Genomic DNA, 57,671 nt, shown 5'->3' on the forward strand with positions numbered 1-57,671 from the left:
ATTTGTGGGGGTGGTTGGGCTTTTTCAACCACCCCCGCCCCCCCAACGCCTCTGCCTCACGCCAGGACTTCCCCGAGGGAAAAATCAGTGCACAAGCCTGAACCATTCAAAGCTGGCGGTGCCGCTGGCCGGCCCCTTGGCCACCAGGCCTACGCGCACGCCCCGGTCCCAGGGCGGCAGGAAAGCCCCGTTGATGGATTCGCCGTTCTCCATGTTGTGCCAGGTGGTACCGTCTGGGCTCCAGGCAAACCGGAACTGGTCGCCCTGGGTGGCGGTGAGCCTGAACTGCAGGGTGCCCTGGGCGGGCGCCTTGGCCTGGTCCAGCACCTCGGTCTTGTTGCCCTTGGTAGACCAAAGCCTGATTTCGCCGTTGGCCACCGAGATACCGATGGCGTTGTCTGGGTCGCCGATGGCGGCCAGCCCCGCCGCCACTCCTTTGCCCATGGCTTTCTGGTCCAGGGCCACGGTGGCGGTGTAGTTGTTCTGCAGGGTGCGCTGGCTCAGCACGTTGCCCACTTTCTCGGGCGAGGCCTGCAGGGTGAGCCTGCCGCCGTTGCCGGTCTGCAGAGAATAGGTGGGCATGCGGTTCACAAACCACTGCCACGTTTGGGCCAGGCGGCTGGCCGAGAACTCTTCCTGCACATTCAGCTCATCGGAGGCGTTGGAGTTGTAGGGCGCCTGGGCCGTTACCGAAGGGGAATTGTCCCGGAACGAGGGCCAGCCGTCGGTTCCCCACACAATCTCGTCTAACAGGCCCTGCCGGCCTGGGTAAACGGTGCTCTGCGCGCTGTAGGCGTGGTACAGGAAATAGTCGCGGCCTTTCTCATCGGTGACCACGGTGCCGTGGCCGGGGCATTTCCACTGGTCGTTCTTTTTCATGATGGGGTTGTTGGCGTACTTCTCCCAGGGGCCGCGCAGGTCCTTGGCCCGGGCCACCCCTACCCCATACGTACACTCGCGGCCGCAGCAGGCATCACCGGCGTAGAACAGGTAGTAGTACCCGTTGCGCTTTATAAACGCCGGACCTTCCACCAGGCCGCCTTCCCAGGTGCCCTTCTCGTTGCGGAACAGCTCAAACTTCTCGCCCAGCAGGGTGGTCCTTTCTTCGTTCATGCGCTGGCCCCAGAGCGGCGTGGGCTTGCCCACGCTGTTGGCGTCTTCCTTCCAGATCAGGTAGAGCTCGCCCTTCTCATCCCGGATGGGGAACCCGTCAATGGAGCCCACTTCCTGGCACACCAGGGGGCCCAGATCGGTGTAGGGGCCGGTGGCTTTGGTAGCCGAGGCGACCCCCACGCACAGGTTGCCGCCTTTCTTTTTGGCGGTGTAGTAAATGTAGTACTTGCCGTTGTCATAGCTGATCTCCGGGGCCCAGAAGTGGGCCTCGGCCCAGTCGGGTAGCTTGTTGGGGAACACATGGCCCACGGTCTCCCAGTCTACCAGGTTCTTGGAGTGCAGGATGGGGTACAACGGTGCCCACTCAGAGGAAGTGGCCGTGGCCCAGTAATCATCGCCCACGCGCACCACCGAGGGATCTGCGTAGTCGCCGGGCATCACGGGATTGGTGTAGGTGACCGCCGGCGGAGTGGGCGTAGCGGGCGGGGTTGGCGTGGTGACGGGTGCCGCAGCAGTGTCCTGGCTGGTGGTACCTTTGTTGACGTTACACGAAAAAGCCAGCAAGCTGACAATACAAAGCGAGAGTAGGTTGTTTTTCATACGCAAAGGCAGGCTTGTTAGACGAATGATTTCTGAACCGGAAATGTACAAAGGCCACTGCCTTATACGGCTGGCTCTTCTCTGAGGCGACCGGTAAAAAGCCAGACTGGCCGAAAGCAGCGGGATGGAGCCAAGGCTCTAACCAGAAAGCAGTTTTGGGAGCGTTGCTGCCTTTTTTGGACGCAACCAAGGCTGCGTACCTGGTGAACCTTGGCTTAACGGCATCTTTCGCTTTGCCAGCGTGGGCCAGGCCTTCCAACTGAATGGGTGCCCTTTGGGGCAAGGCGTTTATCTTCATGGCTTTTTTCATAGACGCTGTTGTTGGTTTACTTCTGCCCTGAGGGCACCGGAAGGGGCACCCCCGCCGGAATGGGCGTCCCGAATACGGGATAACCGTCTGCCGTCCAGGTGAATTTCTGCATTCTGATGTCGCGGTCCCAGCCGGGGGCGGCGGTCTTCTTGGCGTGGTAAAGGATCCAGTCCTCGGTATTGTCGGGGGAGGTGGTGAAGCTGCAATGCCCCACGCCCAGCACCTGCGCCGTTCCCTCAAACACGGGCCCGCTGGATTTTACCCAATTCTGGGGCTGCATGGGGTCGGCCAGGGTATCGGCCAGGGTCAGTTGGCCCAGGCGGTACTCTTTCAACCATGATTCACGGGTAGAGTAAATCACAAACGCCTTCTCGCGCTTCTTAAGCAGCTCGGGGCCTTCGTTCAGGTCCAGCTCCCCGCCGGTTTCCCAGGGCTGCGTGGGCGAGGAAATCTTCACCCGGTTAGAGCTAATGGTCCAGGGATTGCTCATTTTGGCCAGGTACAGGTGCTGTTTGGTCCGGTCAGTCCCGGCGTTTTCCTCCCACCCCGACCATACCGCGTACAGCTGCCCGTTCAGGTAAAACGGCGACAGGTCAATGGCCCACTTCACGGTTGTGGGGTCGGCCAGGTGATCGCCGGTGTACAGCATGCCTTTGTCTCTGTACGGCCCAAACGGACTGTCTGTGGTAGACTCCAGCACGCCCGACCGCTGGTGGATGAAGGGCCCGCCGGGCTCCTTGCCGGCGGTGTAGTAGATGTACCACTTGCCCTCCAGAAAGTGGATCTCGGGGGCCCAGATGTTGTGGGCGTTCCAGCCGGTGGCAGGCGCCTTCCAGACCGGCACCCGCTCGCCCAACTGAGTAAGCCGGGTTGACTGCGATACGTAGATCCCTTTGTTGGCAGACCCGCAGGAAAAGTAAATACTGTCTTTCTTCAGCACCCAGGGGTCGGCGCCCTCGGCGATGGGGTTGGTGAAGTACCGGACCGCGTCTGCCTTTCTGGCCTCCGGCCCCGTTACGGCCGGAAGCACGGTGCCGGGCCTACACCCCAGTACACCCAGGGAGGCAAGCAAAGCCGTAAGTACCAAGTGTTGGATGCGCATCATGTTGGTTTTGGTTTTCTACACTAGGGGCTGATCCTATTGTCCCGATTCCTGTTTTGGGGCTGTTTTCTGGAAAAGGGGCTTGAAATGGGTAGCGCCCCTTTGCCTCTAAGTCACCGCCCGGCCTGGTTTATCGGGCAGCGGTGGCCGGCACGGTGGTCATGCGCCTGATCAGGTCTACCTCGGCCTGGCTGTAGGGCGTACCGTCTTGCCGGAGGATGTCATGGAACCAGACCTGGGGTTCACGGGTGTACTGCTTCTCCCAGCTGTTCCAGGGGTAGATGGTCTGGGTTTTGCCGGCCACAAAGCCCCAGTTGATCATGCCCACCTGGTGCTTTCTGGCTACGGGCAACGAACCCTGAAACGTGCTGCCGTTGGGCCGCGCCAGGTACTCGGTACAGATAATGGGCCTGTTGTAACGCTTCAGCCAATTGATGCGCTGCTCCAGGTAGTGGGCGCTGTCATAGTTGTGGAAAGTGACAATGTCTGATTGGTTCAGCATCACCTTCTCAATGGCCGTGAGAGAGTCGTCTACCGACCAGTTGCCTTTCCAGACTGCCGAGGTAACAGGCTGCGACGGGTTCACGGCCCGGGCCCACACAAAGCTTTTCTGGAGCAGCGGCAGCACGTACGCCAGTTTGTTGGGCAGTTCCTGCTTGCCGTAGGCGGCGCCTTCGTTGAGGTTGTCTGGCTCGTTCCAGATGTCCCAGGCCAGAATGCGGTCATCCTGGGCAAAACGCCCGATGACAGCTTTCACGTAGCGCTCCAGGCGCGGGTGCTGGGTAGAGTCCTGCAGGCCTCGGGAGCCCGGGCTCTGCACCCAACCCGAGTTGTGCACGTGCGGCCTGGGGGCCCGCTGCCTGCCCGGCTGCGGGTGCGGGTCCCAAACAGAGTCAAAGATCACCAGCATGGGTTTAATGTGATGGCGCTCGGCCAGGTCCAGGAACAGGTCAATGCGCGCCAGAAAACCGGCGGAGTCTTGCTGGTACACCAGGTCATGCAGGTACACACGGGCCGTGTTCATGCCCAGGTCTGCGGCCCAGCCCAGCTCCCGGTTTATGGTGGCGGTGTCAAAGGTTTCGGCCTGCCACATCTCCAGCTGGTTAATGGCGGTGCTGGGGGTAAAGTTGGGTCCCAGGAGGATGCCCTGCGCCTGATACCATTCCCGGGCTTTTTCGTGGGTCCAGATGGCCCTGGGTTTTACCGTCTCTCTGGCCGCCTCTTTCCTGAAGCAGCTTTGGGTATACAGGCAGCCCACCAACGCGAGCAAGTAGAGTTTTTTCCAGTGCATAGGTCAATCACTTTGGGGCAAGGGTAAGCCGGGGCCTTTTCCCCGGCCCTTCGTTGGGCAATGGCCTTGATTTTAGGCCTGATTTTATGAAAACAGCACTAAAACGCCTTTGTATCATGGTTTTCCCACTCACTTATTTTCCTCCCGGCTATTCTTAGTCGGGAACCTGGGACGGGGCGCAGGGGACCCGCCCCAGGCTCCAAGCAGGTCGCCGCTGACAGGAGGTGGAAAGCAGCTAGCCCCCCAGCGTTCTAACAAAGCCCGCTTGGAGAAAGAAATACCTTGTTTCCTCCGGCCGGGCGTACTCCTGGTCACGCACACCGCCGCCTAGCTGTTTCGGGCCCGTTTCCAGGAAAACAGGCCTGAAACAGCCCGGCCTTGGCTTACTTCACTTCCCCCGAGGGGCGGATAATGGGCACACCGGTTTTAACCGGCTCCCCGAAGTTGGGCGTGCCGTCTGCGTTCCAGGTAAACCGCTGAATGCGCGGGTTTCTGGTATTTCCGCACCTTTGGTCACTGGCGGAGTTGGCGTGGTAAATGAGCCAGTCCTCGGTGCCGTCTGGCGACTTAAAGAACCCGTTGTGCCCCGGCCCATACGCGTTGTTCTCTGGTTTGGTGGCCAGCACGGGCGTGGGGGCTTTGATCCAGTCGTCGGGGTTCATGGGGTTGCCGTTGTCCCGCAGCGTCAGCCTTCCCAGCGAGTAGCTATCGGTCCAGCAGCCGCTGGCCGAGTAAATGAGGAAGACTTTGCCGGCCGCATTCCTGATGACCTCTGGCCCTTCGTTCACCAGGCCGTTCATCTCCCAGTTGAAGGTGGGCCTCGAGATCATGACCCGGTCGCCTTCTATGGTCCAGGGGTTGGCCATGCGGGCAATGTAGATCTGCTGGATGCCCGGGTCATTGGTCCCCACCCACCCCGACCAGATAAAGTACAGCTGGCCGTTGTGCGTGAAGACAGACCCGTCAATGGCCCAGCGGTCGGTGGTGGGCGTTAGCTTGCCTTTGAACTCCCAGGTACCGGTGGTGGGGTCTGCGGCGGCGTTTTCCAGCACGTACATGCGGTGGTTGACATCCTGGCCATCGTCGGCGGCAAAGTAAATGTACCACTTTCCGTTAAGCTGATGGAGCTCGGGGGCCCACAGGTTCTGGGAGTAAGCGGTGCCCGCCGGAGGGGTCCAGACGGTGGTGAACCGCTCTTCCTTCAACTGCGAGATAGCCGGGGTTTTGATCAGGCCTATGCGGTCTCCCAGGGTGTGGGTATAGTAATAGGTGGTTCCCTGCTGGTACACCCACGGGTCTGGCCCACTGGTGAGCAGCGGATTGGTAAAGGTGGTACTGGGGTTTGGCTTGGGGTTGGGGGTGACAGGATTTTCATCACCGCCCCCGCACCGGGCAAACAACAGCACCAAGCCCAGCCATAGCCACACGGGCTGCCTCCACCAGTTTGCTGCTCCAGATTCCGCTTTTTTCATTTTAGGCCTGTTTTAGCGAAAATGGCGAGAAGACGCCACTAGCATCTTTCTCGCCATGCCATTCACGTTAGAAATTCTGATCAAGGTTAGGGTTGAGGTCCAGCTCACTCTGCGGAATGGGCAACCACTTGTCTCTGGGTATGTCAAAGTTGTTGAACTCAGGGTCGCGGGCTTTCAACTCATTGATCCTGGCGGGATCGTCCAGGTATCCCCAGCGCAGCAAGTCCAGCCAGCGGGTGCTCTCGCCGGTTAGCTCCGTGATGCGCTCATGCTCCAGTTGGCGCAGAAACTCCTGCTGTGAGAGCCCTGGCCTTGTAGTAGAAAGTGGCGCCAGGCCGGCCCGCTGCCGTACCCGGTCTACGTACTGGTATGCCTCATTGGTACGCCCCAGGCCATTCAGGCTCTCGGCGTACATTAACAGCACGTCGGCATACCGGATCACCCTAAAATTGATGGGGCCTTCAAAGGTTTCGCCATATTCTGGCACACCACCGGTCACTCTGATTGGGAAATAATCATTAAGATATTTCCGATACCACACCCGTTGATCACCGGGTGGGACCAGCTCTGAGACTGCTTTCCCGTAGGAAGTGCCAGGGGTTCCGTTGTACAGTGCAGTGGCGGCTAACCGTGGGTCATTTTGCCCGTTAGTGGTTTGCTCTTCCATGAACTCGTTTACCACCCACCGGTGCATTTCCATATCATTGAACCCATAGTTACCCCCGGGGCCAAAGAAGGGGCCGCGTTGGTTTCCTAAATTGGAGGTGGGGGAATCTTCATCAGTGGTGGACTGTATTTGGCTAAACTGCACCTCAAAAACAGACTCCATGTTGTTCTCTGTAGTGTGCAGAAAATTATCTCTGTAATTAGGCATTAAGCCATATTGCCCCTTTCCTTCCCCCTCCACCAACCAAGCAAAAGCATTTAGGGCCGGCTGGTACTCCCGCTGCTGTAAATGGGCTTTCCCTAACAAAGCATACGCTGCTCCGCGGGTGACTCTTCCTCTGTTTTCTGCATCATACGCGGTGGGCAGGTGGGGAACAGCCTCAGTGAGGTCTTTCTCAATCTGGCTCCAGGTGGCTTCCTCTGTTGCCTGCGAGGGCAAATCTGTGGGCTTGGAGGGCTCCAGCACCAGGGGCACGGACCTAAACAGAGATACCAGGTTGAAGTAATGAATGGCCCGCAGAAACTTGGCCTCTGCTATGTAGCGCTGCTTCAGGGTTTCATCCATCTGGATATTAGGCACATAGGCAATGACCTGGTTAGCCCTGTAGATGGCGCGGTAATGGTGGTCCCAGATGTTGCGGGTACCTTCAAAGTTGAGGTCTACCTGGGTAAAGTCAATGGTACTCTTTAGCTCTCCCCATCCGGTAGAGGCAAACCCGTCATCTGAACGCGGGTTCAGGTACATTTGCAGCCAGCGGGCGTAGGTCCCATTTCGGTAAAACGCCCCATAAACAGCATTGACCCCCGCCAGGGCGTCGTTCCCGGTCTGCCAGAAACTCTGTTCGCTTACCTCATTTGGGTTGTCTACGTCCAGGGTATGTTCACATGACAGGGCCGTGCCCACAAGGGCAAAAGCTAGGATGTATTTGGCTATTCTTTTCATTTCTACTTAGGATTAGATTACGTTCTCACACCTTTAAAACCCAAATTGAACACCCAGGGAGAAGATTCTGAGGGCAGGGTACTGGCCGTTGTCCAGTCCACGCTCAAAGATGTTCACTCCCACTATGTCCGGATCCAGCCCGGTGTATTTGGTGAAAGTGACCAGGTTCTGGCCGCTCAGGCTAACCCGGGCCGTTTGCACCCCAATTCCCTGCAGCAGCGTGACTGGTAGGTTGTACCCAATCTCCAGGTTCCTGAGCCGCAGGTAAGAGCCATCTTCCAGCCACCGGTCTGTGTCTGGCCGGGCGTTGAGCTGGATGCCAGGATCTGTGGTGCCAAACCCAATGCGGGGGTCTTCGGTGTCGGTGTTGGTGGGCGTCCAGGGCGAATAGTCACTACGGTAAGAGGCGTTCTCATTGCCCCGGTCGGTCCAGTACCGCGGCCGGTTGTAGATTTTGTTGCCGGCCACCCCGTACCACTGCATGGAGAAAGTGAAGTTGTTGTAAGACGCGTTAAACACAATACCGCCTTGGATGTCGGGCCAGGGGCTGCCCACGTACGTGCGGTCCTTGTCCACGTCCAGGATTCCGTTGCCGTCGGCATCCACGTACCGTATGTCGCCGGGCTTGGCATTGGGCTGCACCCGGTGGGCGTCAATCTCCTGCTGCGACTGGAAGATGCCGTCGGTCTTCAGCACGTACCACTCGCCAATGGCGCGGCCCACCTGGGTGCGGGCATCGCCAGACTGAATGTAGGTGCGGCCTTCGCCCAAGTTCCCCAGCCCGATCACCTCGTTTTTGATATGGGTCAGGTTTACGTTCAGGTCCCACTGGAAGGGGTTTTCGGCACTGCGCAGCGTGGCAGACAGCTCTACCCCGGTGTTCCGTAATGAGGCAGCATTCACGGGCGGTGAGCTGGTGGTGCCTGCCGGCGCGGCATTACCGGTGGTGAGCGGAACAGGAAGGTTGGTAAGCACGTCCTCGGTTTCAGAGATGAAATACTCTGCCGTTACACTCAACCGGTTGTTCAGGAAAGCCGCGTCTACCCCAAAGTTGGTGGTTTTCTTTTCCTCCCAGTGCAGGTCCTGGTTTGCTAGCTGAATGTTGATGGCACCAGGGGCAATACTTTGCTCCGGCCCAAAGATGGCCCTGGGAAAAGGACTGATACGGCCAAAGTACTGCCACGGCGACAGCACCTCACTGTTACCCAAGGCCCCGTAGGAAGCCCGGAGTTTCAGGTCACTCACCCCCGGCACGGTAAAGAAGGGTTCCTCACTTATGCGCCAGGCCACAGACACAGACGGGAAGTTCCCCCACCGGTAATCTGGCCCAAACCGGGAGTCGCCGTCCCTCCTGAAAGAGGCGCTCAACAGGTATTTGTCGGCAAAGCTGTAGTTGATGCGACCCAGGTACCCCAGAATGGCCCACTCATTCCGGAAACTGCCCACAATGGGGTTGTCGCCTTGGTTCAGTACGGTGTAGTACTGGCCGGCAGAATTGAACGGAAGGTTCTGCTTTTGCCCGTAGATCTGCTCGTACTTAAAGATCTGGTTGCTTATCCCGGCTACTGCGCTCACGTTGTGCTCTCCAAACTGCCGCTCAAAGTTCACGGTATGCTCAAACAGCGTAGACAGGAACTGGGCCCGGTTTTCATCGGCGGTAGCCCGCACGTTCGGCGTATTTTGTCGGATCACTCCGGGCCGGCGGAACCCTCTGAAGTTGTCAAAGCTTGACTCCAGACCGGCGTTGAACTTATAGGCCAATCCTTCTAAGATCTCAAACTGCACAAAAGCGTTTCCTCTGATCTTGTAGCTATACAAGTCCCGCTGCAGCAGGTTCTGCAGGGCTATTGGGTTTTCAGCAAAGGTGTTGGCAAAAACCGGGTCCCCCACAGACCACCCTTCGGGGTTGTTGGGTCCCACATACCGGCTGCTTTGGATGGGCATAGTGGGCAGCATGCGCAGCATGTCTACCAAGGGGTTGCCTTCCAAGTAGTCATCATGGGTATACGACAGCAGGAGGAACTCGCCAAAGGAAAAGCGCCCGCGCTCCCCGGTGGTATTGATCCTGAAGTTGGCCCGCTCAAAGCTGTTGTCAATGATGGTGCCTTTGTTATTGAAGTAGTTTCCAGACACCAGGAACGTACCGGTCTGGCTTCCTCCGGAAAGGCTGAGGTTGTAATCCTGGGTAGACCCGGTGCGCATGAGGGCCTCCTGCCAGTCGGTGTCTACGTTGGGGTCAAACTCCGTGGAGACACTGGTCTGGGGCGGCACTCCTACCTCGGCATAGGCCTGCCGGTTCAGCTCGGCAAACTGGGTGCTGTTCATCAGGTCCCACCGCTTCCGGAACTGCTGGATACCGGTTTTCACGTTTCCGGTAATCTGCAGGGGGCCTTCCTTCCCCCGGCGGGTGGTGATGATGATGACCCCATTGGCGGCCCTGGACCCGTAAATGGCCGCGGCCGAGGCATCTTTCAGCACCTGGATAGACTCAATGTCATTGGGGTTGAAGTCTGGCGTGGCGTTGGACAGCATGCCGTCAATCACGTACAGCGGCTCGTTGGCGCCAAAGGTACCGGTTCCCCTAATGTCAATCTTGGCGCCGGCGCCCGGTGCCCCGGTGGTGCGCACCGTAACCCCGGCGGCCAGGCCCTGCAAGGACTCCGCCACGGTGTTGGCGGTTACCCGGCGGGCATCGCTGGCATCTACCACCGACACGGCCCCGGTGAGATCTTCCTTCCGCACGGTCTGGTAACCAATCACCACCACCTCGCTCAGAGCCTGCTCATCTGACTGTAGTGTCACGTTCACGGTAGTTTGGCCGGCAATGGGCACCTCCTGCGACCGGAAACCTATGTAGGAGAACACCAGAGTACCGTTTTCCTGCCCCGGGGCCAAGGTAAGGGTGAAGTTCCCATTTGCATCAGTAGAGGCGCCGTTGCTGGTGCCTCTAACCACTACCGTCACTCCCGCCAGGGCCTCCCCCGCAGTGCTTACTACCCTGCCAGACACGGTACTTTGCGCATGGGCCTCCTTGGGCAGGGTGCTTAGGAGCAGACAGGCCAGGAGTAAAAAAAGCCATCGGCTGAGCCCATGCCGCTCCAGAGGATATTGAGCTTGTTCCATCCCCAGTTGATTGGGTAAAGTTCTTTTCATATGATCAATGGTTAAGTGGAAAGTTTATGACTTACGAAAGCGTTGTTGCTAGAATTAACTTATTTAAATACAAATGGTTTTCCTATTTATTCCTATTCCTCACGCCAGAATAGAATCTGGTGTGCGCCTGCCGGGCAGTGTTCTTCTTAAATGGTTACTATGAGAACTGGCAGACCTGCCAGGAATTTCTTAGGCCAAAGCAGCTGCATCTCTCCTGCAAGGGGTAAGAGATGAACGGGAGCAGAAATCTGAACAGAACGAAAAAACGCGTTGAAAAGAGCGATACTGTACGCCTCTTTTACTCTATATGCAAAATGGAAAGCTTCTTGGAATGAATGGCAGGCCCGGCCCGCACCGCACAGCAAAGGGAAATACTACGGCCGCCGTGCCTCTTACTGCTATAAACGTTTCCTGGCCGCAAGTGTTTCGGCCGGGGCAGGGCAAACCGGCCCCTCACCCGCAGGAGCGCATCTTTTAAGCCAGGCAAACGGATGGGTACGTGATGGCTGTCTGTTACTGGACTGGGAGCAAACCGCTTTTAGCTGACATCAACTCTGGCAAGGTTCCAGGCGGGGCTGGCGCACTGCGGCGCTTGCCTGCGGCCGGGCGGCACCGGCTTCCTGAACCCTGTTGGTGGCATGCCGTTACGCCAAGCCGTGACTGCCCGCAGGCGCCTCAAGAAAATAGGATGTTCTTCTATGAAAAAACAACAAAAAAAAGATATCTTCACCCAATGCACTAAACCTTACAACCTAAAAAAACAACTGTTACACTACTCACTATGGGCTTACAAACCATTGACTACATTGTCTTTCTCGTCTACTTTTTCATTGTGGCGGGCTATGGCTACTGGATTTACCGGCAGAAAAAAGCCGACCACATGGATTCTAAGGAGTACTTCCTGGCCGAAGGATCCCTTACCTGGTGGGCCATTGGGGCCTCGCTTATCGCCTCCAACATTTCTGCCGAACAATTTATTGGTATGTCAGGCTCAGGCTTTGCCATGGGACTTGCCATCTCTACCTATGAGTGGATGGCTGCGGCCACGCTGGTGGTGGTTGCCATCTTCTTCATCCCCATCTACCTCAAGAACAAGATCTACACCATGCCGCAGTTCCTCTCGCACCGGTACAATGATGCGGTGAGTACCATCATGGCGGTGTTCTGGCTCCTGGTGTACGTGTTTGTGAACCTGTCTTCTATTCTGTACCTGGGGGCCCTGGCCATCCAGACCATTACGGGCATTGACTTCTACTACTGCATGTACGGTTGCGCCATCTTCGCTATTTTCATTACCCTGGGTGGTATGAAAGTGATTGGCTACACAGACGTGATTCAGGTGTTTGTACTGGTGCTGGGGGGCCTTGCCACTACGTACCTGGCCCTGGACCTGGTGTCTGACCAACTGGGGGGCACCGGCGCCTGGGACGGCCTGGGCTTCCTGCGCCAGCAGGCGGCCGACCACTTCAGCATGATTCTTTCTGAAGGCGAGATCATGATCCCGAACGGCGAGGGCGGCACCCGCGATGCCTACATGGACTTACCCGGCCTCTCTGTGCTGATTGGCGGTATGTGGATTGTGAACCTGAACTACTGGGGCTGTAACCAGTACATCACGCAGCGGGCCCTGGGTGCCGACCTGAAAACCGCCCGCAACGGTCTGTTGTTTGCCGCCTTCCTGAAACTGATGATGCCTATTATTGTGGTGCTGCCCGGTATTGCGGCCTACGTCCTGCACAAGAACGGCATGTTCCAGGCCGAGATGGCCAACGAGCTGGGCCACGTAAAACCAGACCACGCCTACCCGGTGCTGCTGAACCTGCTGCCCGCTGGCTTGAAAGGCTTGTCGTTCGCGGCGCTTACGGCTGCCATTGTGGCTTCCCTGGCCGGTAAAGCCAACAGTATCTCCACCATTTTCACCCTGGACATCTACCGCAAATTCTTCAACAAGAACGCCTCTGAGACCAGGCTGGTAGGCTTCGGGAAATTGATTGTGGTGCTTTCCTTTGTAATTGCCATTCTGGTAGCCCCGGTGCTGCGTAACCTGGACCAGGCCTTCCAGTACATCCAGGAGTACACCGGCTTTATCTCTCCGGGGGTATTCGCCATTTTCGCGCTGGGCTTCTTCTGGAAGCGCACCACTTCTGCGGCTGCCTTAACCGCCGCGGTGCTCACCATTCCGCTCTCCACGTTCCTGAAGTTCCAGTTCCCCGAGATTCCGTTCCTGGACCGCATGGGCATTGTGTTTGTGGTGCTGGTGGCCCTGATGGTGCTCATTACCCTGCTGGATCCTAAGAGCAAGAACAACCCCAAAGGACTGGAGATTGATTCCTCCATGTTCAAGACCACTACCTCGTTTGCCGTGGGCTCCGTTATTATCTGCGGTATCCTGGCGGCGCTTTACATTATTTTCTGGTAATTACGGGCTACCCAAGCCTGATAACTTCCGTTAGTAGTATCTCCGGGTGAGGCCTTCTCATCCGGAGATTCACATTTTATAGAGCAACCATGGTTGAAGACATCGTAGCCAGGTTCAAGGACCTGTACCAAGCAGAGCCGGTGGTGGTACGTTCCCCCGGCCGGGTAAACCTTATTGGCGAGCACACCGACTACAACGAGGGCTTTGTGCTGCCAGCCGCCATCAACAAGGAAATCTACTTTGCCATTGCGCCCAACGGTACCCACACCCTGCGGGCCCACGCGTATGACCTGGAGGAAAGCGCGGAGTTTGACCTGAACAACGTGCAGCGCACAAACATTGGCTGGGCCAATTACCTGCTGGGCGTGGTAGCGCAGCTGCAGAAAGCCGGGCATGAGGTAAAGGGCTTTAACCTGGTGTTTGGGGGCAACGTGCCCATTGGGGCCGGGCTCTCCTCTTCCGCAGCTGTGGAGTGCGGGCTGGCCTACGCCCTCAACTACCTGTACGCCTACGGCATTGAGCGCTTTGACCTGGTGAAAATGGCCCAGAAAGCCGAGCACGAGTACGCCCTGGTCATGTGCGGCATCATGGACCAGTTTGCCAGCATGTTTGGCAAGCACAACCACGTGGTAAAGCTGGACTGCCGCTCCCTGGAGTACCAGTACTACCCCTTCAACATCAATGATTACCGCATTGTGCTCTGCGACACGCAGGTGAAGCACTCGCTGGCCTCCTCTGAGTACAACACGCGCCGCCAGGAATGCGAGACCGGCGTGGCCCTGCTCCAGAAACACTACCCCCATATCCACAGCCTGCGCGATGTGACGCCAGAGATGCTGGCGCAGCACCAGGCCGAGTTTGACCCGGTGGTGTACCGCCGCTGCACCTACGTGGTACAGGAGAACCTGCGGGTAGAGGAAGCATGCCAGGACCTGGAGCGCGGCGACTTAGTGGCGTTCGGGCAAAAGATGTTCGCCTCGCACCAAGGCCTGCAGCACGACTACGAGGTAAGCTGCCCCGAGCTGGATTTCCTGGCCGACCAAGCCCGCCACTCAGACGCGGTGCTAGGGGCCCGCATGATGGGCGGCGGCTTTGGGGGCTGTACCATTAACCTGGTGAAACTGGACCAACTGGACCAGTTCACCCGCCAGATGAGCGAGGCCTACCAGGCGCAGTACGGCATTACGCTCAAGACCTACGTGGCCGAGATTGTAGACGGCAGCAGCCTGGTACCCGTAGACTTTTCTAAAAAGTAGCCCTGGCGCGCCAACCTGTCCCACCCCATACCCAAGAAACTATGAGCCAGTTTGACATTACAGAGCATTCGCACCGCCGCTTCAACCCCTTGCTGGGCGAGTGGGTGCTGGTGTCGCCGCACCGGTCCAAGCGCCCCTGGCAGGGGCAGCAGGAATCTGCCGAAAAGGACACCCGCCCCCAGTATGATCCCACCTGCTACCTGTGCCCCACCAACGTGCGCGCCAACGGCGAAACCAACCCAGATTACCCGGCCACCTTTGTGTTTGTGAATGATTTTGCGGCGCTGCAGGCCGAAAGCCCCTCAGGCTCCTTTACCAAGGGCGGGCTGCTCCGGGCCGAGGGCGAGCGCGGCATCTGCAAGGTCATCTGCTTCTCGCCCCGCCACGACCTCACCCTCTCAGACATGGAGGTGCAGGACATCAAGCAAGTGGTGGACCTTTGGCAGGAGCAGTACCTGGAGCTGGGCGCGCTGGAGGAAATAGGGTACGTGCAGATCTTTGAGAACAAGGGCAGCGTGATGGGCAGCAGCAACCCGCACCCGCACGGCCAGATCTGGGCCCAGAGCTCGATCCCCGGCGAGCCCGCCAAAGAAACCGAGCAGCAGGAAGCCTACTTCCAGCAGAACGGCCGCAGCCTGCTCGCAGATTACCTGGCGTTGGAACTGGAAGAGAACACCCGTCTGGTGGTGGAGAATGCCCACTTTGTGGCCCTGGTGCCTTTCTGGGCCGTGTGGCCGTTTGAGACCCTTGTCATCCCGCGCCGCCACTTCCAGCATTTGGGCCAGATCACCGAGGAGGAGAAATTCGGCTACGCCGATATCATGAAACGTCTTTCCTCGGTGTACGACAAGTTGTTTCAGACCTCATTCCCGTACTCGGCGGGCATTCACCAGAGCCCCACCGATGGCAGGGACTACCCCGGCTGGCACCTGCACATGCACTTCTACCCGCCACTGCTCAGATCGGCCACGGTGAAGAAGTTCATGGTAGGCTACGAGCTCATGGCCGACCCACAGCGCGACATCACCCCAGAAAGCGCCGCCGAACGCCTCAGAGGATTGCTTTAACTCCTGTTTCGGGCCCATTTTCTGGAAATCAGCCCCAAAACAAAAGCCCTTACAGCCCTCACAGGATTCAGGAACCTGTGAGGGCTTCACATGAGCAGGATTTTCAGGAAGGGTTTGATTTTCAGGATTACGTTGGAGCGGGAGTTGGCCCAGACACTCGCAGGTCGTCCGGACACTACGAGGTCTTTTGAGCTGGCCCAGTTGCGGTGGCGCGGGCATTAAAACCCATCCTCCCGTTTCAAGAGAAAAAATCATCCGCTGGCGCGAGCGTCCCGCTCGTGTCCGCACGCATAGCAGATCATCGTTTCCCTCCCTGGGTGGTTCCTGCACAGCCCGCACCAAAAGCCTTGCTCACTTGTCCCCAAGGCCTTTTCAAATTGACTTGAAGGGCAAGAGTAGTGTGGCGTTCTTACCAAGAGCTATCCATTCCGTACGGCTGAGCCTTTGGGCATTTTGGGGCTGTTTTCTAAAAATCCAGTTAAAAACAGCTTTTTACGCATCAAGAAAAGCTGCCGCCCGTACAATCCCCACCATTCAGAAGTACAGACCCTATGACCATATCTTTTTACGGTGCGGCCCAGAGCGTGACCGGCAGCAAGCATTTGATTACCCTGGAGAACGGAAAGCGCATTCTGCTGGACTGCGGCCTTACCCAAGGCATGGGCGACAAAACCGAGGAACTGAACAGCTCCTTTGACTTTGAGCCCGAAAACCTGACCTGCGTGCTTCTGTCGCACGCGCATATTGACCACTCGGGCCTTATTCCCCTGCTGGTGCGCGAGGGGTACACCGGACCCATCTATTGCACTCCGCCTACCCTGGAGCTCTGTAAGCTGCTGCTCATGGACAGCGCCCGCATTCAGCAGAACAACCACCACGGCAGCAGCTCGCCGCTTTACACCGAAGAAGACGCTGAGCAGGCCCTGCAGCAGTTTGTGACCGTGCCGTATGATGAACCGTACCCTATTGACGAGGACATTGAGCTGCTCTTCACAGATACCGGCCACGTGTTGGGCAGTGCCGCCATCAACCTCCGGCTGCAGGACAACGGGCAGGAACGTACCCTGTGTTTCAGCGGCGACATCGGGCGGTTCGCCAACCGCATCCTCAACCCGCCGCAGCCGTTTCCGCAGGCCGAGATCATCATCTGCGAGTCTACCTACGGCAACCGCGTGCACGACAGCCTGGAGAACACTGAGGAGCGCCTGCAGAAGATTGTGCAGGAAGTATGCGTAGAGCGGCAAGGCAAACTCCTGATTCCGGCCTTCAGCATCGGGCGTACGCAGGAGCTGATCTACTCCCTGAACTACCTGGCCGAAGAAGGTCGCCTGCCCAACGTGAAGGTGTTCGTGGACAGCCCGCTCTCGGTGTACGCCACCGATATCATGCGCGACAATCCGCAGTATTTCCGGGATTCCATGCAGGAGTACATCAAGGACGACCCAGACCCGTTCGGGTTTCCGCAGCTCAGCTACATCACCGAGGTAGACGACTCCAAGGAGCTCAACAAGATAGACGAGCCCTGCGTGATCATCTCCTCCTCGGGCATGATGCAGGCCGGCCGCATTCTGCACCACCTCAAAAGCAACCTCTCAGACCCCAACAGCGCGGTGCTCATCACGGGCTACTGCGAACCTACTACCCTGGGCGGCAAACTCATGAACGGCGCCGAGAAAGTGTACCTGATGGGCGAAGAAGTGGAGGTGAAGGCCGAAATGATGATCATGAAGGAGTACAGCGCCCACGCCGACTACGGCGACATTGCCAAGTTCCTGCACTGCCAGGACAAGGAAAAGATTCAGCGTATCTTCCTGGTGCACGGCGAAAAGTCTACCATGCACCAACTCAAAGAAGACCTCACCGAGCTGGGCTACCAGAACATTGAGATTCCGGAGTTCCGGCTGTCTTACGTGGTCTAGCGCACCAGTTGCATATCTAAAAGCCGCCTGATTCAGGCCTGTTTCTATGAAAACAGGCCTGAATCAGGCGCTTTGTTTTAAAGAATTGCGTAGCACAGGTTGCTTCTCCTAAGGATAAAAAGTCACCGCAGTTGCGTTCAGTTGCGCCTCCATTCTGCGTGTTGCTCCGCTGGCGCGAGCGTCCCGCTCGTGTCCGCCCGCATGCCTGTTTCACCGCTTGCTCCACCATGTAGCGGGGATTATATGTGAAACCGCTGGGTAACCCACCCCCACCCCTCCCAGGAGGGGAGTTCCCCCAAGGAGGGCAGTTCCAACAAATCACTGTCAATAGTTCTCTAACGGTTGTCACCTCCCCTTTAGCAGTCAGTTGTCACCTCTCCATCAGCAGTTGGCACCCTGCAGCGTGGGAAGATTCCTGCAACGTGGGGAATCCCTCGCAAAACCGGAAACTCCCCTCCTGGGAGGGGTGGGGGTGGGTCCGCTGTGTCTGGATCAACAAGCTGCTTGAAAAGCGTAGCAAGGTATATAAACCCCCGCCGTTTGTGCGGACACGAGCGGGACGCTCGCGCCAGCGGAAGCCGGCCAGCATGATGCATCGGCTTGCCGGGAGTGAAGGCGGGTTTTGGGGCAATTCTGCTCTAAACTGCCCCAAAACCCGATTTTCACCTGCCAACAGACCGCAGGGTAGAAGCGCAAACCGGCTCCTTGGGCTGGATGCTCTTCTACTCATGGGGCTGTATTGTTCACCCGTTTTAGAGCCGTTTTGGGGAAAACTGGAGTAAAAGGGTTAGGCCAGCTTATCAGTGACGATGGCGTAGTGGGGGTCTTCCAGGATGTTGACGTCAATGACGGCATCGGCGTTTTTGAGCAGCAGCAGGCAGTCGGGGCTCAGGTGCCGCAGGTGCAGTTTCTTGCCGGCTTTCTGGTAACGGTCGGTTAATTTGTTCAGGGCCTCAATGCCCGACATATCGGCCACGCGGCTGTCCTTGAAATCAATGACCACTTCCTGCGGATCGCCGGCGACGTCAAACTTCTCGGTAAAAGCCGCCACTGACCCGAAGAACAGCGGGCCGTACAGTTCATAGTGCTTCACCCCATTCTCATCCACGTATTTCCGGGCTCTGATGCGCTTGGCGCTCTCCCAGGCAAACACCAGGGCCGAGATGATCACGCCAATGAGCACCGCCAGGGCCAGGTTGTGCAGCCAGATGGTAACGGTGGCCACCAGGATGCCCACAAACACGTCGTGACGCGGCATTTTGTTGATGATCCGGAAACTGATCCACTCAAAGGTGCCAATAGACACCATCACCATCACTCCCACCAAGGCGGCCATGGGCACTCTTTCTATAAAGGGAGCGCCCACCAGGATAATGACCAGAATGGTAAGCGCCGCAATGATCCCCGCCAACCGAGCTCTTGCCCCTGCCGAAAGGTTCACCAGGGTCTGCGCGATCATGGCGCACCCGCCCATCCCGAAGAAAAAGCCGTTCAGGAGGTTGGCCGTGCCCTGGGCCACGCTTTCGCGGTTGCCGTTGCCGCGCGTACCGGTAATTTCATCTACCAGGTTGAGGGTCAGGAGGCTTTCGGTGAGCCCCACGCCCGCCATGATGAGGGCGTAGGGGAAGATGATCTGCAGCGTTTCCAGGCTAAGCGGCACCTGGGGAAAGTGGAAAGGAGGCAGACTGCCGCTCACCGAGGCAATGTCTTTCACCACTTTGGTGTCAATCCCAAAACCTGCCACCACCCCAAACACCACCAAAATGGCCACCAGGGAAGGCGGCACGGCCTTGGTGATGCGGGGCAACAGCACAATAATGGCAATGGTGAGCGCCACCAGCCCGGCCATGATGTACAGGGGCGTGCCCGATAGCCAGGTGGTCTCGCCATTCACCACGGTCTTAAACTGCTCTACCTGCGACATAAAGATGATGACGGCCAGGCCGTTTACAAATCCGTACATGACCGGCTGCGGCACCAACCGGATAAACTTCCCCAGCTTGAACACTCCCACCAGGATCTGCAGGATGCCGGCCAGGGCCACCGCCGCAAACACGTACTCCAAACCATGGGACTGCATGAGCGCGATCAGCACCACGGCCGTGGCCCCCGCCCCGCCCGAAACCATGCCGGGCCGGCCTCCCAGTACAGCCGTCACCAGGCCCATGAGAAAGGCAGCGTACAGTCCCACTAAGGGCGGAAAACCCGCCAAAATAGCGAAGGACAAGGACTCTGGCACCATGGTCATGGCTACCGTGAGCCCCGCAAGAATTTCTTTTTTGTAATCTATTTTCTGGCTAAAATCAAATAAGCGAAGAAAAGGCTTCATGCTGTAGTAATCTTTTGGGGAAAATAACAGCAGGACCACGCCCCCGGGTCAATCGCCCAAGCGCATGCCTGCATTACTAAAATCAGAGAAAGGCAGTATGAGGCTGGAACACCTCAGGAAGGGAAGATCACGGCGGAGTAAGCACTATCCTGAACAGGGGTTGGGTCATAGCGGGTACAAAATTACTACTTTTCCCTGAAAGGCTCTACCCAATTGCTCCATGGCAGCGTTCTGGCTTGCATGATTTAGGGCTTTTTTGGGAAAACAGGCCTAAAAAGAATGGTGGGCTTCTGTTATGCTTCCTTTTTCTGGTTGCCTTGTTTATGAGTGTAGTCTGGTTTGAGGAAAGCATCTACAAAAGCAAAGGCCACCCTGGTAGAGGCGGCCTTTGCTGGTTAGAAAAACGACTAAGATATTACTGCTTCACCACCCGGGTAGTTGACTTGCCGGTGGCCGTTTGCGCCTGCACATAGTAGATGCCGGGCACCTGGCCTGCCAGATCTAGCGACAGTTCCTGGCCTTGTTCTACCAGTTTCTGCGCTACCACCCGGCCGCTGCTGTGGTACAGGGTAAGCGTCACCGGTCCAGTTGCTGTCTCTGTGGAGGTAAGCACCACTTTGCCCGGGGTAGGGTTGGGCTTGGCCACCAGGGTAGCTTCTGCGCCATTCCGCCCGCTTGCCTTCACGGCGATCACCTTGGAGTACTCAAACTTGCCGTCATAGTCCACCTGCTTGAGGCGGTAGTACACGGTGCCGGCCGGGGCGGTGCCGTCTGTGTAGCTGTAGGCCTGCACCACGTTGGTGGTACCGTTCCCCTTCACCTGCCCGATGGCGGCGAAGGCCCTGCCGTCCTGGCTGCGCTCCACCTGGAAGTAGTCGTTGTCTTTCTCCGTGGCCGTTCTCCAAGACAGGTTAACGGATGCGTTGCTGCCTTGCTTTCCTTCAAATGAGAGTAGTGTGACGGGCAGGGGCTTCTCGATCACGCCCAATGGATAGGCGTCTATGCCCAATAGTTCATAATTTAAATGATCTTCTCCTGTATCCTTGTCTATTATGGAGGCCCCCGTCAGGGTCACCTCTTTCTCGGTGCCAATGAACTCGGTATCGAACAGGGCCGTGCCCCCGCTGTGGCTCACGCTGTCGCTTGCCATCAGGGCTTTGACCACGGGGTCCCCCACCACGGCTGGCCTCAGCCACCTGTGCACCACCTCCGCAGTCCTGTCACCCTCGATGTACTCCCTCGGCGCCGTCGTGAACATCCCGTAGACGCCAAGCCGGCTGATGGTCACCCCGCCGACGGTGAAAGAGGTCGGGATGGAGTAGTTGCCCGCAGCGGTCCCGGCGAGGGAGTACCCCGTCACCGTAACCACCTTGTTTTCGCCGGCCCTCTTGTCCGCGAAGGTCGCGGTTGGCGCGGCGCTCGGGTTCAGAAACACAGCCCCGCCGTCACCGGAAACGATATCCGCCAGCACCATGTTGTCGACCGATATCGAGGCGGAGGCAGTACCGTCGTACACCTTGTTCAGCAGGGATGCGTCGAAAGCAGAGAGAGCAAGGGGCTTTTTGTTAATCGTAAGGGTAACCGGCGTTCTGGCGGTAGAAGCAGGGCAAGTGATTGTTGAGCTATTGGAGGCTTGAGCGTAGTAGGTATAGGTGTTAGCTGATGTAACAGATGGGGTAAATGTAGATGTAACAACTTTGGTGGTTCCATCATAACTCGAAGTAGTATTCAACTCCGTCGATACTACATTGCCGCCTGTTGCGGCATCATACCAAACTATTGTCTGCCCCTCATACGCGGTAGCAGTTAAGCCGGGAGTTGTTGCTCCGTACGTAATAACTTGGCTTCCTTGATTAACCGGTGTTCCTATAACAGAAAATGACGAAGCAGAATAAAAGTACTGCCCTGACTCGGTACCTTGTTGCGGCATAACACGTAGGTACCTTTCAACCCCTGAGGAGGCATTTGTAATTCTAACTCGATACTTCAGCTCGTTACCAGCTCTATTATGAGAAATAATAACTTTACCATCTATATCAAATAACTGCTCTAGTTCCACGAAACTGTTACCGCTTTTCCTTACCACATGCACTGAGAAAGTTGTATTCCCATTTTTGCTGCTTGTTACTCCAATTTCAATTATTGAATTAGCGCAATATGGAGAGCTTGCAGGCGAGACAATCCTAACACTGGTCATTGGCGGCGGCACTTGCGCCTGTGCACTTGCACCTAAAACCAACATTGATACTACTAGGATTAGAAGTCCTTTCTTTCTTGCAAGAAAGGGCAGAATTAAAAACGCCTGTTCAGTATAAGCTATATTTAAGTTTAAACTAAACGATTGGATGTATTGCTTAAAACGCACTTTGTACACATCCGGCCATTTCCCAATAATTGAGTACAATGCTTCCATTTTCTATCCCTCCTCTATTTGTGTTTATAAAACTTTATAAAGATTTATTTTGATTACACAAATAATAGAAGAATAATTCAATATAAAAATGACACGAAAAAGCATGAATTGCAATTATAACTTTACCTACTATATATATAACTATTTAAGTTATAAACAATTTTATATCTATATTTTACAAAAACATAGATTTTGGTACAGCAGAAAGGAACGCTAAAAAAAGTTTACAACATGAAAAGCAATAGGTGGCTCTTCTACCATAGATATCAATAATCAACATTAATATGATTAAATGAATTAATTATAATTATTATTTATTTATTTATATAAATAATTGCCATTCATAATTTTATTTATAGCAATACAAGCGGTTGAAAATAAATTTGTGTCATACAACCATACATACTAGACAGATAAAAAAAATATGCACCACACTAGCAGGCTCCTTTGAGTAGCGTTAGAAACACATGATGCAACAAGTTCATCGAAGGACGTATGGGATCTTAGCATTACTCTTCTTGTAGTCACCTGAAGACAACACCTAAGTACAACTACCAACCCCTAGTACACCCTTCTTCACATTAAGGTCATACTATTGCCTAGTAGTCTTAAGGTGTATTTCTAACTACAATTGCTACTTGAGCCATGTAGCTTGCACTTGTCAACTCATAGAAGTCAATGAAGCATGCTCGACCTATCTTAATTTGCGCCTTCTGCTTGAGGACTACTCCTATCCAACGCTATTAGCGCGCCTCAATCCTTGTCGTACCTGAAAACCCTACTCAACCAATAAAAATTGCCTCAGTTAAATTAAGATTTGATAAGTAGTGGAAGGTGTTGCTTCAACCTTATTTATCCTGACTAACGTCACTTTTTCAGGTCGTAGCAAAGCCCAGATCCTGAGGCTGCAGGTCTAACTTAGCGATGTTTTTCTTTATTCTCTGCACCAGCTTCAGCTTTCTTTTCTCGTCGAGGAACAGGTACTGCGTTGGCGGCATGTACTGCAGTCCCTTGCTGAGCATGTTCCAGATGATGACGGCCAGCTTTCGGGCTGTGGCACTCACCGCCGCCTGTCTGCCTTTGCGGAAGGCTATGCGCCTAAAGAAGTTCGAAAGGTGCGTGTCCTTCAGGTTACCGATGGCATTGGCCGCGTTCCTGAGGGTTGTTTTAAGGCGGTTGCTGCCTTTAGGGATATGGCTGCTCAGGATCCTTCCCCCACTTACCTTCGTATTGGGACAGAGCTTGAGCCAGTTGCAGAACTGCTTGGCCGTGGCGAACTTGCTGATGCCCTCTGCACCGATTTCACTCATCAGGGTCAACACCGTGGAGTGACTCACTCCCTCGATCTTTAACAAGTCCACGCCGCCGAAGTACTGGAAGGCCAGTTGGTTCAGATCCATTTGCCGCGGGGCGTTCTTGTTGACCCGCTTGTAAGGCTTAGGGTCGGCTTTCAACTCCCGCTTTCTTCCGTCAGCCTCCACCTGCTCTTTCAGCAGCTTCTCAATAGCGAGGTCGCAGGCAGCGATCTTTTCCTGCAGCACCTTGTAGAGGCCAAGCTCCTGGCGAAGGGCAAAAAGCAGGTCCCGACGGCCGTTGCCGTGCAATGCCTGTGCGATCTCCTGGGCGGACCTGCGGCAGTTGCCATGGCGGAGACAGGACAGCTTCTCTGGATCGCTCTCTCCCTGGCAGACAGCCTCAATGATGGCCATGCCTGTCTGTCCCGTCACATCCCGCACTACCACGTCCAGGCGCAGGTTCAGCAAACGCAGGTATTTCTGCATCTTCTGGGTAGTCACTGTAACCGTCTCCAGCAGTGAGGCTCGGTGGCGGCAATAGGTGCGCAGTTCCTCGGTGGCCTGGTCAGGCAGAAAGCTGCCCGTGAGCAGTCCCAGCGAGTGCAGCCGCTGGATCCACTGGCAGTCCTGCACGTCCGTTTTGCGGCCCCTGATGTTCTTGGTGAACTTCCCGTTGCAGAGCAGCACCTGAAAACCTGCTTGCTGAAGGGCGGCAAACAAGTTCTGCCAGTAGGTGCCCGTGCTTTCCATGGCCACTGTGGTGATCTGGTGTTCCTGCAGCCAGGCAACCATCTGTTGGAGGTCAGACTCATAGACCCCGAACTCCCGCACCTGGCCTTCCTGCTGACCCACAGCTACGTAATGGGAGCGGCTCCCCACATCAATGCCAGCAGCGTGGGGATTGACAAGCTCCATGGGCATGCTTCTCTTTTTCATAACTCTAAATTAAAGATGATGTGAAAGAAAGATATCCCAGGGGAATGTACTCTTGGTCTTGAAAGTATCCTGATCGGGGTCTCCGCGGGGAGCCACCACTGAAATCACCTCAAAGCCCTCCCGTTGTGGTAGAAGGGCTTCTACATTCCAACCAGAATTACGCGCGAGCTTGGAAGCATCACTTAAAAAATCGGCCTTGCAAGGGATACAACACAAATACGCAAAACCGTTAGCGAGAGAAATCAATAGTTAATATAGGGGGAATTACTTCCACATCTGCTTCCAAAGCCATCATAGCACTTGTTGATGTCGTATTTAAGATACATGCTCCAGGGGAATGCATTATCCTTCTATCTAGGCTGTGTCTGAAAAATGACGGGGCAGTACAGTTTTGGGGCTGCTTTTGGGAAAGTAGCCCCAAAACGCCGGCCTACAATAGGCAATGGCGGCAGAGATCAGCCGAGGGAAACCGGATGAAAAAGCTCCGGGAGCATTTTTCAGACACAGCCTAGTAGCTTCTCAGCTTTCTGGATAGCCGAATTGCTACAAACTGCTTCTTAATACAGAATAGACTTTCCAATTGTCTGTATAAAGACTATCACTTTATACTTGAACAAGGCAAGTAGCAACAAGAGCGGGCCCCTGTTTAAGCGCCCTATAACTTAGATCTTACTTTCTATTTGAAGAGTTAAGTAAAGCAAAGGCTTACACCAAGCCCAGGCGGGCCAACAAAAAAGGAGGGCGGCCTTTGCAGGTCCGCCCTCCTTTTTTGTTGCATAACGTGATTATTGCTTTACTATCTTGGTTACTGCCATGCCCGTAGCCGTTTTAAGCTGCAGATAATACACACCGGGAGACCAACCGCTTAAGTCAATTTCAATTGGTTGCCCCGGCTCAATTTGCACCTCCTTCGCGAGCATCACCTTACCGCTGCTATGCAACAGGGCAACATTGCCCGCACCTTTATGGTGGGAGGCAATTAGAACCAGCTTGCCAGAGGTTGGGTTAGGTTTAGCCACTATGCTAGTATGCAGACTTGCGGCACCACTTGCCTTTACCGCAATTACTTTAGAATACTCAAACTTGCCGTCATAGTCCACCTGCTTGAGGCGGTAGTACACGGTGCCGGCCAGGGCGGTGCCGTCTGTGTAGCTGTAGGCCTGCACCACGTTGGTGGTACCGTTCCCCTTCACCTGTCCGATGGCGGCGAAGGCTCTGCCGTCCTGGCTGCGCTCCACCTGGAAGTAGTCGTTGTCTTTCTCCGTGGCTGTTCTCCAGGTCAGGCCCACGGATGAGCCGCTGCGCTGCTTGCCTTCAAAGGATATCAAGGTAACTGGTAGTGGCTTCTGTATTATTCCATAAGCATCATCAACCGATACCAGTATATAATTTGGAGCATCAACACCTACTAAAGAAGCGCCTTCCATATTGAATATCACACGCGAGCCCTCTTCATTCTCACTAACAAATGGTTCTTCAAACTCTGCTGTACCCCCTTCAAGAGCGACATCATCATTATCTATAAGCGCTTGGGTTATTTCATCTCCCGGATCTGCTGGCCTTAGCCCTCTAAATATGATCTCAGCAGTAGTATTACCTTCAATATATGGTCTGTCTTGCACATCAAAAACACCATATATTTGAAGCTCATCAATAACTCCATCATAAAATTTAATTTGAGCCGGAAGGGAATAGTTATCCTTATCGGTTCCATCTAGAGCTAAACCTGATACGGTTATTTCTTTATTAGCTCCTACATTCTTATTATCATACACCCCTGTAGGAGAACCAATCAAAGAAACCAGATCATTAGGAACCTCATCCTCAATATCTGCAGTAGTTGCAAATCCGAGAACAGTGGTGTTTCCATCATAAGTCTTTGGATTTGACACAAGCCCTACTACCCTTAATGGCTTAGGCGTGATAGTGGCTGTAGTAGATGCAGTTGTTGATGTTAAGGTGTAATTGCCTGACGCGCCTCCAGTAAGAGTCAAATTTGTAGCGGTAATTTCTTTTCCTGAACCTACATTTTTATCAGAAAATTGAATTGTTCCGCTAAGTTTTACTTCATCGGAACCTACAATCCCACCCAGCACAACTTCAGCATTAGCATTTCCATCGTATACCTTATCCACTCCTGTTATATCTGGATTCAGGGGCTTTTTCAAAACCTCAAACGATGAACTTGTGGCGGAGACAAGCCCAGGCGCACTGACAGTAATAGTCTTTGTACCAACGGTGCTAGCTTTAAGCCCTGTAAATATTGCCGTTCCATTCCCCCCAGTTGAACCAATATTCTGCGTGTTACTTTCCTGCCCTCCTGGAATAGTTGCAGTAACAATCAAAGAAGAAGGAACCATAGAAGTAAAATTTCCAAATTGATCCTGCGTTCGAACAGCCGGCGGAGTTGCAGGGTTTGCTCCTGCACCAATAGCAGTACCGTAGGTTGTTGATATAGGTTGCTGACTGAAAACTAATTTTGAAGCGCTACCTGCCACCTGGGAAAGAGAGGCAAAACTAGTACCCCCACTACCATTTGTGTTTGCTGTTGGTGTAATCCCTGTAATTACTGCTGTTCCAGGATTGCTTGCTGATCGATAGATAATCCCAGCAGAAGGAAGCACCGCACCATCCAAAGCTTGAACTTGCACCCCAGATATTGTTAACTCATCACGACTCGAACTTCCCCCGACACGAAAACGTATCTCTATGGAAGTAGATGTCACAACTGTAGTTTCTGAATTATTAACAACATCCCTTCCGTTTTGGAAGTCACCAACACCCGCCCCCTCTAAGAATCTCCACCCAAATGGCGCAGTTAAAACTAAAGTAATTGTTGTTCTGTTATCAGGAGCTGTAAAAGTTGCCCGCCCTGCTGTTGTATTTAGTTCTATGATGGTTATATTACCTAAAGAGGTATATCCTCCAGACGTAGCATTGAAGGCCCTATCAGCAGAAACGCTTAATACCGGCGCAGTAACACTCACTTGGGCCGTAGCATAAAAGGTCATTGTGAGCATTGTAACAAGGAATACAAGAAGACCTTTTACGCTTAGAAAATGTATAGGCACTAATATAAAGAACCCAAATCTCTTATTATTGTTTCTTTCATTAGGATTCAGAGTTTTGCGCTGGCCACACGCATCTACTTTACAAAGCCCAACATCATTGATAGTGTACCGATTTTCCATAGACAATACCTTACAGTGCAACATTATTTAAACTTTATTAATAATTATTTGAATTATTACACAAATAAGGGAAGAATGATTCAAATTGGAAATGGGTTTAAAAAGCCCTAATACATATTAGGATTATTTTAACTGTAAATATAACTTATCAAATAATATACAATAAATTATAATGTACAAGGGGAATTGTTTAAGTATACAGATAAAATCAACAAGACGATACAAAAATATTTAAATACCATTTAGTACATAATATTATAGAAAAACAAAAAAAGCTAGATCATACATCTTAAAAAATCTTTATAATATCATAAAATATCTTATTATTATACAAATGAATCAATAGATCCTTAAAGCTGTAGTTCTTTCAATTTAAAGCAGTTATAAATAACCCACGCCTCACCTTAAAACCATAAAGCTGACTACCATCGAAGTCCATAATTTTATAAAATCTATTCAATGGGTAGCTAGAGTGCAAAAGATTAAACAAACCCCTACTTTCAGCCGACAGTTGGAAACTGAGTATAAGTCAGCGTTAAGCCTCTATCATAAGTATACTAATAAAAAAAGGCTGCCGTAAATGGCAGCCTTTTTTTCATGAGGGGTAGAAGTAACTCTATTTCTTGATCACTTTGGAGGTAACTACCCCCTCAGCCGTGGCCACCTGCACCAGGTAGGTGCCTGCAGGCAACCCACTGAAGTCAATGGCCCAAGGTCGGCCGGTTTCTAACTGTTCTTTCTTGGTGAGTACCACCGCGCCAATGCTGTTGTACACCGTAACGGTGGCTGGGCCTGCCATGCCTTGGGAGGAGACATACGCCACACTTTCTACCGGATTAGGATGCACTACCAAAGCGGGCGTTGCACTCTCCGCTTCATCCGGGGCGTCGTTTAATGCCGTCAGGGTGCCGGTGCTGGAACCGCTTGTTCCCAGGGCATTTACTACCTTCTTGCCAATGTAACTCCCCACTTTCATGCTCGGCTTGCCAGACTCGGCCGAGGCTCCCCGCTGCATGCGGTAGTAAAGAGTTAAAACGCTGGAAGAAGTGAAGGCATTCTGCAGTTTCAGGTCCCACACGGTGCCGCTACCGGCAACTCCCACCACCGGGCTCTCTACGCCGGCCGACTTGACGGTGAACCCTTCTTTGGTAAGCACCACGGCCCGGTCAAACACCAGCCTTACTTTGCTGGCTTCAATAAGTTTGGCATTGGTGATTTTAGGAGGCAACACATCCAGGGCCGGATTTGCAAAGGTGGTTTTCTCTTTGAAGAGGTTGATCAGCCCGGTAGAGGCGTTGAACGAAAGCTTATCCACGGTTCCGCTTTTCACCGTGACGGCAGCAATGTTGCCCCCTTTGAGCAAGAGAGACACATCTCTGAAGCGGTTATGCTCGGGTATCTTGGAGTAATCTAACGTGATCACCAGTTTTTTGGTAGCCGCGTCATAAGTAGTGGTTCTCACCAGCAGGCGCTTTACCTCAAAGTACTCAATCAGCTCCTGCAATGACGGCACCCACACCCGGTCTCTGGAGGCCGTCTGCAGATGGTTCATCAACTCCGCGAACTTAGGCACATCAGGCCCGTGCGAACCCAACCGGAACATCTGGGGCGTAGCGGGCGTGGCCTTCAGCAGCAGCAGCCGGTCAATTTTCTCCTTGAAAGAGTCGGTGGTGGCTTGGTCCCATTTGTCGTTGAACGAGCGGTGGGTGTACAGCATCTGGCTCCAGTCGGCCGACAGAACGGCGTAGCCAAAGAACATAGGGCCCTCATCGCGCTTGGTCTGGGTGGTTAGCCCAATGTAGCCCAACTGCTTGCTGGTGGGATGGTAGCCTTCGTCGTTGGTGGGCGTCACGGCCACCCGCATTCTAACCGGCAAGCCGGCCGCCGCCATCTTGGTATAGAATACCTTGGTGTTTTCGTGGATGTTTTTGGCAATATCGCCATCAATCAGGGTATTGCTGGCGCTATGGGCATACCCATGGTTTTCCAGGGTCCATTTATTTCTGACCAGGGCATTCAGTCCTTCCTGATTTATTTTCTTTCCGGAAGAAGTGTACACGATCTGGTCCTGGTTGTAGTTGTTCAGGAGGTTCAGCGCGATGGCTCCACGGTAGTAAATTTTGTTGCCGCAGCCATCGGTGAAGTATTTGCCAGGGTAGGTGACCCCGTTAGAGGCCTTTCCCCCGCTTAACACTTTAAGCACATCCACCGCCTTGCCGCTGTTGTCGTCTAACTCAAAGGTAAACACCCCGGCTTTGTTGAACTTGAGGTTGGCGTACTCTACGGCTGGAGTAGTGGTAACATTGCTGAGGGTTACCTCAATCACCACTTTGTCTGGAACACTACTGGTGGTTTGCCTCAGAAACGCTTGTGCACTCCATTTTTGAGCTTCAAAGAAGGATTGATCTGCTACTTTTTTATTTCTGGCAGGAAGGAGGGCATTTCTTCCATTTGCGAACGCTTGCCCGGGTAAGTTTACCACCAGCAAGAACAGAATCAAGACTCTGCAATAGTAAAGGTACTTCATAAAACTACTAAAAATTGAACTCTTCTATCCCTACACACCTCCCAATTGTCTTGGTGTATACCGCCTAAGCCCGTTTACATTTTGGACTTATTTAGCCGCAAAGGTAGATGCAAGATCTAAACAGCTCAATAACAGCAGCTTAATTCATTGTTTATGTGCAATTTTATAAAAACAGGCGAAAAAACAACTTCTAAGGCCCAAACACTCAATTTTACAGCTAGTCACCCTAAAATAGATCTCAATTTTCAGTACCACTCCTATTTATAAGCTAGCTAAGGCTTTTTTATATGGCTACATCCGTCATCCCCTAATAATAAGAGCATGAAAAAAAATTACTCTTCTTCTATTCACAGCTCACTATTAAAGACTTAACCCATGAATATGAGTATTTTAATAGCTATTTACATAATACGCAGTAATCAAGAGTACACATCCTTTCTGAGGCAGAAACTTGCACCTAGAAAGCTTCTATTTCAAGGCGTAGAAGTCATACCATTTTACTAAATGAAAAATCTACCTTCTACGCCTAAAAGCAACTAGCAAATTCGCACCAGGTGAAGACTTTTCTAATTAGGAGTGCTACCATTTACCTGTTAGATGGAGCTTAAAACCTTGGTCTACCATAATGGCTCACAGAGACTACGTAGAATTTCAAAATTCACAGATGCTTTGTTCCACCATTCTAACCCTAGCCTAAGTGGCGGCAGTTTCTTCTTGAAGAGAATAGGCAAAGTGCTGATACACTCCTAGCGATACCACCCTGTTGATCAACCTTACTTTGCTTGTTTTAAAAAAGCACCACGCTACACTTCGGTAAAGGAGAGAACACATTGAGTTACAGGGCCGGTTGTCTAGAATGTAAAAGCAAGCAAAATAAAGAATTTAGGAATGCGCCTGTGACTTGGCAGAACCTACTACAAATAGTAATAATTACTTAAATGAGCATGCCACAAAGCAACTTATTTATAAAATTGCCAGACCGTTCATAAATAATACTCAACAACTTACTGCGTTCAGCCCATCTGCCCCTTACTTTTAGTACCTACTATTGAACCATAATGAAAAACCGGCGGTTACGGAGAAGCGCAACGCAGGGTTGCGTTTTCAGTTGTCTTTAACTCAACCAAAGGATTAAAACATGAAATCAACTAATTTCAAGAAAGCAGTTTCTTTCTTCGCCCTTGCTTCTGTATTCTCTATGGCAGGTTGCCAGAAAGACGAGATCCTGGAAGAAACAGCTACTGCCCCGGCAGCTCCAACCACCTCTTCAAAGACCGTAGAAGGTAAGTACATTGTGGTCATGAAGAACGGCAGCGCTGTATCAAAGGAAGAGCAAAGAAACCGCCTGTTCCAGAAATTAGGCATTAACCGCGAGCGCGTCAGCGAGCTATTCACGGGTACCGCTGAGGGCTTTACCGGCAACCTCACCAAAGAGGAACTGCAGCAGTTAAAGCAAGATGAAAACGTAGCGTACGTTGAGCCTGAGCAGGCGGTCATGCTGGGCAAGGCAAGCCTTTCCTCTACCACCAGCACTTCCACCACGGCCAGCACGCAGACTATGCCCTGGGGCGTGGCGCGCGTGGGCTACGGCGACGGCACGGGCAAGACCGTGTGGGTGATCGACTCGGGCGTGCAGTCCAGCCACCCAGACCTGAACGTGGACAAGGTGCGCAGCAAGTCCTTCATCTCGGGCGTGACCTCCTGGGAGGACGGCTACGGCCACGGCACCGGGGTGGCCGGCATCATCGGGGCCAAGAACAACGGCATCGGCGTGGTGGGCGTGGCGGCCAACGCCACCATTGTGGCCCTGCGCGTGTTTGACAACACCGGCTACGGCACCCTCACCCGCATCTACTCGGCCCTGAACTACGCCTACCAGAACGGCAAGCCCGGCGACGTGGTGAACATGAGCCTGCGCGTGAACGCCTCCACCATGCTGGACGACCTGGTGAAGAAGACCGCCGCGAAAGGAATGTTTGTGGTAGTGGCCGCTGGCAACAGCTACATTGACTGCAAGAACGACTCGCCCGCCCGCGTGGTGGCCCCCAACGTGTTTGTGGTGTCTAACATGGACTCGTACGGCAACTTCAACAGGAGCTCCAACTATGGCGCTTCGGTGAAGTTCTCTGCCCCCGGCACGGCCATCCACACTACCTGGAAAGGCGGCGGCTACGCCACCGGCACCGGTACCTCTTACGCCGCTCCGCACGTGGCCGGTATCGTGGCCCTGACCGGCGGCAAGGTGAACACCCAGGGTACCGTAGTGGGCGACCCAGACGGCAAGCCAGACCCCATCGCCTTGAAATAATCTCACAATAGCTTATTCAATAAGCCCATCAACAAGAAAGGCCCGTTGTACAACGGGCCTTTCTTGTTGATGGGCTTTGCATTTTTCCGGCGCCATTCTCCCCATTCCACCAAGCAGGCAGCGGCACCCAAACCTTCCCCTTCAGGGAATATCACTGCTTAATAATTGCTACTTCCCCGCTTTGCCATCAACCTTTTGCCCGTAAACATAGTACTCAAAATATATACTGCCTTTGAAAGAGGCCTATTCCTTTGATATAAACCTACTACTATGAAAAACTTACAGGCATACTTTTTCTCCCTGATGCTGGTGCTCACCCTCTCCTTGTCTAGCTGTGACGTGATTGGGGGAATCTTCAAAGCCGGCATGTGGACCGCCGTGATCATTATTGTGATTGTGGTGCTGCTGATTCTGTGGCTGCTGCGAAGAATCCGCAGATAAACGATTCAGACCTATTTCCGGAAAAACAGGCTAAAAACAGCGAAGGCCACCTGCACAGGTGGCCTTCGCTGTTTTTGTTTTACAAGAGTAGGATTATTTCTTACGCTCTGGCATGGTGCCCAGGACCCAGTCCCATAGCGGGGAAGAAACTCCGTAGGCCACCTCCGGGTCTTTGTAGTGGTGAATGGCGTGGTGAATCCAGAGCTGCTTCAGGAAGTTCTTTGGCGGGGCGTAGGCATGCACGGCATAGTGCACAAACAGGTACAGGGCATACCCGAACAGGAAGCCGGCCACAATCCCAAACACCAGGGTGCCGAAGACCAGTTTGAACACAAAGAAGAAAAAAGACGCCAGAAACAGGCTCACAATGGGCGGCATGGCCAGGCGCGTCTTGTCTTTAGGGTAATCATGGTGGTTGCCGTGAAACGTGTACTGGATGTTCTTCTTAAACTCATTGGTAGGCGCCATGTGAAAGATGTAGCGGTGCGCCATGTACTCTACCAAAGAGAACATGAGCCAACCCGCCAGAAACAGCCCTACCGCCGATAGCACATCCAGGAAACCATACATAAAACCATACATCAGCAAGCCGGTGGCAATTACCAGAAAGATGGAAATAGGAAGCGCAATGTGGGTATGGGTAAGGCGCTCCAACACTGGATTCTTGAAAATCGTTGCAGATCCTTTGTGATTCGGTTTCATGGTAAACGAAATTTAAGTGACATGTCTCTCTTGCCGAGAAACGCGCAAAAATAACTAAAATTATCTAGATACTGCCATTTCCCTCCTGCGGCAAACCTGCCAGGCACTGTTCAATCTGCTGCGCCACGGCCGTTGCCGGAGCAGCGCCTGCTGCTACGGTGCACACGGACTGCCTATAGAACTGCTCCCGCTGCTGCAGGGTTTCGGCTAAGTACCGGAGCAACTCAGGAGGGGTTTTGTCGCGCAGCAGGGGCCTTGCCTGCAGGTCTAAAGCCGTTAACCGGTCTACCAGTTCCTGGGGAGAAAGCCTGAGGTAAACCGTGATGCCCTGCGCCCCCATGAAGGCCATGTTCCCGCAGAAGCAGGGCGCCCCGCCGCCGGTAGCCAGCACCACCCTGTCTGGGCGCGAGGCCACTGCCCGCAGCGCCCGGGCCTCCGCCTCCCGAAAATAGTCCTGCCCCTGCTGCTCAAACACCTGCGGCACCGTCATGCCCTCCTGCTCCTCCACAAGGGTGTCCAGGTCCAGGAAAGTGTACCCTAACCGCTCGGCCAGCACCTTGCCCACCGTTGATTTCCCGCACCCCGGCATGCCCACCAGAAAGATCTTCATGTTTTTGGAATGAGTGATGGCGTGAATGAGTGAATAAGAGAATGAGTGATGGAGTGAGTGAATGAATGAGTTGATTGGTAAGTTAGTGTAAAGTAGCAACGGTGTTTTAAGCCTGATTTTTAAGAAACAGCCCCAAAACACACCCTACCCATTCGCTCCTTCACTCCATCACTCATTCGCTCATTCCATCAATCACAAAAGCTGTTGCACCTCTTGGAGCGTGGGCACGTCATTGTGGTGCCACTTGCCTACTACGGTGCCGTTCTTGAACAGCAGCAGCCCGGGGTTGGCCCTGATCATGGTTTTCAGGACGGTCCCGTCGGCAAAGAAGTAGGGCACCGCCAGGTTCACCTCGTGCCGAAACACGTCAAAGTCTTGGCTGCTGCTGGAGGTAATCACCACCGGCACAATCTTGGGGCTCTGGCTTTGCTCTATGCCGGCCAGCAGCGCGTTGATCTCCTTGAAACTCTCCTGATCGGCTTTTTTCACGTCTTTTACCAAAATCAGCAAGCGGTTGCCCAGGAACAGCTCCTTGGTGAAATCGCCCTGGTCGTTCCAGACGTTGAAGTCGGTGATTTTGGGGCCGTCTTCCGGATTGAGCGGCACCATCTTTTTGAACTTGTAGGTAGTGTCGGTAGGGTAGTTCTCCAGGGTCACTTCGCGGCCGTCTTTCTCCATGATGTACTGGTAGCGAATGGGTGCCGAGGGCTTCATGAGCTTGGGAATGTTGGCCCCCACCCGGTAAGCCCTGAAATCAAGGAAAGGCTCATGCCGGTACGCGTACACGCCCATGCCCACCGACAGCAGCAGGGCCACCAGCACCACCGCCCCGGTTACCCCCGCGTTCATGCGCGGGATAGACAGGATGTGCCGCTGGGTAAACAGCAACACCAGAATAAGCACCAGCAGGGCCACGTCTTTGCCGAAGGACTGCCACGGGGTAAGTTTAATAGCGTCACCGAAGCAGCCGCAATCGGTGACCTTGTTGTAGTACGCCGAGTAGAAGGTGAGAAACGTAAAGAACAGCGTTAGCAGGAAGAGCAGCCACACCACGGTGTTCAGGCGCCAGCGCACCAGCAGGGCCACGCCCAGCACCACTTCCAGGGTACTCAGGAAGATAGACAGGTACAGCGCAAACGGCTTGAAGGACAGGAACACCGGCGAGAAATCGGCGGAGAAGACCTCAAAGTACTCCTCCAGCTTAATGGCGGTGCCCACCGGATCGTTCAACTTGATCAGGCCCGAGAAGATGAACAAGCCGCCTACTACAATCCAGGCAAAACGGCTAAGCAGACGGAGTACCATGGTCTGGGTAATTAAGTTTGATCAAACAAAACACCGCGTAGTTGAGCATGTCGCGGTAATTGGCTTCCACGCCTTCAGACACCAGGGTTTGCCCGGCATTGTCCTCAATCTGCTTGGTGCGGTAAATCTTCATCAGGATCAGGTCGGTCATAGACTCTACCCGCATGCTGCGCCAGGCCTCGCCGTAGTCGTGGTTCTTGTCCTGCTGCAGCGCGTGCGTTTTCCTGATCTCCTCTTCGTACAGCTCCCGCACCTGCTCCACGGGCAGGGCCTGCTCGGTCTCGCCCCGCGCAATAAGCTGCTCCTGCATGAGGGCAATCACGCAATAGTTCACAATGGCCACAAACTCAGAGGCAATGTCATCCTGGATCTTCTGGGTGCCCTTCTCCTGAATGGACCTGATGCGCTGGGCTTTGATGAAGATCTGGTCTGTGATGGAAGGCAGCCGCAAGATTCGCCAGGCGGTGCCGTAGTCTTGGGTTTTCTGTAAGAAAAGACGCTTGCAGGCCTCTATTACGCGGTGGTATTCCTGGGCAGTTTGGTGAATCAAGTTTTTCGTTTTACTTTTATAAGAAATGAGAATATAGCTAATTGAGCGCGAAAGATACACTTTTTTGTAAAAAAACTACCCTCAACTGCGGCGGCCGGCTGGTGGTGCTGCAACAGCCCACGGTGATGGGCATTCTCAACTTCACCCCAGATTCTTTCTACGCCAACAGCCGCCTGCAGCACGTGGACCAGGCCGTGGAGAAAGCCGGCAAGATGCTGGAAGACGGGGCTACGTTTTTAGACATCGGCGGGTATTCTACGCGCCCCGGCGCCCCCGAGGTTACGGAACAGGAAGAGCTAAATCGCGTACTACCCATTATAGAGGCGCTCTCCAAGGCGTACCCGGCGGCCCTGCTGTCTATTGACACGTTCCGGGCCCGGGTGGCAGAGGCGGCCATCAACAGCGGGGCGCACCTGATCAATGATGTCTCCGGCGGCACCTTAGACGAGGCTATGTTTGCCACCGTGGGGAAACTGCAGGTTCCCTACATTCTCATGCACATGCGCGGCACGCCGCAAGACATGGCCAGGCAGAACCACTACCCCAACGGCCTCCTGGAAGAGCTGGTTTCTTTCTTCGCCCAGCGGGTGGCCCTGCTGCGGGAGGCCGGCGCCAAAGACATTCTGCTGGACCCGGGCTTTGGCTTCGCGAAAAATGTAGAGCAGAATTTCCATCTGCTGCGCCGCCTGCAGGAGCTGCAAGTGCTTGAGCTGCCGCTTCTAATAGGCCTCTCGCGCAAGTCCATGACCTACAAAACCCTGCACGTGGGTCCGGAGGAGGCGCTCACGGGCACAATTGTGGCCAACACCCTGGCGTTACTGCACGGGGCAGACATTCTGCGGGTGCATGACGTGAAGGAGGCGGTACATACTATTAAGATTGTTAAAAAGATGTTGACGGCGTGATTTCATTGTTTTCCATAGGGTTTTTAGAGATAGAGTGGCTGGACATTATTGATGTGCTGCTGGTGACGGTACTCTTGTACCAGCTCTACAAGCTCCTGACGGGAAGCGTGGCCCTCAAGATCTTTCTGGGCCTACTGTCTGTTTACCTGCTGTACCTGGTGGTGAAAGCCGCTGGCATGGAGCTGCTCACCATCATTCTGGGGCAGTTCATGGGCGTGGGCGTTTTGGCGGCCATTATTGTATTTCAGCCCGAAATAAGGCGGTTCCTGCTCATGATCGGGAAAACCACCTCGCTCAACAACGAGCGCCTGTTCAAAGGCTTTCCGTGGCGCCGCTCCGAGAACCCCGACAAACTTTCCATCACGCCGTTCATTGAGGCTGCCAAGTCGCTGGCCGGCAAGAACACCGGGGCCCTCATTGTGTTCGCCCGCAGCTCAGAGCTCCGGTACTTTGCTGAGTCGGGCGACGCCATTGACGCCATCGTGAGCAAGCGCCTGCTCATCTCCATCTTCAACAAAAACAGCCCCCTGCACGATGGGGCCGTGATCATCCAGGGCAACCGCATCAAAGCCGCCCGCTGCATTCTGCCCGTAACCGAAAGCAACGACGTGCCCGCCTCCATGGGCCTCCGCCACCGGGCCGCCATCGGCCTCACCGAAGTCACCGACAGCGTGGTGTTGGTGGTTTCTGAAGAAACCGGCCAGATTGCCCTGGTGCGCAACGGCGAGGTGTACCGCAACCTCTCCGCCGCTGATTTGCGCTCCAAGCTCAACCACTTCCTGTTTGACATTGAGCCCAAAGTAGTGGAGAAAGTAGCCGCTGCTTAGGCAATTGCTGGTTGCACATTGTTAATTGCTGATGGCTGGTTGTTGCCTGCTCATTAATAATGGTTTATGAATGGTTTATGGTTGATTGCTGCTTGTTGGCCGCTGTTTGCTAATTGCTCCTCAACTTTTCCACACCATGCTAAAATAAGGCTGGCGCGAACGCTCCACCTTCTGCCCAGAAAGCCCGCGTAGAGCTTGCAATTCCACTTCAGGTCTTTTCCTGTAAAATCGGCTCCAAAACAGAAGCGGTACAAACCAGCAGTTCTCATCTGCCCTACTCTGGCCCTTCTTCATCTGGCGCGAGTTTCTAACTCGTGCCTCCAGATGCCGGGTAGTCTCCAGACTACCCTCGCTGCCCCGCAGCGAACCCACGCATTGCTGAACAGCACGCAGTCCCAGGGCATGGCTCACGGCGAGTCCGGAGCGTTCGTATCATCCTACTGGCACGAGACCGGAGTCTCGCGCCAGTAGGAAGCCAAAGGCCGATTACTTTGATTCAGCTTCCAATAAATAGCCTTGGCGTTTCCAGGCCAATTTCCCGAAATCAGCTGGAAAACAACCACGCACCTCCAACGGTAAGCAAGGCAGATATAGGAAAATGTGTATCTTTTGGGCCTTAACCCGACCAACATGCGCTTCTCCCACATCCTCCTGCTCCTGCTGCTCCTCTCATGGGCGGTCCCGTCTTTCGCCCAGAAAGCGCCCAAAGAGAAAACCGACGCCAAACTCACCCAGAAACTGCAGGCCCTGACCAAAGACTTCCAGGGCGAGGTGGGCATTTACGTCAGGCACCTGAAAACCGGCAAGACCGTGGCCCTCAACGCCGACACGCTCTTCCCCACGGCCAGCATGATCAAGATTCCCATCATGGTGGGCATGTTTGACAAAATGGAACGGGGCGAGATAGACCCCAAGACCGTGCTCCGCTACCGCGATTCGCTGTACTACGCCGGCGAAGACATTGTAGGCAACTTCAAAGACAGCGCCACGGTGGCTCTGGGCAAGATTCAGATGCTCAGCATCACCACCTCAGACAATACCGGTAGTCTGTGGCTGCAGCAGCTGGCGGGCGGCGGTCTGGCCATCAATGCCTGGCTGGAGAAGAACGGCTTTGCCCATACCCGCATGAACTCCCGCACGCCGGGCCGCCGCCACATCTGGCAGAAGTACGGCTGGGGCCAGACCACGCCCCGCGAGATGGCCCACTTGGTGACCATGATCAGGGAAGGCAAGGCGGTGAGCCCCGCCGCCAGCGAGCGCATGTACCGCAACCTGGGCCGCATTTACGTAGACGAGATCGCCCTCTCCCAGATTCCGCCCTACGTGCACACGGCCTCCAAGCAGGGAGCGGTCAACCAGTCGCGCTCTGAGGTGGTGCTGGTGAACGCCCCGCACGGCGACTACGTGTTCTGCGTGATCACCAAGAACCAGAAAGACGAAAGCTGGCGCTATAACAACGCCGGCTATGAACTGATCCGGGCCGTGTCCAGAACCTTGTGGCAGCACTTTGAACCTAAGTCTGACTGGCAGCCGGCGCCAGGGGTAGAGCGGTACTAAGCAGACCAAATCGCTTCAGGAAAGGCGGGTCCTGCTCACCGCCCGCCTATCGGCGGCACCCCCTTTCGGCGGCTTTTCCAAAAATGGCCCTCAAAACGGCCGGACCGTTTTTCCACGCAGCGCGTAAGCCTTACTTCTTCGCACTTGTCCCTCGCCCCGGGCGTAAAAGAATAAAGCCCACCCTCCGCGCCTAAACGCTTCAGGTGGACTTTCCCCTTCATGAGATAGTAAGACCGTTCTATTGAACGGTACCCCTATCTGTTTGTCTTTTTTTACGCCGATAATTTTGGGGCCTTCAGCCCGAACTCGTCTTTCAGGGCGCGCCGGGCCGCGTGGTACCCGCACATGCCGTGCACCCCGCCCCCCGGAGGCGTAGACGAGGAGCACAGGTACACGCCTTTCATGGAAGTCTGATAGGGCGACAAGCGCACCGCCGGCCGGGTGTACAGCTGCCGCAGGTCAATGATGCCGCCATTGATATCGCCGCCGATGTAGTTGGGGTTGTGCGCCTGCACCTGCACCGTATTGAACGTATGCCTGGCCAGAATCAGGTCCCGGAAGCCGGGGGCAAAGCGCTCTACCTGGCGTTCAATGGCCTGGGTCATGTCTACGGTGGAACCGTTGGGCACGTGGCAGTAGGCCCAGGCGGTGTGTTTCCCCTGCGGAGCGCGGGTGTCGTCAAAGAGGCTTTGCTGCGCAAGGAGCACAAAGGGCCGCTCCGGGTGCTGGCCCTTGGCCGAAGCCGCCTCTGAGGCCGCAATCTCTTCCAGGGTATTGCCCAGGTGCACGGTGCCGGCCCCGCGGCACTCCGGGGCGGTAAACGGAATGGGTCCGTCCAGCGCCCAGTCAATCTTGAACACGCCCATGCCGTAGCGGTAGTTCTGCATCTGCCTGCGGTACAAGGGCGAAAGTTTCTCTCCGGCAATCTCCAGCAGCTGCCGGGGCGTGACATCCAGCAAGGCCACCTTGTGCGAAGGCAACTGCTCCAGCGAGGTGACGTACACACCCGTCTCTATTTTACCGCCTATGCTTTTGAAATAGGACGCCAGGGCATTGGCAATCTGCTGCGAGCCGCCCTTCGGGATGGGCCAGCCCTGCAAATGTCCCACCGCCATGAGCACCAACCCAATGGCCGAAGTGGTAAGGTTAGACAACGGCTGAATGGAATGCGCCGCCATGCCGGCCCACAACCCCCGGGCCTCCTGGGTCTGGAACCGTTTGGCCAGGAACGTGGCCGAAGTCAGGGCTTTCAGCCCGAAGGCGGCCATGTCAAGGGGATGGTTGGGGAAGCGCAAGGGACCCAGCACATCTTTCGCCAGGGCGGGCCAACGGTCCACCAAGGGAGTCAGCAGGTCTAAGTAAGACTGCCGGTCTTTCCCTAAGGATTGGGCGGTTTCCTGCAGGGAGGTAATTAGCGCGGCGGCGGTGCCAGTGTCAAACGGGTGCGCCGCCGCCACCTCAGGGTACAGGAACGAGAGCCCGTGCTCCTGCAAGGGCAGCGTCTTGAAGAACGGAGAACCGGCCGCCAACGGGTGGATGGCCGAGCAGACATCATGGACAAAGCCGGGTAGGGTCAACTCCTGAGAGCGCAGCCCGCCGCCTAGCTGCTCTTTGCCTTCCAGCAGCAGCACGCTCAGGCCTGCTTGCTGCATGGTAATGGCGGCGGCCAGGCCATTGGGCCCAGAGCCCACCACCACAGCGTCATATTGCGTTGTACTCACGCTTGCTCAAGTTAAATGGTCCGGTACTCTTCCTGCGGCGCAGGCCTGCCTTTTACGGCTCTTTTATAGAAAAGGGCGTAAAAACAGCTGGTGGTTCTTGCGTATACAGGCTACAAGCTACAGATTTTTTCCATGCCGCACCCTTCTTCCCTCCCGCTTTTTCCGGACCTTACCCCCATCCTGGAGCATGTCACCGTGCTGGACTTTGAGACCACCGGCGTAAGCGGCGGCAAAGGCCGGGTCATTGAGATTGCCGCCCTCAAGGGTTCTCACCACCAGATCACCGGCCGGTTTCACACGCTGGTACAACTGAAAGGCGAGCTCCCGCCCAAGATCACAGAGATCACGGGCATTACGGCCCAGGACCTGGTACACGGCATGGAGGAGCGCGCGGCCTTTTCTATTTTGAGGGAGTTCATTGGTGCCAGCACCGTGGTGGCGCATAACATTCCGTTTGATTTAGGTTTCCTGTACAGCACGTACCGCCGCCTGAAACTGGAACCAGTGGCCCACCCCTTCCTGGACACCTTGTCGGTTTGCCGGTTGCGCCAGCCTTCGCCACGCAGCTTACCAGACATGTGCAAAGCCTACGGCATTCCGCTGACCCGGTGGCACCGGGCCCTGCCAGACGCCACGGCCACCTGGCACCTGCTGCAGCGCCTGCACCAGGAAAGCCCCCTGGACCACCTGCGCAACAAACTGGTCCTGAACCCCAGGTACGGCGCTCCCCGCTGGCTTCCGCCCCTGGCGGAGGTCATTCCCGCCCCAGATGCACCCCTGCAGAATGCCAGCCTCCCGCCAGAAGGATAAAACCTAGTCCGCTGGGCTGTTTCTCTGTTGAACTTGGACAAATCAAGCCAGGCGCCTTTCCCGTTTCGGGCCCATTTTCGTATTTCCCGCTCTAAAATGCCGTACAAATTCTCTTTACCCGGGGTTTGCTTCTCCGTTTAAGAAAGCTTCAGGAATAAGGCATTAGCACTATTCCCCTGCTTACCTAACCAAAACCTTACCCAATAAAGAGATGGCAAAGCTGCGGTTGATTTGGATAGTACTACTCAGCGGATGGCTGTTTTCCTGCTCTTCCTCTGAAGACACCTTAGAAGCAATCAAGCCCGATACGGGCTTCCTCACCAAAGGCGTGTACCCGCTGCAGGGTGCCCAGGACCTGGACAAGTTGATCAATGAGATCGGCAACAGCCGGTATGTCCTGCTGGGGGAGGCCAGCCACGGCACCGCTGAGTTCTACACCTGGCGCGCCGAACTGACCAAGCGCTTCATCCAGGAGAAAGGCTTTACCATCATCACGGTGGAGGGCGACTGGCCGGCGGCGTACTCGCTCAACCACTACATCCAGGGGCAGCAGGGCGGTACTGCGCAGCAGGCGGTTCAGGCGTTTCAGCGATGGCCTACCTGGATGTGGGCCAACCAGGAAGTAGCCCAACTGGCCGAGTGGCTCCGGCAGCACAACCAGGCGCAGGCCCAGGGCCAGAAGGTGGGCTTCTATGGCATGGACGTGTACAGCCTGTGGGAGTCACTGGCGGAGGTAGAGCAGTATTTTGCCACGGCAGACCCTTCCGTTGCCCAGCTGGCGCAGAATGCCCAGACCTGCCTGGCCCCGTACAACCAGGACGAGCAGCGCTACGCCGAGGCCACCCTTAGGGGAAGTTCCTGCGCCACCCAGCTTGAGCGGTTGCTGGAGGCGGTGAGCGCTTACCGGGCCCGGCAGCCCGCGGGCCATGAGGCGGCGTTCAACGCCGAGCAGAACGCCCTGGTAGCCGTCAATGCCGAACGGTACTACCAGCAGATGGTGCGCAGCAGCGCCGGCTCCTGGAACCTCCGCGACCGGCACATGCAGGAAACCGTGAACCGGCTGGTAGCTCACCGGGGAAACAGCGCTAAGGTAATCGTGTGGGCCCACAACACGCACGTGGGCGACGCCCGCTACACCGACATGGCCTCTGCCGGCATGGTGAACATTGGCCAGCTCCTGCGGGAGCAGCACGCCCAGGCCGGGGTGTACCTGGTGGGCTTCGGGACGTACCAGGGGCAGGTGATTGCCGCCAACCAGTGGGGAGGCGCCGTGCGGGTCATGCAGGTGCCGCCGGCCCAGGGCAACAGCTGGGAAGCCCTTCTGCACGCTTACAGCCCAGAAGACAAACTCCTGCTGATGCGCGAGTTACAGGACATTCCGGAAGCCATGCAGACCAGGGGGCACCGGGCCATTGGGGTCACGTACAACCCTTCTTCTGAAGCGGGCAATTACGTGCCCACCGTCTTGCCCCGCCGCTATGATGCCTTCCTGTTCATTGACCAGACAACGGCCCTGTCGCCGCCGGGCGGGGGCAGTTTCTAGCGGGCTTTCTATCTGGCAAGCACCTGGAGGAAAAGACGACCGGCGCTAAAAAGAAAGGGGAGCATTGCTGCTCCCCCTGGTACTTTTGTCTCTGTTGTTGTCTAAAAAATGCAACGGAAAATCTGGTGCTTTCCTGCAACAGGTAGTCAGGCTACTGCAGGAGTGGCGTACTACGGCAGCTAGTCAGGCTGCTAGAGTACCCGTACACTTTTGGCGACATCGTTGCCTTCGCCGTCTTTCTCAATCTCAAACTCCACGCGGTCTCCTACGTGCAGTTCATTAAAGTCTGTGTCAATCACGTTGGTAAAGTGAAAGAACAGGTTGTTGGGTGGGTACTTGATAAAACCGTAGCCGTTTTTCAGGCTCATGATCTCACCTTCGCCGTGGCTTTCAAATCCTTCTTCCTGGTCGTGGTCCTCGTCGCGGTCAACGGTGCTCCGTTTCTGGTCTGGCTGCACAAACAGGCGGTGGATCTTAGAATCATTGCGGGCAATGCGCTGGTCAATGATTCCGTGCATGGCCATGGGGTACGTTACTTCGGCCAGCAGATCCTGTGACGGGCGCGTGGTCATGCGCTGTCCGTTGTCTGTGGTGTACTCAAACTCCCAGGTGAGCGCCATGATGCGGGTACCCAGGGTGTTCACCTTGCGTACCATGGGCACATAGTCGCCGTCTGAGGAGATAAGCACCAACACGTCAAAGCGTTTGTAGAATGCCTGCTCAAAGGCCTCCAGCGCCAGCCACACGTCTATGCCGCGTTCCTGCTTGTATCCCTCCGGTGTAGTCCGCACCGGCAGATAGTGGGTAGTCACGCCCTCAGACATGAGAATGTCGTCAAACACCCGGTCCCAGTAGAGGGTATCACCGCGTTGGCTGGCCTCGTAGGCGTTGAGCCGGCCCCGGAAGTAATGGGCATCCACAATCCGGCAAAAGCGCGGATCTACCCCTTCTTCCTCGGCCACCTGGTCCCGGATAAATTCGTGGAGGCCAGAGATGCTGATCCTACGCTTGCGCTGATGGCCGTAGGCGTAGTAGTTGCTGACCTGTAAGAAGTAATTACCGTCATAGAAGACGCCAATCCTTACTAATTTTTCCTGCATGTTGTTATCTATTTTGTGTCTGTCTGTCTTTCAAATGGTCTGTCATTTTAAGTATATCTGTTGTAATGAAATGGGGCACGCAGTAATCTTTGGGGAAACGGTAAAAAGACAGAGAGACTTCAAGGGGTACAAAGGAGCAGGAAATCGTTTGCTATGGGTTGTCTGATAGAAACTGATGGTTTGCAATCTGCTATACGTTAAATATACCTTCATTTATAAGTCTGGGGAACCTCTATTTTCTTTTTTCTTTTGGCTGTGCTACGGCAACGGCTACCGGCACAAACCAGTGGGTTTACCTGGGTTTATTTTTGATATCCTCTAAAAGAAAGAACGTTTCAGTACGTTGCTACCGGGCAAATGTAGCCAATGATTGTTTTGGTTACAACCTAAAATGCAGCGTGGCGTTGTATTAATTAAACGATGTTTGCTGCCATTCTAGTACTTGCCTGGTGCCCTGTTTTAGGCCATTTTCAAGAAAAACAGCCCAGAAATAGCGGGGTAAAACCTGACCCCTGCGGTACCCCAGCCCTGCTACCCGCCTCTGCCCTGCCCATTAGAAACGTGTGGCGGTCTTATCCCAACTCTGAAAACAAACCTTTCAGAGAGTAAACCGCTGATCTTTCCTTTTGTTTACCAGCAAGATAGTCAAGTTCCCTAGCCCTAAAGCAGGGCTAGGGCCAGCTCCAGGTCCAGGTCCAGAATGTATCGCAAGATTTTGCCGCTAAGGGAAAGCGCTCCGGAGCGTTTGTCCCGGTGAAGGAAGTGATGCGAGGGGTCTGAAATTAATCCTAAAATAAGGAAGGGCCGAAGGAGGCAAATTCCTGGAAATTACATTTCCAATTACGCCTATTTTTGCACCTACTTTTTTAATTAATTGAATAAGTTAGGTAGAATCTGGAATCCTTAAATTCATGAAAGGTTCTAACGAAAAAGAGCCCGCCTTGGAAAAAGCGGGCTCTTTTGATAGCAGGGTTTTTGGAAGTACTACGCCTTCAGCACTCCCAGTTCCCGGCCTACCTCGGTGAAGGCCTGGATGGCCCGGTCCAGGTGCTCCTGCGTGTGCTCCGCCGAAAGCTGTACCCTGATGCGCGCTGCGCCTTTAGCTACCACCGGATAATAGAACCCGATCACGTAAATGCCCTTCTCCAGCATCTTGGCCGCGAAGTCCTGCGCCAGTTTGGCGTCATACAGCATCACGGGCACAATAGGATGCACACCTGGACGGATGTCAAACCCGGCGGCGGTCATGTTCTCCCGGAAGTACTTGGTGTTCCACTCCAGGCGGTCGCGCAGCTCGGTGGTGGAGCTCAGCAACTCCAGCACGGCCAGAGACCCGCCCACAATGGCCGGAGCCAGCGAGTTGGAGAACAGATACGGCCGGGACCGCTGGCGCAGCATGTCAATGATTTCTTTCTTGCCGGTGGTAAAGCCGCCCATGGCACCGCCTAGCGCTTTGCCCAAGGTACCAGTGATGATGTCCACGCGGCCCATCACGTTGTGGTACTCGTGGGTACCTCGGCCGGTCTTGCCAATGAAGCCGGTAGAGTGGGATTCATCTACCAGCACCAGGGCTTTGTACTGATCTGCCAGGTCACAGATTTTGTCCAGTTGGGCAATGGTGCCGTCCATGGAGAAAGAGCCGTCGGTGACAATGATGCGGTGCTTGGCGCCCTGGCTTTGCTGCAGTTTGGCTTCCAGGTCGGCGAGGTTGTTGTGCTCGTAGCGGAAACGCTGGGCCTTGCACAGCCTGATGCCGTCAATGATGGAGGCGTGGTTCAGGGCATCGGAGATGATGGCGCTCTGTTCGTCAAACAAAGGCTCAAACACGCCGCCGTTCGCGTCAAAGGCCGCCGCGTACAGAATGGTGTCTTCCATGCCCAGGAACTCGGCCAGCTTCTGCTCCAGCTGTTTGTGGATGTCCTGGGTGCCGCAGATAAAGCGCACTGAGCTCATGCCGTAGCCGTGGGTGTCAATGGTGCGCTTGGCAGCCTCAATCACCGCCGGGTGTGAGGAAAGCCCCAGGTAGTTGTTGGCGCAGAAGTTGAGCACCTCGCCGGTCTGCTGGGTTTTGATCTGGGCGTGCTGCGGGGTAATGATGACCCGCTCCTTTTTATATAAGCCGTTCGCTTCAATTTCGGCTAACTGCTGCTGTAAATCAGGTTGCAGAGTTTCGTACATAGAGTTCGTGGATTATTCGTTCGTGTGGTTTTACGTGGAAAACGTACAGGCAAATTCCTGAAAGGGGCTGTACGCAGGTTTCCGTGACCAAAGATACAAAACCTGGGCGCCTGCCCTAATTTTTTGGAGCCGCATGAATAACGTACATTTGTTTTTCTATTCAGCACCTTCATGACAAAAAAGCCCCATACCATACTAGTGATCGGCGCCTGCGGCCAGTTAGGCTCTGAACTTACCCTGGAACTGAGAAAAATCTACGGCGATGCCAACGTGGTGGCCGCCGACATTCAATACCCCAAACAAGCCGAGCTGCGCGAAAGCGGCCCCTTTGAGATTGTGGACGTGCTCACGCCCCAGCACCTCACCGACCTGACCTCCAAGTACAAGGTGAAGCAGATCTACCACCTGGCGGCAATTTTGTCGGCTACCGGCGAGAAGAACCCCAAGTTTGCCTGGCGCCTGAACATGGACGGCCTGTTCAACGTGCTGGACTTTGCGCTGGAGCACAAGGTGGAGAAAGTGTACTGGCCTTCTTCCATCGCCGTGTTCGGACCCAATACGCCGCGCGAGAACACGCCGCAAAACACCATCATGGACCCCAACACGGTGTACGGCATCAGCAAGCAGGCCGGCGAGCGCTGGTGCGAGTACTACTTCCTCAAGTACGGACTGGATGTGCGCAGTCTGCGTTACCCGGGCCTCATTGGCTACAAAGCCCTGCCGGGCGGCGGCACCACCGATTATGCCGTGGACATTTACCACCAGGCCCTGGCCAAAGGCACCTACAAGTGTTTCCTGAGCGAGCACACCCGCCTGCCCATGATGTACATGCCCGATGCCCTCAAAGGCACCTTGGACCTGATGCACGCGCCCGCCGAGCAGGTGAAAATACGCTCCTCCTACAACCTGGCGGCCATGAGTTTCACGCCAGAGGAAATCGCTGGCAGCATCCGGCGCCACTACCCAGACTTCACCATCACCTACGAGCCAGACATGCGCCAGCAGATCGCCGACTCCTGGCCGCAGAGCATTGATGACCTGGCCGCCCGCCAGGACTGGGGCTGGAAACCGCAGTACGACCTGCACACCATGACCGATGACATGCTCCTGCACCTGAAGCGGATCAACAACTAACCAAGGCTCCGGCTTGCTACCTGTCCTGGCTCACCCAAAGCCCCTGCTGTCTGGTAACGGCGGGGGCTTTGTTTTGGGCCCGTTTTCCAGGAAACCGGCCCAAAACAGAAGCGCCGCCTGACCCGGCAAAGCCCTGGCATGATCTGCCCCAGCTACCGCCGCCGCATTTTTTATCTTATTCATTCTCAGATAAATACTGTGCTCCGCCACGATCTTACCCCTTAACCTGCTGGAATTACATACTGCTTTTGTAATATTGCGCCCCATCATTATCCCTTATTTAATTTTTAAAAGCATGTTAAAAAAGATTTTCACCGCTGCGGCCCTCAGCTTGACCCTGGGTTTTGCGGCATCGGCCCAGGAAGTAGGCGGAATTAAACCCGCCGCCGGCGAAGTAACGGGCGAAGTGCAGCTGAACCTGACCGACGGTAACACCGTGGGCTTGGGCCTGAACCAGTTACGCGGACGTTATTTCCTGAGCCCCACCACGGCGGTACGCGCCTCTGTTATCCTGGACATTGAGAACCAAACCGGCGATGATGATTTTAGCCGCACCTCTACCCTGGTGGTGTTGTCACCGGGTATTGAGAAGCACTTCGCGGGCACAGACCGTTTGTCGCCGTACGTGGGCGCTGAGCTGACCCTCTCTAAATTGTTCGCCAGCGAGGAAGGCGATGATTACGAGATTGAGGGCGCCTGGTCTAACGGCAGTGGCTTCTCTAACCGCAACTACTTCGGGTTTGGCCTGGGAGCCGTGGCCGGTGCAGACTACTACTTCGCCCGTCACGTGTACCTGGGCGTGGAGTTCGGCTTTGGCCTGCAGTACACCACCGAGGGTGATGTAAAGGTGAATCCAGAAGGCCGTCCGTCCACTACCATTGACGGGGAAGGCGGTTCTTTGAGACTGCGCCCTACCGTGAACAGCGGTCTGCGGTTAGGCTTTGTGTTCTAGTCTGATCAAGATTCTGTTTGAGCCCGGCCCTAATCTCTGGTGCCGGGCTTTTTTGTTCCTGCCCGTCCTGGGCCCCAACCGCCAGCTTTCCTGCGCCCATCTGGCTTTTTCAGGGTTGTTGACTGTTTCAGGGCTGTTTCCTGGAAAATCGGCCCAAAACGGCTGCTCTCTTTCTCCGCCTCCGCCACAACCTTTCCGGCCTTAATCAGTTAAAAAACGCGGCACCTTTTACAGCATCCTCGGGCTATGATTGTGAATCCGCATGAGAAGGGTTGGGAGATTATCTTTCAGCAGGCACACGCGCTGTTGGCGGCCGAGATAGGCTTTGCCTGGCGCCAAGCGAAATGGCCACTGCAGTTCATGCAGACCCTGGCGGCCATTGCGCAGCATGACGACGGCCAGAAAGACTGGACCGGCCGCTATGCCCTTACGCCCGCCGGCGCGCCCGCCAACTTTACGCAGCTGCCCTTTTGCCTGGAGCAGGCCCGGCAGGTCATGAAAGAGGCGCGTTTCCAGGGCCGGTGGCGAAGCCTGCTCACCAGCATGCACCTTTCCTTTTTGTATGAGGAACTGCGGGGCCAGAAAAAAGAATGGGACGCTTTCCTGGACGAGCAACTGGCCTACCAGAAAAAGTGGCGCCAGCAGCTCAAGGTCTCCAGGCCCGATGCCCGGTACGCCTATGATTTCATGCAGTGGTGCGACCGCTTCTCGCTCATCCTTTGCCGCAACGAGCTGCCCGAGATGGAGCGGGCCCTGGAAATCAGTAACGGCCCAGACCAGGTTAGGTACGAGGTCACGCAGCTGAAAACCGGCCCGGTGCTGGTGCAGCCCTGGCCTTTTCAGGCAAAGCAGCTCTCCCTGTCTGTGGAGGCGCGCTGCCTGACCCAGCTGCAGTTTAACTCTGACCAGGAACTGGCCGAGGCCATGTGGCAGGCCCCCATCCACCGCAAGGAGTGGCTCCTGACGCAGGGCTAACCCAGGCTTTGCTCCCCCGCCCAGGCCATCGGCAGAAGCCTGCAGCATGACTGAGGCTTTGGGTTACTGATGGTGGCCCTGGCAAGGCAGAAATGGTACTCTTGCCGGTACCGCTCCCTGGCAGCCAGGCTCCTCCCCCCGTAATTTTCGAATAAACCTCCGCCGTGTTTCCCCGTTAACTATAGTTTAACAAACCTTTTCACCTGATGGCCATTCAGATTTCCTCTGACCACGAGTTGCGTTCTATCATTTTTGAGCGCGAGCGGGTAATTGTAAAGTTCATAGATGAAGACTGCCAGATCTGTAAGCTTTTAGCCCCTTCTTTCAAGCAATTCTCTGACGACCCCACCTATGACAGCATTACGTTCCTGCAGATGGATGCGTCTGAAAACCCGGTTTCCAGCAAGGAGGTGAAACTCACCGGCACGCCGTTCTTCGCCATTTACTTCCGGGGCACCTTGCGCCACTGCAGCTTGCTGTCTTCTGAGGCCGAGGTCAAGAAAATGCTGGACCGGCTGCTGGCCTGCAAAGCCTGACCTTTGGGGGGCCGTTTTGGCCAGAATAGCCCTAAAACAAGAAGCCCGGCTTTGTGTGAAGTTCGCTAAATTTGTGGCATGGCCCAGCGCTCCCTTCTTTCCCTAGTATCCATCCTTTTGTCGGCCGCTGGCCTTTTGGCGGGCTGCCAGCAGTCCACCACCCTCACCGGCGTTCAGCCAGACGCCACGGTGGCTCCCCAGCCCTTGCCCCAGCCGCAGCTTTCCACCATTACCCTGCCGGTGACCATGCCGGTGAAGGCGCTGCAGGAGCGCATTAACCAGGAGCTGCCCCCCACCCTTTACCAGGACACCAACCTGGAAGACGATGACCTGATGGTGACCGTCACCAAGACGGGGCCGGTGCAGCTGCGCGCCGAACTCAGCAAGCTCTACATGGAGGTGCCGCTGCGGGTCTGGGCCAGGGGGCGCTGGCAGTGGAACGCCTGCGAGCTGTGCAAAAAGCTGCAGAAGACCGAGGAAACCGAGTTTGAGGTTACCGTGTGCACCGAAAGCCGGCTGCAGATCTTGCCAAATTACCTTCTCAAAAGCCACTCTACCGGAGACTTTACCTGGGGAGCCCGCAAGCCTACCCTGGCGCTGGGTCCGCTCAAGATCAACCTGGCCCCTTTCATTGAATCCAAGCTGAAGGCCCAGCTGAACCCCATGCTGCAGCAGCTGGACCAGGAGCTGCAGAAGAAGGTTCCGTTGCAATTATACCTGGCCGAGGCCTGGCAGCAGTTACAGACCCCGGTGCTGCTCAACGCCCAGTACAACGCCTGGCTGGCCATAGAACCCAAAGCCGTCAGGCTCACGCCCCTGGAGCTGCAGCAAGACCAGCTTAGCTTACAGGTGGGCATTGACGCCCTGGTGCAGGTGGTGCCCGGCCAGAAACCCCAGAACGCCACGGTTCAGGCCCTGCCGTCCTTTATTCCGGCCCGCTCGCTTCCGCCGCAGGCGCAGCTCAACGTCAGCAGCCATCTGTCTTACGCCTACCTTACCCAGGTACTCCGGAAAGAGCTCAACAACCAGACCTTTTCCTTTGAGGGCGGCAAGCACCAGCTCACGGTGCATGACATTGCCGTGGCCGGGAAAGGCACCCAGCTCCTGCTGGCCCTTGATGTCAGTGGCCACTCCAAGGCCGGGTTCCTCACCAAGAAGCTCAACGGCAAGGTCTGGCTGCAGGGCACGCCCTATTATGACGCCGCCGCCCAGGAGATAAAAGTGCGGGACCTGAGCTACACCCTGCAAACCCGCGACCAACTGGTAAACACCGCCAACTGGCTGCTGCAGAACCGGTTCAGAACCCAGATGGAGCAGCAGATGACCGTTCCGGTGAAAGGCCAGCTCACCACCCTGCGCGAGGCCCTGCAAACCGGCCTGCGGGAAACCCAGCTCCAGGAGAAGATGGTGCTGCGGGGCTCTGACTTCACCCTGGAACCCGACACCCTCTTTGTCACCGAGGCGGGCATCAGGGCCCATTTCCTGGCTACCGGCAAGTTGGCGCTCTTCTTCCAGTAAACGGCCGGCTGGCGTAGCCCGGCAGGTGGACAGTTGCCCGCTGGGCGCAGGCTGGCCGGGCGGAGCCTGTTTTTGGGGGATTTTCCTGCCCCAAAGGCCTGGCACCAACTATTCTGGGGGCGTTCCCGTACGTTTTCCTTAAGACTGCACCAGAATTTAACCAGAATGGCAAAGTATACCGCAAAAAGCATCTTAGGGCTTATCACCAACTCGGCGGGAGAGTTCATGAAAAACAACTCTCTGCGCCTGGCCGCGGCGCTTTCGTACAACACCATTTTCTCTTTGCCGCCGCTGCTGTTTATTGTGGTGCGCACCGCTGGGTATTTCTTCGGCGAGGAGGCCGTGACCGGGCAGCTCTACTCCCAGATCAAAGGCATGGTAGGCCCTGAGGCCGCCGCCGAGATCCAGTCCATGATTACCAAGCTGCACCTGGAAGGCCCTAACCCTATGGCCACCGCCATTGGCATTGGCACGCTGGTCTTTGCCAGCACCACCATCTTTGTGACCCTGCAGGAGTCGTTGAACCAGGTCTGGAACCTGCAGACCAAAGCCAAGAACGGCATCATGAAACTGGTGCGGGACCGGGTCCTGTCCTTCGGGATGATCCTGAGCCTCTCCTTCCTGCTGCTGGTGAGCTTAGTGATCAGCGCCCTCATCGGCATTCTTACAGACTACCTGCAACGCCTGCTGCCGGGCCTGGCCATTGTGTTTATCTACATCCTGGATGTGGCGGTTTCCCTGAGCCTGATCACGCTCCTGTTTGCCTTTATCTACAAATACCTGCCCGATGCCATTATCCGGTGGCGTGACGTGTGGGTGGGTGCCTTTGTCACGGCTTTCCTGTTCTTGCTGGGCAAATACCTCATTGGCTGGTACATTGGGCAGAGTGACTTCAACAGCTCCTACGGCGCGGCCGGTTCTATGGTGGTCCTGCTTTCGTGGGTGTACTACTCTTCGCTCATTATTTTCTTCGGGGCCGAGATCACGCAGGAGTACGCCGATACCTTCGGGCAACCCGTGGTGCCCAACCACAACTCCGTGCGGATAGAGGTCCGCGAAATTCCCCATGAGGAAAGCGACGAGGCCCTGGCCGGCCGTCCTCCCGCCCAGGGGCGCTTCAGGAAATAGCGTGCCGCCCGCCGGCGTTTAGGGCCCGTTTTCCCAAAAGCAGGGCAAAAACAAGCCATCAGCCTTGGTTCCTACTCAGTACCAACCACTTACCAGACTTCGCTTTCTACTGGCAGCATCCTGGGCCAGTCCTTCAGGAATTTTGATAAAAACAGCGCCGGCAGCAGGGGGAAATTGTGGGCTTATCGGTCTACAGAAAGGAGAAAATTGTGTTAGTAATGTGTAGCTTTACCACCGGTTTTCCCGTATAGAACATACCTATCTGGCTAAACCCCTTTTTCTATCTCTGTACTGGTATGCGGCGGCTGATTGTACTTCTGTGTTTACTCCCTATCTGGGTGTATGGTGACTGCCAGACCAGACAGCACCCAGACACGCCGCGGGTGGCAGCCGTGACGCCCAAGCCCCAGACCCGCACCGCCAAACCTGCCCCGGCCCGCAACTTCAACAACACCGCCAGCATGCAGGCCTTCTACGCGCGCATAGAAATGGAGGCCCAGGACCACCCCGAGGTGCTGAAAGCGTCTGAGTTTATCTCCAACCCGTTCCTGCCCGCCGATAGGGAACCTGTTTTGCAGCACTATGTGGCGCAGGTGCGCACCGCCTTGCAGATTGTGAAAGACACCATTGCCAACCTGCATAACGCCCGGTACATAGACACACTCTTTCAGCTCACCTTTGACTCCAGCACCGTGGAGCTGTACTACCCCATGTACACCAAACGGTTCATGCTGTCGTACGCAGACATCAAGAGCCCTAACCTGGCTTTGAAGAACGGCATCAAAGTGGGCTGCTCCCGCCAGGAACTCCTGGAAAAACTGCAGGCCTACAAGCTCTTCATCAAAGAAAGCCGGAACGTGGTGGAGGTATGCGACCTGGAGCAGAACTCCTGGCTCCGGTTCCACCTGTCAAAAGGCAAGGTAAGCTGCATCCAGTACGAGGGCTACATTGATTAACCATTCCATTATCAATTAGGAATTTGGGTGATAGACCTAGTCTGGTCTGGCTTAGCCTGATGCAATTTCAAGATGCACCCCAAGGGGCTGTGGGGTGATCTTCCTTTTCAGGCCTACTTTTCTGAAATCAGGTGCAAAATAGCTGCAGACTCCCGCTTTCATCTGCCGGATGCTCTGGAAGCAACCTGCCGGTAACCGTTTTGGAGCCGTTTTCCCAAGAGGCTGGCAAAACCAAGCAATTCCTAATTCCTAATTCCTAATTCCTAATTCCTAATTCCTAATTCCTTCTGCAAACCTGAATTCTTCGTTCTAACTTCGCCGCATGAATCTTGAAGTAAGACAAACCAAAGACGGCTCTACCACGCTCTACGTGCCTGAGCTGAACGAGCACTACCACTCGGTGCACGGGGCATTGCAGGAGTCTTTGCACGTGTTCATTAAGATGGGGCTGGAAGCCACGCTGGAGCGGCTGCCGGCCGTGCGCCTGCTGGAGGTTGGGTTTGGCACCGGCTTGAACGCGCTGCTTACCCTGCAGCACACGCTGGCCTCCAAGGCAGCGGTGCAGTACGATACCCTGGAGAAGTACCCTTTGGCGCCGGAGGTGGTGGCGCAGCTGCAGTTTGACAAGTTCATCCTCAATCCTGAGTTGCTGGACTTCTTTGGTCCCTTGCACGCGGCGCCCTGGGAGCAACCCGTGGCCGTAACGCCCCACTTTACCCTGCGCAAGCTGGAAACCGACCTGGAAGCCTTCGCCCCTAGCCCCGAAAGCTATGACCTGGTGTACTTTGACGCCTTCGCCCCCGAAAAGCAGCCCCACCTCTGGACCGATGCCATCTTCCAGAAAATGTACGACTGCCTGGCCCCCGGCGGTACCCTGGTCACGTACTGCGCCAAGGGCAGCTTTAAGCGCAGCCTCAAAACCGCCGGTTTTACGGTAGAGGCGCTGCCTGGCCCCCCGGGCAAGCGTGAAATGACCCGCGGCGTGAAGCCCTAGCCAGGTCAGCCCCTTTTTCGCCTTACTCCCGGCGCTTAGCGCCAGTGGGGCAACCCCTACTCGGAAGACCATAATAGCGCCCTCTTCACCGGAAAGAGCCAAAGTCAACCCCAAGACTTTGGCTCTTTTTGCGTACTTTTAAGTTTCGCATTTCTGCGCAGTACTTACACCCTTACTTCTTTACTCCATACTAACCCTTTCCATGAGATTTGCTTACACGCTGGCTGTCCTGCTCTGGGCAAGCCTGGGGCTGCAGGCCCAACCGGGGCAACCTGCCAAAGCCAACTACCAACTGGCCGCCCGCTTCTCCCCCAAAAAGCTGGAAAAACTAATCTTCAGCACTACCCTGGACCCTCACTGGCTCAAGAAAACCGACCGGTTCTGGTACATGTACGAGACCCCCAACGGCAAGAACTGGTACCTGGTAGACCCCGCCGCCAAGTCAAAGCAGGCCCTGTTCAACCTAGACCAGCTGGCCGCCGCCATCACCACCATTGTGCGCGACCCGTTCGATGCCCAGCACCTGCCCATTGAGAACCTCAAGTTCACCGAGGACGAGAAGAGCGTGCAGTTTGAGGTAAAAAGCACCATTGACCAGGTGAAGAAAGACCGCCTGGACAAGAAGGCCGCCGACTCGCTGGAGAAAAAGACCTTCTACTTCCAGTACAACCTGGCCACCCGCCAGCTCACCGAGCTCAAAGAGTACAACAAGCCCAAGCGCAAGCCCACCTGGGCCTCCATCTCGCCAGATCAGAAATGGGTGGTGTTCGCTAAAGAGCACAACCTCTACTGGATGGACCGCGCCAACTACGAGAAGGCCCTCAGGAACGAGAAAGACTCTACCATTGTGGAGCACCAGTTCACCACCGACGGCGTGGAGTACTACACCTACGGCGACACCAACGGCGAAACCAACGTAGAGCGCGAGAAGAACAAGAAGAACCGCAAGCCGGCTTTCATCATGTGGTCGCCAGACTCCAGGCACTTCATCATGACCCGCACCGATGCCCGCAAGGTGAAAGACCTGTGGGTGCTGCACCACACCGCCGCTGGCCGTCCGGCGCTGGAAACCTACAAATACCACATGCCCGGCGAGAAGGAAGCCCCCATCAGAGAGCTGCTTTTGTTCAATTTTGCCGAAAAGACCTCTAAAAAGATCAGCACGGCGGCCTTCAAAGACCAGGAGATCTCGGTATGGCCTGCCCCGGCCAAGCAAAGCGCCCGCGATGACGAGTTCCGCGCCAATCTGTGGCACGGCACTAATAACAAGGTGTACTTCACCCGCACCAGCCGCGACCTGAAAAAGATTGACGTGCTGGCCCTGGACGTCCCCAGCGCCACCGTAAAGCCCCTCATTGAGGAGCGGTTCAATACCTACGTAGAGGTAAGCCGCGTGGGCCTGGTGAACGGCGGCAGCGAACTCATCCACTGGTCTGAGCGCGACGGCTGGGGTCACTTCTACCTCTATGACGGCAACGGCAAGCTCAAGAATCAGATCACCTCGGGCCCTTTCCACGCCGAGGAGATCATCGGCGTGGATGACAAGGCCCGTGTGCTGTACTTCACCGCCAACGGCCGCGAAGCCAAGGAAGACCCGTACTACCTGCACCTGTACCGCATCAACTTTGACGGCTCTGGCCTGAAACTGCTCAACCCCGGCAACTTTGACCACCAGGTAAGCATGAACGACAGCCGCACGTTCTTCGTGAACAACTCCTCCCGCGTGAACACCGCGCCCGTTGCCGCGCTGTACAACCACAACGGCAAAAAGGTGATGGACCTGGAGAAAGCTGACCTCTCCCGCCTGCTGGCTACCGGCTACAAATTCCCTGAGCCGTTCACCGTGAAGGCCGACGACGGTGTGACCGACCTGTACGGCGTCATGTACAAGCCGTTCGATTTTGACTCTACCAGGAAGTACCCCATCATTGAGTACATCTACCCCGGCCCGCAGACCGAAGCCGTGAACAAAGCCTTCGGCCGCAGCATGGACCGCATGGACCGGCTGGCGCAGTTGGGCTTCATTGTGATTACCGTGGGGAACCGCGGCGGCCACCCGGCCCGCTCTAAGTGGTACCACACCTACGGTTACGGCAACCTGCGCGACTACGGCCTGGCCGACAAGAAAGCCGCCGCCGAGCAACTGGCAGACCGCCACGCCTTCATTGACATTAACCGCGTGGGCATTACGGGCCACTCCGGCGGAGGCTTCATGTCTACGGCGGCCATGCTGGTGTACCCAGATTTCTTCAAGGTAGCCGTATCGGGTGCCGGTAACCACGAGAACAACATTTACAACCGCTGGTGGAGTGAGAAACACCACGGCGTGAAGGAAGTGATCACCGCCAAAGGCGATACCACGTTCCAGTACGCCATTGACAAGAACCCCGACCTGGCCAAGAACCTGAAAGGGCGCCTGCTGCTCACCACCGGCGACGTGGACAACAACGTGCACCCGGCCAACACCATTAGAATGGCCGATGCGCTCATCAAAGCCAACAAGCGGTTTGACCTGGTGATCATGCCCGGCCAGCGCCACGGTTACGGCAACATGACCGAGTACTCCTTTTGGATGACCGCCGACTACTTCTCCAAGCACCTCTTAGGCGACTTCTCCCAACCCGTAGACATTACGGAGATCAACCGCGATACCGAGCAGAATAACAAGAGACCGCAGGCCAGCAGAACCGCCCAGCCTGAAGTGGAAGAGTAATCTGTTCCGAAACTGACAACCAAAAGCCGTAGTCTTAAGCAGACTGCGGCTTTTTTTATGGGCTATGGTCTTGATTTCCTTTTACGCTGAGCCACCGCATAATGCTTTGCTTCTGTTTAAACCGTGAGTTCTGCCGTTGTCTTAGCGGGACAAACGCATTCAAGACCCTCGCTCGCCTCCGGCGAGTGTGAGAAATTGCGCGGTGT

39 protein-coding genes are annotated in these 57,671 nt (G+C 55.2%); 20 read left to right on the plus strand and 19 right to left on the minus strand.

Going from position 1 to position 57,671, the window contains the following annotated elements; translation table 11 throughout:
* Window positions 1-84: 84 nt before the first annotated feature.
* The 7 genes from JT718_RS02905 to JT718_RS02935 form a co-directional block, all read right to left on the minus strand.
* Window positions 85-1,713 (minus strand): family 43 glycosylhydrolase, encoded by a 1,629-nt coding sequence (locus JT718_RS02905; protein ID WP_240336889.1) that lies wholly within the window; start codon window positions 1,711-1,713, stop codon window positions 85-87.
* Window positions 1,658-2,023: a hypothetical protein gene (locus JT718_RS02910; RefSeq protein ID WP_205500216.1), complete on the minus strand. Its 366-nt coding sequence runs from the start codon at window positions 2,021-2,023 to the stop codon at window positions 1,658-1,660. The genes JT718_RS02905 and JT718_RS02910 overlap by 56 nt, the downstream gene beginning before the upstream one ends.
* 16 nt (window positions 2,024-2,039) lie before the next feature.
* Window positions 2,040-3,128, minus strand: a complete 1,089-nt coding sequence (locus tag JT718_RS02915) for a glycoside hydrolase family 43 protein (protein WP_240336890.1) — start codon at window positions 3,126-3,128, stop codon at window positions 2,040-2,042.
* A 127-nt stretch (window positions 3,129-3,255) separates the two neighbouring features.
* Entirely contained in the window at window positions 3,256-4,416 is a 1,161-nt protein-coding gene (locus JT718_RS02920) for a cellulase family glycosylhydrolase (RefSeq protein ID WP_205500218.1), read from the minus strand.
* A gap of 383 nt (window positions 4,417-4,799) precedes the next feature.
* Window positions 4,800-5,888 carry a glycoside hydrolase family 43 protein gene (locus tag JT718_RS02925; RefSeq protein WP_205500219.1) on the minus strand — a complete coding sequence of 363 codons (1,089 nt, stop codon included), beginning with the start codon at window positions 5,886-5,888 and terminating at the stop codon, window positions 4,800-4,802.
* A gap of 67 nt (window positions 5,889-5,955) precedes the next feature.
* A complete protein-coding gene (locus JT718_RS02930) occupies window positions 5,956-7,497 on the minus strand; it encodes a RagB/SusD family nutrient uptake outer membrane protein (protein WP_205500221.1) in 1,542 nt (513 codons plus the stop codon).
* A gap of 33 nt (window positions 7,498-7,530) precedes the next feature.
* Window positions 7,531-10,650 (minus strand): SusC/RagA family TonB-linked outer membrane protein, encoded by a 3,120-nt coding sequence (locus tag JT718_RS02935; protein WP_240336891.1) that lies wholly within the window; start codon window positions 10,648-10,650, stop codon window positions 7,531-7,533.
* A gap of 781 nt (window positions 10,651-11,431) precedes the next feature.
* Between JT718_RS02935 and JT718_RS02940 the strand changes: the two genes are divergently transcribed.
* The 4 genes from JT718_RS02940 to JT718_RS02955 all read left to right on the plus strand — a co-directional run bounded on the left by JT718_RS02940 (window position 11,432) and on the right by JT718_RS02955 (window position 17,311).
* Window positions 11,432-13,069, plus strand: coding sequence for a sodium/sugar symporter (locus JT718_RS02940; protein WP_205500223.1), 1,638 nt, complete (start codon window positions 11,432-11,434; stop codon window positions 13,067-13,069).
* An 89-nt stretch (window positions 13,070-13,158) separates the two neighbouring features.
* Window positions 13,159-14,325, plus strand: a complete 1,167-nt coding sequence (locus JT718_RS02945) for a galactokinase (protein WP_205500225.1) — start codon at window positions 13,159-13,161, stop codon at window positions 14,323-14,325.
* A 41-nt stretch (window positions 14,326-14,366) separates the two neighbouring features.
* Window positions 14,367-15,392 (plus strand): UDP-glucose--hexose-1-phosphate uridylyltransferase, encoded by a 1,026-nt coding sequence (locus tag JT718_RS02950; RefSeq protein ID WP_205500227.1) that lies wholly within the window; start codon window positions 14,367-14,369, stop codon window positions 15,390-15,392.
* Window positions 15,393-15,943: 551 nt separating this feature from the next.
* A complete protein-coding gene (locus JT718_RS02955) occupies window positions 15,944-17,311 on the plus strand; it encodes an MBL fold metallo-hydrolase RNA specificity domain-containing protein (RefSeq protein ID WP_205500229.1) in 1,368 nt (455 codons plus the stop codon).
* A gap of 787 nt (window positions 17,312-18,098) precedes the next feature.
* Here the strand turns inward: JT718_RS02955 and JT718_RS02960 are convergent.
* From JT718_RS02960 to JT718_RS20695, 5 genes are all read right to left on the minus strand, one after another.
* Entirely contained in the window at window positions 18,099-19,640 is a 1,542-nt protein-coding gene (locus JT718_RS02960; RefSeq protein ID WP_205500231.1) for a SulP family inorganic anion transporter, read from the minus strand.
* A 415-nt stretch (window positions 19,641-20,055) separates the two neighbouring features.
* Window positions 20,056-22,053 (minus strand): YDG domain-containing protein, encoded by a 1,998-nt coding sequence (locus tag JT718_RS02965; protein WP_317195465.1) that lies wholly within the window; start codon window positions 22,051-22,053, stop codon window positions 20,056-20,058.
* A gap of 875 nt (window positions 22,054-22,928) precedes the next feature.
* Window positions 22,929-24,284: an IS110 family RNA-guided transposase gene (locus tag JT718_RS02970; protein WP_205500235.1), complete on the minus strand. Its 1,356-nt coding sequence runs from the start codon at window positions 24,282-24,284 to the stop codon at window positions 22,929-22,931.
* A 785-nt stretch (window positions 24,285-25,069) separates the two neighbouring features.
* A complete protein-coding gene (locus JT718_RS02975; protein ID WP_205500237.1) occupies window positions 25,070-27,475 on the minus strand; it encodes a YDG domain-containing protein in 2,406 nt (801 codons plus the stop codon).
* Window positions 27,476-28,091: 616 nt separating this feature from the next.
* A complete protein-coding gene (locus JT718_RS20695) occupies window positions 28,092-29,801 on the minus strand; it encodes a T9SS type A sorting domain-containing protein (RefSeq protein WP_205500240.1) in 1,710 nt (569 codons plus the stop codon).
* 1,339 nt (window positions 29,802-31,140) lie between these two features.
* Between JT718_RS20695 and JT718_RS02985 the strand changes: the two genes are divergently transcribed.
* Window positions 31,141-32,310: a S8 family serine peptidase gene (locus JT718_RS02985; RefSeq protein WP_205500241.1), complete on the plus strand. Its 1,170-nt coding sequence runs from the start codon at window positions 31,141-31,143 to the stop codon at window positions 32,308-32,310.
* Window positions 32,311-32,580: 270 nt separating this feature from the next.
* The gene (locus JT718_RS02990; protein ID WP_205500243.1) at window positions 32,581-32,751 is read left to right on the plus strand and encodes a hypothetical protein; all 171 of its coding nucleotides are present in this window, start codon (window positions 32,581-32,583) and stop codon (window positions 32,749-32,751) included.
* Window positions 32,752-32,844: 93 nt separating this feature from the next.
* Here the strand turns inward: JT718_RS02990 and JT718_RS02995 are convergent, their stop codons facing one another.
* The 4 genes from JT718_RS02995 to JT718_RS03010 all read right to left on the minus strand — a co-directional run bounded on the left by JT718_RS02995 (window position 32,845) and on the right by JT718_RS03010 (window position 35,918).
* Entirely contained in the window at window positions 32,845-33,453 is a 609-nt protein-coding gene (locus tag JT718_RS02995; RefSeq protein ID WP_205500245.1) for a sterol desaturase family protein, read from the minus strand.
* A 64-nt stretch (window positions 33,454-33,517) separates the two neighbouring features.
* Window positions 33,518-34,063, minus strand: coding sequence for a shikimate kinase (locus JT718_RS03000; RefSeq protein WP_205500247.1), 546 nt, complete (start codon window positions 34,061-34,063; stop codon window positions 33,518-33,520).
* Between the two features lie 192 nt (window positions 34,064-34,255).
* The gene (locus JT718_RS03005; RefSeq protein WP_205500249.1) at window positions 34,256-35,368 is read right to left on the minus strand and encodes a BT_3928 family protein; all 1,113 of its coding nucleotides are present in this window, start codon (window positions 35,366-35,368) and stop codon (window positions 34,256-34,258) included.
* Window positions 35,349-35,918, minus strand: coding sequence for a DUF1599 domain-containing protein (locus JT718_RS03010; protein ID WP_205500251.1), 570 nt, complete (start codon window positions 35,916-35,918; stop codon window positions 35,349-35,351). Before JT718_RS03010 ends, JT718_RS03005 begins: the two co-directional genes overlap by 20 nt.
* Before the next feature lie 41 nt (window positions 35,919-35,959).
* Between JT718_RS03010 and folP the strand changes: the two genes are divergently transcribed.
* The 3 genes from folP to JT718_RS03025 all read left to right on the plus strand — a co-directional run bounded on the left by folP (window position 35,960) and on the right by JT718_RS03025 (window position 39,207).
* Window positions 35,960-36,823 (plus strand): dihydropteroate synthase, encoded by an 864-nt coding sequence (gene folP, locus JT718_RS03015; RefSeq protein ID WP_240336892.1) that lies wholly within the window; start codon window positions 35,960-35,962, stop codon window positions 36,821-36,823.
* Window positions 36,820-37,650, plus strand: a complete 831-nt coding sequence (gene cdaA / locus JT718_RS03020) for a diadenylate cyclase CdaA (protein ID WP_205500253.1) — start codon at window positions 36,820-36,822, stop codon at window positions 37,648-37,650. Before folP ends, cdaA begins: the two co-directional genes overlap by 4 nt.
* 630 nt (window positions 37,651-38,280) lie before the next feature.
* Window positions 38,281-39,207, plus strand: a complete 927-nt coding sequence (locus JT718_RS03025) for a serine hydrolase (protein WP_205500255.1) — start codon at window positions 38,281-38,283, stop codon at window positions 39,205-39,207.
* Between the two features lie 272 nt (window positions 39,208-39,479).
* On the opposite strand, the gene JT718_RS03030 is transcribed toward JT718_RS03025, so the two are convergent.
* Window positions 39,480-40,928 (minus strand): phytoene desaturase family protein, encoded by a 1,449-nt coding sequence (locus tag JT718_RS03030; protein ID WP_205500257.1) that lies wholly within the window; start codon window positions 40,926-40,928, stop codon window positions 39,480-39,482.
* 132 nt (window positions 40,929-41,060) lie between these two features.
* On the opposite strand from JT718_RS03030, the gene JT718_RS03035 reads away from it, so the two are divergent.
* Both JT718_RS03035 and JT718_RS03040 read left to right on the plus strand, forming a co-directional pair.
* On the plus strand, window positions 41,061-41,738 hold the full coding sequence (locus JT718_RS03035; protein WP_205500259.1) for a 3'-5' exonuclease: 678 nt from the start codon (window positions 41,061-41,063) through the stop codon (window positions 41,736-41,738).
* A 211-nt stretch (window positions 41,739-41,949) separates the two neighbouring features.
* Window positions 41,950-43,281: an erythromycin esterase family protein gene (locus JT718_RS03040; protein ID WP_205500261.1), complete on the plus strand. Its 1,332-nt coding sequence runs from the start codon at window positions 41,950-41,952 to the stop codon at window positions 43,279-43,281.
* Window positions 43,282-43,472: 191 nt separating this feature from the next.
* Here the strand turns inward: JT718_RS03040 and JT718_RS03045 are convergent, their stop codons facing one another.
* Together JT718_RS03045 and kbl are read right to left on the minus strand one after the other, a co-directional pair.
* Window positions 43,473-44,381 carry an NYN domain-containing protein gene (locus JT718_RS03045; RefSeq protein WP_205500264.1) on the minus strand — a complete coding sequence of 303 codons (909 nt, stop codon included), beginning with the start codon at window positions 44,379-44,381 and terminating at the stop codon, window positions 43,473-43,475.
* Window positions 44,382-45,365: 984 nt separating this feature from the next.
* On the minus strand, window positions 45,366-46,559 hold the full coding sequence (gene kbl / locus JT718_RS03050) for a glycine C-acetyltransferase (RefSeq protein ID WP_205500266.1): 1,194 nt from the start codon (window positions 46,557-46,559) through the stop codon (window positions 45,366-45,368).
* 171 nt (window positions 46,560-46,730) lie between these two features.
* On the opposite strand from kbl, the gene JT718_RS03055 reads away from it, so the two are divergent.
* From JT718_RS03055 to JT718_RS03095, 9 genes are all read left to right on the plus strand, one after another.
* Entirely contained in the window at window positions 46,731-47,693 is a 963-nt protein-coding gene (locus JT718_RS03055; RefSeq protein WP_205500268.1) for an NAD-dependent epimerase/dehydratase family protein, read from the plus strand.
* Between the two features lie 295 nt (window positions 47,694-47,988).
* Window positions 47,989-48,645, plus strand: coding sequence for a BT1926 family outer membrane beta-barrel protein (locus JT718_RS03060; RefSeq protein ID WP_205500270.1), 657 nt, complete (start codon window positions 47,989-47,991; stop codon window positions 48,643-48,645).
* Between the two features lie 246 nt (window positions 48,646-48,891).
* A complete protein-coding gene (locus JT718_RS03065; protein ID WP_205500272.1) occupies window positions 48,892-49,620 on the plus strand; it encodes a DUF3891 family protein in 729 nt (242 codons plus the stop codon).
* A 206-nt stretch (window positions 49,621-49,826) separates the two neighbouring features.
* Complete coding sequence (locus JT718_RS03070) at window positions 49,827-50,156, plus strand: thioredoxin family protein (RefSeq protein WP_205500274.1); 330 nt, start codon at window positions 49,827-49,829, stop codon at window positions 50,154-50,156.
* A 78-nt stretch (window positions 50,157-50,234) separates the two neighbouring features.
* Complete coding sequence (locus tag JT718_RS03075; protein ID WP_205500276.1) at window positions 50,235-51,674, plus strand: DUF4403 family protein; 1,440 nt, start codon at window positions 50,235-50,237, stop codon at window positions 51,672-51,674.
* 165 nt (window positions 51,675-51,839) lie between these two features.
* Window positions 51,840-52,802: a YihY/virulence factor BrkB family protein gene (locus tag JT718_RS03080; RefSeq protein WP_205500278.1), complete on the plus strand. Its 963-nt coding sequence runs from the start codon at window positions 51,840-51,842 to the stop codon at window positions 52,800-52,802.
* A gap of 296 nt (window positions 52,803-53,098) precedes the next feature.
* Entirely contained in the window at window positions 53,099-53,758 is a 660-nt protein-coding gene (locus tag JT718_RS03085; RefSeq protein WP_205500280.1) for a hypothetical protein, read from the plus strand.
* A gap of 322 nt (window positions 53,759-54,080) precedes the next feature.
* Window positions 54,081-54,752: a tRNA (5-methylaminomethyl-2-thiouridine)(34)-methyltransferase MnmC2 gene (mnmC2, locus tag JT718_RS03090; protein ID WP_205500283.1), complete on the plus strand. Its 672-nt coding sequence runs from the start codon at window positions 54,081-54,083 to the stop codon at window positions 54,750-54,752.
* A gap of 202 nt (window positions 54,753-54,954) precedes the next feature.
* Window positions 54,955-57,465: a S9 family peptidase gene (locus tag JT718_RS03095; protein ID WP_205500285.1), complete on the plus strand. Its 2,511-nt coding sequence runs from the start codon at window positions 54,955-54,957 to the stop codon at window positions 57,463-57,465.
* Window positions 57,466-57,671: the final 206 nt, after the last annotated feature.

This window comes from Rufibacter psychrotolerans, from assembly GCF_016924645.1.
In the GTDB taxonomy this organism is placed as follows: domain Bacteria; phylum Bacteroidota; class Bacteroidia; order Cytophagales; family Hymenobacteraceae; genus Nibribacter; species Nibribacter psychrotolerans.

Excerpts from the sequence above, each read along its gene's own strand:
- JT718_RS03085 (WP_205500280.1), top strand. The coding sequence starts at position 53,099 with ATGCGGCGGCTGATTGTACTTCTGTGTTTACTCCCTATCTGGGTGTAT.
- JT718_RS02935 (WP_240336891.1), bottom strand. The coding sequence starts at position 10,650 with ATGAAAAGAACTTTACCCAATCAACTGGGGATGGAACAAGCTCAATAT.
- JT718_RS03065 (WP_205500272.1), top strand. The coding sequence starts at position 48,892 with ATGATTGTGAATCCGCATGAGAAGGGTTGGGAGATTATCTTTCAGCAG.
- JT718_RS02985 (WP_205500241.1), top strand. The coding sequence starts at position 31,141 with ATGAAATCAACTAATTTCAAGAAAGCAGTTTCTTTCTTCGCCCTTGCT.
- JT718_RS02920 (WP_205500218.1), bottom strand. The coding sequence starts at position 4,416 with ATGCACTGGAAAAAACTCTACTTGCTCGCGTTGGTGGGCTGCCTGTAT.
- JT718_RS02925 (WP_205500219.1), bottom strand. The coding sequence starts at position 5,888 with ATGAAAAAAGCGGAATCTGGAGCAGCAAACTGGTGGAGGCAGCCCGTG.
- JT718_RS03060 (WP_205500270.1), top strand. The coding sequence starts at position 47,989 with ATGTTAAAAAAGATTTTCACCGCTGCGGCCCTCAGCTTGACCCTGGGT.
- JT718_RS03040 (WP_205500261.1), top strand. The coding sequence starts at position 41,950 with ATGGCAAAGCTGCGGTTGATTTGGATAGTACTACTCAGCGGATGGCTG.
- JT718_RS03035 (WP_205500259.1), top strand. The coding sequence starts at position 41,061 with ATGCCGCACCCTTCTTCCCTCCCGCTTTTTCCGGACCTTACCCCCATC.
- JT718_RS02975 (WP_205500237.1), bottom strand. The coding sequence starts at position 27,475 with ATGGAAAATCGGTACACTATCAATGATGTTGGGCTTTGTAAAGTAGAT.
- JT718_RS03080 (WP_205500278.1), top strand. The coding sequence starts at position 51,840 with ATGGCAAAGTATACCGCAAAAAGCATCTTAGGGCTTATCACCAACTCG.
- JT718_RS02995 (WP_205500245.1), bottom strand. The coding sequence starts at position 33,453 with ATGAAACCGAATCACAAAGGATCTGCAACGATTTTCAAGAATCCAGTG.
- JT718_RS02965 (WP_317195465.1), bottom strand. The coding sequence starts at position 22,053 with ATGGAAGCATTGTACTCAATTATTGGGAAATGGCCGGATGTGTACAAA.
- JT718_RS02945 (WP_205500225.1), top strand. The coding sequence starts at position 13,159 with ATGGTTGAAGACATCGTAGCCAGGTTCAAGGACCTGTACCAAGCAGAG.
- JT718_RS02955 (WP_205500229.1), top strand. The coding sequence starts at position 15,944 with ATGACCATATCTTTTTACGGTGCGGCCCAGAGCGTGACCGGCAGCAAG.
- mnmC2 (WP_205500283.1), top strand. The coding sequence starts at position 54,081 with ATGAATCTTGAAGTAAGACAAACCAAAGACGGCTCTACCACGCTCTAC.
- JT718_RS03045 (WP_205500264.1), bottom strand. The coding sequence starts at position 44,381 with ATGCAGGAAAAATTAGTAAGGATTGGCGTCTTCTATGACGGTAATTAC.
- JT718_RS02915 (WP_240336890.1), bottom strand. The coding sequence starts at position 3,128 with ATGATGCGCATCCAACACTTGGTACTTACGGCTTTGCTTGCCTCCCTG.
- JT718_RS03000 (WP_205500247.1), bottom strand. The coding sequence starts at position 34,063 with ATGAAGATCTTTCTGGTGGGCATGCCGGGGTGCGGGAAATCAACGGTG.
- JT718_RS02910 (WP_205500216.1), bottom strand. The coding sequence starts at position 2,023 with ATGAAAAAAGCCATGAAGATAAACGCCTTGCCCCAAAGGGCACCCATT.
- JT718_RS03005 (WP_205500249.1), bottom strand. The coding sequence starts at position 35,368 with ATGGTACTCCGTCTGCTTAGCCGTTTTGCCTGGATTGTAGTAGGCGGC.
- JT718_RS03025 (WP_205500255.1), top strand. The coding sequence starts at position 38,281 with ATGCGCTTCTCCCACATCCTCCTGCTCCTGCTGCTCCTCTCATGGGCG.
- kbl (WP_205500266.1), bottom strand. The coding sequence starts at position 46,559 with ATGTACGAAACTCTGCAACCTGATTTACAGCAGCAGTTAGCCGAAATT.
- JT718_RS02970 (WP_205500235.1), bottom strand. The coding sequence starts at position 24,284 with ATGAAAAAGAGAAGCATGCCCATGGAGCTTGTCAATCCCCACGCTGCT.
- JT718_RS03055 (WP_205500268.1), top strand. The coding sequence starts at position 46,731 with ATGACAAAAAAGCCCCATACCATACTAGTGATCGGCGCCTGCGGCCAG.
- JT718_RS02960 (WP_205500231.1), bottom strand. The coding sequence starts at position 19,640 with ATGAAGCCTTTTCTTCGCTTATTTGATTTTAGCCAGAAAATAGATTAC.
- JT718_RS02950 (WP_205500227.1), top strand. The coding sequence starts at position 14,367 with ATGAGCCAGTTTGACATTACAGAGCATTCGCACCGCCGCTTCAACCCC.
- JT718_RS03070 (WP_205500274.1), top strand. The coding sequence starts at position 49,827 with ATGGCCATTCAGATTTCCTCTGACCACGAGTTGCGTTCTATCATTTTT.
- JT718_RS03075 (WP_205500276.1), top strand. The coding sequence starts at position 50,235 with ATGGCCCAGCGCTCCCTTCTTTCCCTAGTATCCATCCTTTTGTCGGCC.
- JT718_RS02990 (WP_205500243.1), top strand. The coding sequence starts at position 32,581 with ATGAAAAACTTACAGGCATACTTTTTCTCCCTGATGCTGGTGCTCACC.
- JT718_RS02930 (WP_205500221.1), bottom strand. The coding sequence starts at position 7,497 with ATGAAAAGAATAGCCAAATACATCCTAGCTTTTGCCCTTGTGGGCACG.
- JT718_RS02940 (WP_205500223.1), top strand. The coding sequence starts at position 11,432 with ATGGGCTTACAAACCATTGACTACATTGTCTTTCTCGTCTACTTTTTC.
- JT718_RS03095 (WP_205500285.1), top strand. The coding sequence starts at position 54,955 with ATGAGATTTGCTTACACGCTGGCTGTCCTGCTCTGGGCAAGCCTGGGG.
- JT718_RS02905 (WP_240336889.1), bottom strand. The coding sequence starts at position 1,713 with ATGAAAAACAACCTACTCTCGCTTTGTATTGTCAGCTTGCTGGCTTTT.